This window comes from Siphonobacter sp. BAB-5385, from assembly GCF_002261125.1.
Classification (GTDB): Bacteria; Bacteroidota; Bacteroidia; order Cytophagales; family Spirosomataceae; genus Siphonobacter.
Window position 1 is genome coordinate 1 of record NZ_NMPS01000073.1, and the last position, 57,671, is coordinate 57,671.

Annotated in this window: 38 protein-coding genes and 2 pseudogenes (1 of these 40 running past the window's edge); 10 read left to right on the plus strand and 30 right to left on the minus strand. The window is 47.3% G+C overall.

The genetic code is table 11. The features are described from left to right. Window positions 1-209 precede the first annotated feature (209 nt). The 21 genes and pseudogenes from BWI93_RS07115 to BWI93_RS07215 all read right to left on the minus strand — a co-directional run bounded on the left by BWI93_RS07115 (window position 210) and on the right by BWI93_RS07215 (window position 29,776). Window positions 210-1,196, minus strand: a complete 987-nt coding sequence (locus tag BWI93_RS07115; RefSeq protein ID WP_094809744.1) for a pectinesterase family protein — start codon at window positions 1,194-1,196, stop codon at window positions 210-212. Between the two features lie 4 nt (window positions 1,197-1,200). Beyond that, window positions 1,201-2,171, minus strand: a pseudogene (locus BWI93_RS29475) (alpha/beta hydrolase fold domain-containing protein). Beyond that, window positions 2,168-3,148, minus strand: a complete 981-nt coding sequence (locus BWI93_RS07125; protein ID WP_094809594.1) for a pectinesterase family protein — start codon at window positions 3,146-3,148, stop codon at window positions 2,168-2,170. Before BWI93_RS07125 ends, BWI93_RS29475 begins: the two are co-directional and overlap by 4 nt. Window positions 3,149-3,156: 8 nt before the next feature. Then, a complete protein-coding gene (locus BWI93_RS07130; protein ID WP_094809596.1) occupies window positions 3,157-4,806 on the minus strand; it encodes a glycoside hydrolase 43 family protein in 1,650 nt (549 codons plus the stop codon). 32 nt (window positions 4,807-4,838) lie between these two features. After that, window positions 4,839-6,038 carry a glycoside hydrolase family 105 protein gene (locus BWI93_RS07135; RefSeq protein WP_094809746.1) on the minus strand — a complete coding sequence of 400 codons (1,200 nt, stop codon included), beginning with the start codon at window positions 6,036-6,038 and terminating at the stop codon, window positions 4,839-4,841. A 162-nt stretch (window positions 6,039-6,200) separates the two neighbouring features. Further along, window positions 6,201-6,548: a hypothetical protein gene (locus BWI93_RS07140; RefSeq protein WP_094809598.1), complete on the minus strand. Its 348-nt coding sequence runs from the start codon at window positions 6,546-6,548 to the stop codon at window positions 6,201-6,203. 33 nt (window positions 6,549-6,581) lie between these two features. Next, the gene (locus BWI93_RS07145; RefSeq protein WP_094809600.1) at window positions 6,582-7,151 is read right to left on the minus strand and encodes a GNAT family N-acetyltransferase; all 570 of its coding nucleotides are present in this window, start codon (window positions 7,149-7,151) and stop codon (window positions 6,582-6,584) included. Window positions 7,152-7,261: 110 nt separating this feature from the next. Next, window positions 7,262-7,711, minus strand: coding sequence for a DUF3291 domain-containing protein (locus tag BWI93_RS07150; RefSeq protein WP_094809602.1), 450 nt, complete (start codon window positions 7,709-7,711; stop codon window positions 7,262-7,264). 815 nt (window positions 7,712-8,526) lie between these two features. Continuing rightward, window positions 8,527-8,775, minus strand: coding sequence for a hypothetical protein (locus tag BWI93_RS07155; RefSeq protein WP_094809604.1), 249 nt, complete (start codon window positions 8,773-8,775; stop codon window positions 8,527-8,529). Window positions 8,776-9,116: 341 nt separating this feature from the next. After that, the gene (locus tag BWI93_RS07165; protein ID WP_094809608.1) at window positions 9,117-10,064 is read right to left on the minus strand and encodes a hypothetical protein; all 948 of its coding nucleotides are present in this window, start codon (window positions 10,062-10,064) and stop codon (window positions 9,117-9,119) included. 868 nt (window positions 10,065-10,932) lie between these two features. Continuing rightward, window positions 10,933-12,465: a RagB/SusD family nutrient uptake outer membrane protein gene (locus tag BWI93_RS07170; protein WP_094809610.1), complete on the minus strand. Its 1,533-nt coding sequence runs from the start codon at window positions 12,463-12,465 to the stop codon at window positions 10,933-10,935. A gap of 301 nt (window positions 12,466-12,766) precedes the next feature. After that, complete coding sequence (locus BWI93_RS07175) at window positions 12,767-16,114, minus strand: TonB-dependent receptor (protein ID WP_094809612.1); 3,348 nt, start codon at window positions 16,112-16,114, stop codon at window positions 12,767-12,769. A gap of 117 nt (window positions 16,115-16,231) precedes the next feature. Further along, on the minus strand, window positions 16,232-17,092 hold the full coding sequence (locus BWI93_RS07180) for a hypothetical protein (RefSeq protein WP_094809614.1): 861 nt from the start codon (window positions 17,090-17,092) through the stop codon (window positions 16,232-16,234). A gap of 217 nt (window positions 17,093-17,309) precedes the next feature. Beyond that, window positions 17,310-18,068, minus strand: a complete 759-nt coding sequence (locus BWI93_RS07185) for an SDR family oxidoreductase (RefSeq protein WP_094809616.1) — start codon at window positions 18,066-18,068, stop codon at window positions 17,310-17,312. A gap of 39 nt (window positions 18,069-18,107) precedes the next feature. Beyond that, window positions 18,108-18,734, minus strand: a complete 627-nt coding sequence (locus BWI93_RS28630; RefSeq protein ID WP_255157764.1) for a hypothetical protein — start codon at window positions 18,732-18,734, stop codon at window positions 18,108-18,110. Continuing rightward, window positions 18,656-20,359, minus strand: a complete 1,704-nt coding sequence (locus tag BWI93_RS07190; RefSeq protein WP_255157765.1) for a glycoside hydrolase family 88 protein — start codon at window positions 20,357-20,359, stop codon at window positions 18,656-18,658. The genes BWI93_RS28630 and BWI93_RS07190 overlap by 79 nt, the downstream gene beginning before the upstream one ends. Before the next feature lie 264 nt (window positions 20,360-20,623). Further along, complete coding sequence (locus BWI93_RS07195) at window positions 20,624-23,731, minus strand: two-component regulator propeller domain-containing protein (RefSeq protein ID WP_094809618.1); 3,108 nt, start codon at window positions 23,729-23,731, stop codon at window positions 20,624-20,626. Between the two features lie 75 nt (window positions 23,732-23,806). Continuing rightward, entirely contained in the window at window positions 23,807-24,367 is a 561-nt protein-coding gene (locus BWI93_RS07200; RefSeq protein ID WP_255157766.1) for a response regulator transcription factor, read from the minus strand. Window positions 24,368-24,995: 628 nt separating this feature from the next. Beyond that, a complete protein-coding gene (locus tag BWI93_RS07205; RefSeq protein ID WP_094809623.1) occupies window positions 24,996-25,724 on the minus strand; it encodes a LytTR family DNA-binding domain-containing protein in 729 nt (242 codons plus the stop codon). A gap of 1,497 nt (window positions 25,725-27,221) precedes the next feature. Beyond that, window positions 27,222-27,980 (minus strand): nucleotidyltransferase domain-containing protein, encoded by a 759-nt coding sequence (locus tag BWI93_RS07210; RefSeq protein WP_094809625.1) that lies wholly within the window; start codon window positions 27,978-27,980, stop codon window positions 27,222-27,224. Between the two features lie 233 nt (window positions 27,981-28,213). Beyond that, window positions 28,214-29,776 (minus strand): TROVE domain-containing protein, encoded by a 1,563-nt coding sequence (locus tag BWI93_RS07215; protein ID WP_094809628.1) that lies wholly within the window; start codon window positions 29,774-29,776, stop codon window positions 28,214-28,216. Window positions 29,777-29,876: 100 nt separating this feature from the next. Between BWI93_RS07215 and BWI93_RS07220 the strand changes: the two genes are divergently transcribed. From BWI93_RS07220 to BWI93_RS07230, 3 genes are all read left to right on the plus strand, one after another. Then, complete coding sequence (locus BWI93_RS07220; RefSeq protein WP_094809630.1) at window positions 29,877-30,944, plus strand: YafY family protein; 1,068 nt, start codon at window positions 29,877-29,879, stop codon at window positions 30,942-30,944. A 135-nt stretch (window positions 30,945-31,079) separates the two neighbouring features. Continuing rightward, window positions 31,080-31,781 carry an NUDIX domain-containing protein gene (locus tag BWI93_RS07225; protein WP_094809632.1) on the plus strand — a complete coding sequence of 234 codons (702 nt, stop codon included), beginning with the start codon at window positions 31,080-31,082 and terminating at the stop codon, window positions 31,779-31,781. Window positions 31,782-32,074: 293 nt separating this feature from the next. Next, window positions 32,075-34,180 carry an alpha-glucuronidase family glycosyl hydrolase gene (locus tag BWI93_RS07230; RefSeq protein WP_094809634.1) on the plus strand — a complete coding sequence of 702 codons (2,106 nt, stop codon included), beginning with the start codon at window positions 32,075-32,077 and terminating at the stop codon, window positions 34,178-34,180. A gap of 269 nt (window positions 34,181-34,449) precedes the next feature. Here BWI93_RS07230 and BWI93_RS07235 read toward each other — a convergent pair. Further along, window positions 34,450-35,681, minus strand: a pseudogene (locus tag BWI93_RS07235) (PQQ-dependent sugar dehydrogenase). A gap of 1,051 nt (window positions 35,682-36,732) precedes the next feature. Here BWI93_RS07235 and BWI93_RS07240 point away from each other — a divergent pair. The 3 genes from BWI93_RS07240 to BWI93_RS07250 all read left to right on the plus strand — a co-directional run bounded on the left by BWI93_RS07240 (window position 36,733) and on the right by BWI93_RS07250 (window position 40,277). Further along, complete coding sequence (locus tag BWI93_RS07240; protein ID WP_094809636.1) at window positions 36,733-37,686, plus strand: ParA family protein; 954 nt, start codon at window positions 36,733-36,735, stop codon at window positions 37,684-37,686. A 5-nt stretch (window positions 37,687-37,691) separates the two neighbouring features. Further along, window positions 37,692-38,558 (plus strand): hypothetical protein, encoded by an 867-nt coding sequence (locus BWI93_RS07245; protein ID WP_094809638.1) that lies wholly within the window; start codon window positions 37,692-37,694, stop codon window positions 38,556-38,558. 726 nt (window positions 38,559-39,284) lie between these two features. Then, complete coding sequence (locus BWI93_RS07250; RefSeq protein WP_094809640.1) at window positions 39,285-40,277, plus strand: replication initiation protein; 993 nt, start codon at window positions 39,285-39,287, stop codon at window positions 40,275-40,277. Between the two features lie 159 nt (window positions 40,278-40,436). Here BWI93_RS07250 and BWI93_RS07255 read toward each other — a convergent pair whose 3' ends face one another. After that, complete coding sequence (locus BWI93_RS07255) at window positions 40,437-41,537, minus strand: DNA alkylation repair protein (protein ID WP_094809642.1); 1,101 nt, start codon at window positions 41,535-41,537, stop codon at window positions 40,437-40,439. Window positions 41,538-41,879: 342 nt separating this feature from the next. On the opposite strand from BWI93_RS07255, the gene BWI93_RS07260 reads away from it, so the two are divergent. The 3 genes from BWI93_RS07260 (at window position 41,880) to BWI93_RS07270 (ending at window position 46,813) form a co-directional block, all read left to right on the plus strand. After that, a complete protein-coding gene (locus BWI93_RS07260) occupies window positions 41,880-44,312 on the plus strand; it encodes a TonB-dependent receptor (RefSeq protein ID WP_094809644.1) in 2,433 nt (810 codons plus the stop codon). A gap of 546 nt (window positions 44,313-44,858) precedes the next feature. Continuing rightward, window positions 44,859-45,575: a DUF92 domain-containing protein gene (locus BWI93_RS07265; RefSeq protein ID WP_217902244.1), complete on the plus strand. Its 717-nt coding sequence runs from the start codon at window positions 44,859-44,861 to the stop codon at window positions 45,573-45,575. A 320-nt stretch (window positions 45,576-45,895) separates the two neighbouring features. After that, window positions 45,896-46,813, plus strand: coding sequence for a DUF808 domain-containing protein (locus BWI93_RS07270; RefSeq protein WP_094809649.1), 918 nt, complete (start codon window positions 45,896-45,898; stop codon window positions 46,811-46,813). 529 nt (window positions 46,814-47,342) lie between these two features. Here the strand turns inward: BWI93_RS07270 and BWI93_RS07275 are convergent. Further along, window positions 47,343-48,125 (minus strand): acyl-CoA desaturase, encoded by a 783-nt coding sequence (locus BWI93_RS07275; protein WP_094809651.1) that lies wholly within the window; start codon window positions 48,123-48,125, stop codon window positions 47,343-47,345. Window positions 48,126-48,524: 399 nt separating this feature from the next. Here BWI93_RS07275 and BWI93_RS07285 point away from each other — a divergent pair, with 399 nt between their 5' ends. Next, window positions 48,525-48,953 (plus strand): OB-fold nucleic acid binding domain-containing protein, encoded by a 429-nt coding sequence (locus BWI93_RS07285; protein WP_094809656.1) that lies wholly within the window; start codon window positions 48,525-48,527, stop codon window positions 48,951-48,953. A gap of 19 nt (window positions 48,954-48,972) precedes the next feature. On the opposite strand, the gene BWI93_RS07290 is transcribed toward BWI93_RS07285, so the two are convergent. From BWI93_RS07290 to BWI93_RS07320, 6 genes are all read right to left on the minus strand, one after another. Beyond that, window positions 48,973-50,619 (minus strand): serine hydrolase, encoded by a 1,647-nt coding sequence (locus BWI93_RS07290; RefSeq protein ID WP_094809658.1) that lies wholly within the window; start codon window positions 50,617-50,619, stop codon window positions 48,973-48,975. A 70-nt stretch (window positions 50,620-50,689) separates the two neighbouring features. Then, entirely contained in the window at window positions 50,690-51,493 is an 804-nt protein-coding gene (locus BWI93_RS07295) for an AraC family transcriptional regulator (protein WP_094809660.1), read from the minus strand. Between the two features lie 209 nt (window positions 51,494-51,702). Then, entirely contained in the window at window positions 51,703-54,072 is a 2,370-nt protein-coding gene (locus BWI93_RS07300) for a PAS domain S-box protein (RefSeq protein WP_094809662.1), read from the minus strand. 14 nt (window positions 54,073-54,086) lie between these two features. Next, window positions 54,087-56,054 carry a PAS domain S-box protein gene (locus tag BWI93_RS07305; protein WP_094809664.1) on the minus strand — a complete coding sequence of 656 codons (1,968 nt, stop codon included), beginning with the start codon at window positions 56,052-56,054 and terminating at the stop codon, window positions 54,087-54,089. A gap of 654 nt (window positions 56,055-56,708) precedes the next feature. After that, the gene (locus BWI93_RS07315; RefSeq protein WP_094809734.1) at window positions 56,709-57,455 is read right to left on the minus strand and encodes an SDR family NAD(P)-dependent oxidoreductase; all 747 of its coding nucleotides are present in this window, start codon (window positions 57,453-57,455) and stop codon (window positions 56,709-56,711) included. 7 nt (window positions 57,456-57,462) lie between these two features. After that, window positions 57,463-57,671: the 3' end of a universal stress protein gene (locus BWI93_RS07320; RefSeq protein WP_094809736.1), read on the minus strand. It continues 625 nt past the right edge of the window; only the last 209 of its 834 coding nucleotides appear in the window; the start codon falls outside the window, past its right edge; its stop codon occupies window positions 57,463-57,465.

Below are 57,671 nucleotides of genomic sequence, written 5' to 3' on the forward strand. Positions count from 1 at the left end.
GCGTCCGTAGCAAATGCTACGGACAACGCGTCCTGGTAGTTTTACCGAGTTTCAGGGAGAAATTTGGAATGGGAAAGAGTGAATTTAAACTTCTGTTCTTTTCCCATAATCCCTCCAACCCCGAAGGGGTTCAACCTCAATAGCCCCGCATGCAATGCGGGGAACCAATGCAGGAAACCGGGACTGTAGGATATCACGTCATCCCCCAATCACCAGGGCTTCCACCCATCCCCTCCCGCCAGAATCCGTTCCGCTGTATAAGTCTTGGCCTGAGCTGCCGTTAACTGTTTCGACCATTTTGCCCGTTCTGTGGTTCGGGCTCCCGGTCCCCGGCTCTGGAATTCAGCGTATAGCACGGTTTGTTCATTTTCCGGGTTTCGCCAGTTATCCCAACCCACGGGCAAAATATGGACTCCCATTTCCGTACGGATAAAAATCGTCTTCGCCTGCGGTCGCCAGGGACGACCCAGGTATACTTTCGTAGCCGACGGGTCGGCAGTTAGGGTACAATCCAGAAACGTAAATCCGTACGTTTGATAGGCAGGTGTGGCAGCGGCAGTGATATACGAATCCGACAAACTTTTGATCGTACAGTTCTGAAAAACGGCCATGCACTTACCAAAAATGAAGTCCGTCGTTCCCTCAATCTGACAATTCAGATAATACTGACGAGTTCCTTCCCGGGCGGCATACAGCGTATCCTGATTTCCCAGCAACACGCAGTTTCGGCAGATAAATCGATCGCCCTCTACGTGCAGGGCTACGGCCTGTCCTACCCGACCAGCAGTATTACGAATCGTCAGATTTTCCAGGATAATGTCAGGAGCATCCACCAGCACCGTATAGGAAGTATAGGTACTGAATTTATCCTTCCCCATGGCGTCTTTACCACCCGGATACGCTTTACCCGAGAAATCATCGCCCGTAATAATCACCCCTTCCTTGCTTTCACCCTGAATGTGAATGTTCGGTTTCCAGGAAGGAATGACGAGTTTTTCAGCGTAAACACCATTTTTAACGAATAGCCTGACCCGCACCTGCGAATGATCGCGAAAGGAATTAACGGCCTCCTGAATGGTTTTAAAATCTCCACTGCCGTCGGCAGCTACGGTAAAAGAGCTTGGGTAGGTTACGGTTTGAGCCTGACTTACGTACGCCAGCAGGTACAGAAAGACAAAAATCAGAATTCGTTTCATCAGATTAGTTGGAAGAAGAGAATACCCGTCGCAGAAAGCCATCTATGTAAGCCAGCGTTGGCGTAAACCAGGGTTCAAAAAACAGAAAGGTATGCGGGGCATTTTCAAACGTATGTACCTCGGAGTAAATGCCGTGCTGATTGAGAACGGCGATAAAGTCATCCCGTCCGGCGTGCATTCGGGCTACTGAACTGTTCAGAAAGAGTGTCGGCGGGGTTGTAGGCCCCACGTATGTTAAAGCCGACCCCTGTTTCCATAAGTCCGGTTTTTCCGTTTTCGAATACCCAAACCAGTACGTAGCCGCCGAGGTAGACTTTGAATCATCCCCTTCGCCCGACTCCGGATGAATGAAGGCCAGAATTCCATCCAGATCAACAATAGCCTGAACGTTACTGGAATCCGAACTACCTGAGGCATCAAAGGCGGCGTTACCGTTCGTAGTGCCGATCAACGCTGCCAGTTGCCCACCCGCCGAAAACCGAGTACGGCAATTTTCCGTGGATCAATCGCATAGCTTTTGGCGTTGCGGCGAATCCAGCGTATCGCTGCTTTCAAGTCATGAACGGCGGCAGGATACAAAGCTTCGGTCGATAAACGGTAGTCGGCCGTTACGGTTACGTACCCCCGAGCGGCCAGTTGTCCGGCCAGGGTATAGTTATGCGAACGGTCCCCCGACTGCCAGCCCCCCCCGTGAATCATCAGAATGGCTGGTCGGAGCTTCCTGGAGGTGGGGTGAAATACCTCAAGTTGCAGTTCCCGCCCCGCAGGGGTCCGGGTATACGTCTGTGCAGCTGTTTTACGAACGTTAACTGGTAAATCCGGAGGAGCTAGTTGTAGCTCAGGATGGTGTTTCACCTCTTTGGCAAAAGAACCTGCGATGCTAAAGCTGGTATCCCGACCGCCCGTAGGCCCCAGCTGAGCCCAGCTCGTTCCAACGAAAAGATTACTCAACAGAAGCAACAAATACCGGCTCATCGTTTATCCGTGGTTAAGGGATTCCAATGATCCTCACCCGCCAGAATCGCTGGAATCTGGCAGGTTTCGGCTTCTGCTTTCGAAAGCTGCCTGGCCCAGGCAACGCGACGTTTCGGATTGGCTCCCGGTCCTTTGGAAGCGTATTCAGCGTAAACGACCGTCTGTCGGGCCTGCGGTTTATCCCAATCGTGCCAGCCTTCTGCCCGAATGTGTTTCCCTAATTTGCAGAACAGAAAAACCGTTTTCGCGTAATCCCGCCAGGGCCTTCCCAGGTAGACGGTACCCACCGGATCGTCGCCCGTAAGTTCGCAATGCAGAAAGACCAGGCCATAGGGTTTACCTTCCGGCGTAGAGGCTGCCGTGACGTAAGGTCCGTTTTGTTTGCTGTGAATGGTACAGCGATCAAACACCGCTGTCGCCGAACCAAAAATGAAATCGATGGTCCCTTCGATGTAACAGTTCTGGTAATACTGCCGTCCGTACTGACCCGGCATACCCAGGTACAACGTATCCTGAAAACCCAGAAAACGGCAGTTGATAAACGCCGCCCGGTCGCCGGGAACGAATACCGCCACGGCCTGACCTACGGGGCCGGAGCTGTTGGCAAAACTGAGATTCTCGGCCCGAAAATCGTTGGCTTTCACCGTAAAACTACTCGAATCGAAGGTTCGGAAGGGTTTCCCCGAAGGGCTGATCTTGCCGTTGTAATCATCGAACGTTAAAACCGTGGTTTGGGCATTTTCGCCGATCAGGGTGACGTGATGCTGCGTGGAATCGAGTAAGAGCTTTTCCTTGTAAACTCCTTTTTTAATTCGAATCGTTATGGGCTCGGTATTGGGACTGGGTACGGAAGTAAGGGCTTCCTGTACGCGTCGAAAGTCACCGCTCCCGTCCTGAGCCACGATAATCACTCGACGTTGGCACCAGCCTGACCAACTTAACAGTACCAGAAAAATAATTAGTAGATAGCGGTTCATGAGTTTTGTTAGGGTAAGGGTTCAACACGAAACCAGTCCACATCAGCGTATCCGGAATCATTGATCTGGGCCGTTCGCGTACAGAACAACCCCATCTTGGCTCCAATCCAACGGCCTACCTCCGCCTGAAATTCGGCTCCGGCTTTTGTGTACTGCGTTCCGTCGAGACTGTAACTAAACTGACACCGGGCTCCGGGGCGTACTTCCAGTCGCAGGTACACGGGTTGTCCGGCCTTTAATGAGGTAAGATATTTTTCGCTTTCCGGCTGATTGTCCGCCGCTTTTTCACAGACCGCTGATACGAGTTCAATATCCTGTTTCTGGCTCTTTAAGTAGAGGCTGGCGTAACGTAAGCCCATCACTACCAATCCCGCTTTTTCATTTTCGAGCTTAGTATTGGGCGTGAACGTCAATTTAGTCGTAACCTGAAACGCTTCCGCCGGAAATTTTTGCAGGAGTACGTTCGGAACACTCCACAGATTCCGGGCCTCGGCAGGAGCCTGGTAGGAATACAGTCGCAGAAAACCTTCCGGCTGTAGCATGTGCCAGATGCCCTGCGGGTTGGCCTGCCATTGCCACTGTCGCCCGAGGGTCAGCTGATTGAACTCATCCGATTCAGGTGGCGTCGCTTTGGGGTAAGTCTTGCCTACATTCGGTTTCCGGTGGTTTAGTACGGGCTCGCCCTTGCCGTCCTTGTCCGCATCCATGCCAATGACTGGCCAGTCGTTTACCCACTGCATGGGTTGCAAATGCACGATTCGCCCGTAGGCTCCTTTGTCCTGAAAATGGATGAACCAATCCTCCGATTTACCCTTAACGGGAGGCGTAGTTACCCAAGCCCCCTGGTGCGGCCCATTGATGGGCGACTTTCCCTGATCCATGACCACCCGCCGTTCGTAGGGTCCGTAGACGTTTTTCGAGCGAAGCACCAGTTGCCAGCCTGTGGAAACACCTCCCGCCGGAGCAAAAATGTAGTAGTAGCCGTTTCGCTTGTAAAATTTAGGCCCTTCCACCGTCGGGTCCAGGGCATGTCCGTCGTAGACCAGCACGCCTTCATCCCGTACCTTCGTTCCGGCGGCGTTGAGTTTTTTAACGGTCAGGACACTCTTGATGCCGGCCCGACTCCCCGCCCAGCCGTGTACGAGATAGACCTGTCCATCGTCGTCCCAGAGCGGACAGGGGTCAATCAATCCCTTTCCGGCTTCCACCAGCACGGGTTCCGACCAGGGGCCCGCCGGATTTTTAGCTTTGGTCAGGTAAATACCAAAATCAGGGTCCGGGTAATACAGGTAAAATTCATTTTGGTGAAAGCGTATTGCTGGAGCCCAAACGCCATTGCCGTGCTGAGTTTTGGAGAAATGATCGAAAGGCGGCTGCCGTCGCAGGGCATGGCCAATCAGTGACCAGTTGACCAGATCCTTCGAATGCAGAATGGGCAGGCCCGGAACGGCATCAAAACTCGAAGCCGTCAGGTAAAAATCAGCTCCCACCCGGCAGACGTCCGGATCGGAGTAATCGGCGTGTAATACCGGGTTTTTGTAGGTTCCATCCCCCTGATCCGCCACCCAAACGGTTGACAGTTCAGCCGAAGGTTTGACCTGTGCCAGGGCTGACAAACCCAGCGACAATCCGGCGGCTAGTAACGTAATTTTTTGCATAGACCTAAAAATAGAGTACCGGGAGAAGATGCCTAACGGCTGGAATTGAGTTGATCCATTTCCAGAGCCAGCAGAATAAAAGGGCCTACCGATTTGGGATCGTTATCGCGTTTGGCTTCCTGAACGTAGTAGGTGAAAGTCCCCGAACGGTAAGGTGTACCGCCCAGCCCTGCTCCCGCACAGGCATCGGTGATGGCCAGGGTACCATCCGATTCTGTCCGAATTTGATGGGTAAGAATTCCCTGATAGGCTTTCCTGCCAGCCTTCAAAGCAACCTCGGGGGCATAACCCTTCCGACCCGCTTTCACGAGAAAATAAGCCAGCATGGTAGAGGCCGAAGATTCCAGGTAATTACCGGCTTTCGGTCCGACGTCCATCACCTGATACCACAGCCCCGTATCGGAATCCTGGTAGCGTTGCAGCGTTTCAGCCAGATTTCTGGTAATGCGAAGAATGTCCGTTCGTTTGGGATGATTTTGGGGGAAATAGTCCAGTACATCCACCAGCGTCATGGCATACCAGCCCAGTCCCCGCCCCCAGACGTGCGGCGAGCGGCCCGTCAGGGAATCGGCCCAGGCCTGCGTACGGCTCTCATCCCAGCCGTGTACGTAGAGATTCGTACCGGGCTGTTTATGATGCTGATCGATCAGGGTAATCTGTCGGGCTACTTCATCGAAAAGTTCGGGTTCTCGAAAGGTTTTGGCGTACTGAGCCAGAAATGGGGTCGCCATGTACAACCCATCGAGCCACATCTGGGAAGGGTAGCGTTTCTTGTGCCAGAAACCGCCCTCACTCGTTCGGGGATGCGTCCGCATCTGGTCCCGTAACATCGCCAGAGCTTTTCTGTACTTCTCGTCACCCGTCTTTTCGTAGAGTGCAAAAACGAACTTGCCGGGATTGACCCAGTCAATGTTGTATGATTCCAGGGAGTAGGTTTTGATGGTCCCATTGGGCTGAATCATGTCATCGGCGTACTCCTTGATGTAGGCGTAGTATTTGGCGTCGCCCTGTCGTTTCCAAAGTTTCTCCAGCGACGTACAAACGAGACCGTGACAGTAATTCCAGCGGGGTTCTTTCGAGAAATCCAGCATCCAGCCCTTCGGATTTCGCTGCATGTCCGAATCAGCCATCCGAACGGCCCAGTCGAGCGGCGTTGAAGTTTGGGCGTTCAGTCCGGTAATAGCGGCCAAGGCAAGTAAACCAATTCCCAGGGATCGAATGAATGCGGGCATCATCAGGCGTTTATCAGGTTCCTTACAACGTAGACGGAATCTGCTGCCCCTTTCCCTTTTTCAAGTTCATGAATTATTGGGGATATACGTGCCAGAGGCATCGCTTTCCCTGGAAGAGGATGAACTATTACCGCTGCCCCTCTTCCATTGAATCGGCAGAAATCATTCTTTCAATTTAAAATTACCCGGATGAGGAGCTGACAGTACGTGCGTCGTATACAAATCGGGATGGCCGAAATCCGTGATGGTGTATTTAATTTGTTGAGTATTGGATTCCGTAATCTGGCACGTGTACCAATCCTGATGCATTTCATCAAAAAAGCACCACCGCTCCATCAAGACTCGCAGGCCATTGGTTTGCAGGAAGTTTTCGGCCTGTCGTTCGGTATCAAATACGTGTAAAGAGTATTTGAACAACGTGTAGGCCTCAAACGGGCCGGTTTCGGAATGAGCCCTTACAAAACCCATCAATTCATCATCTTCTTCCCGTAGTACGGCTTTAAATTCCATGTCATCTATTGTTTCCAAGAGCAGTAAAACTAGTTAATGGACCTGATCAGCCCCCTTTTTCTCGAATTGCGAACGAGTAATCCGGTACAATACGTGCTCCCGTAAGGGATGACCCACGGGCAGTTTGGGATGCTCAAAATTCTTCCCCGGCTGCATACCCAGCCGTTGCATCAGTCGGTACGAGCGTACGTTCGCCGGAACGGTAAAGGAAACGATTTCCGGCAAATGCAGGCGTTCAAAACCATCCCGCATGGCTGCCTGAGCGGCTTCGAAGGCGTATCCTTTCCCCCAATAGTCCCGGGCCAATCGCCAGCCAATTTCAACGGCTGGCGTGAAAGGAGTCTGAAAAGGTACGGTTGCTAACCCGCAGAAGCCTAACAGCTTTCCGGTCTTCCGTTCTTCCACCGCCCATCGGCCCCAGCCGTGCGTTTCGAAATGATTTACGAATCTATCCATTAACCCATCACTCTCGGTACGGTTGAGGAGGGCTGGAAAATGGAGCATGACTTCCGGATCCGCGTTCATGGCCGCAAAAGCTTCCTGATCAGATTCCTGCCAGGGTCGTAGGCATAGGCGGGGCGTTTTTAAAGAAAATGCATTCATTGTTTCACCATTAATTAAATCATGACCCACTAGCATGAAATTAGTGTTGCACGTAGATTCCTTACTTTAAACTTTTTGGCTACTTAGTTGCCGGAGCATAAATTACCTTATCAAACGGGTGGATTAAATAGCGTTTTAAAAGTAAAAGCAAAGGGCGTAGGTCCGTGCTGATTCAGACAATCAAGCCGCTGCCGGGCCTGTTCGACCGTGGGCAAAGAACCCGACTTAATCCACCATAAAGCTAGCGTTACGGACTTAATTTTAGCAAACCATTCCCGCCGACGTTTCATGATCGTGGCGTGATCCGACCGGTACGTATACGCTTTCAGCGTTTCTATATCTTCCCAAACCGAAAGATTAATGAGAATCATCGGATCCTCGTATGCCTGAATAGACGTCGCATCTCCCGTATCGCTTTGCAACCGCCAGACAAAACCAGGACTGCCATCGGCTAAGGTGTTAAGAGGCTCCACACGGGATGTATAGTCGGCCAACTCGGCACTGTCGAAGGGAGCTAGTAAGCGAACGATGTTTACTTGAGCTAATTGATGCGAAATCATCTCTGTGCTACAAAGCGATTGAATAAAACGCCAAATTGTTTCAAAAAGCATCTCCTCTTCAAGTATTCTCGGAATGAACTGGTCAAAAACAGGAATGAATTGTAGGCAGGGTCGCCCTGAAATCGTAGAAATTACTTGTGCAACTGAACATAAAAAACCGCCCTTAGAAGCTAAAGACGGTTTAAATAATCACACCTAAACTACCGCTAGGTAGTTGCTCTTGATTCATTACTGTTTTTTGATCGGGATACTCTTAAAACGTGGGTAGGTATAGACTTTCTTCCGCTCATTTTTTAAAAATACGTTTCTATCACCTGATAAGAAAATAACGTATATGCTATGAGATATATAAATGATTGTATGGGATGACTAGCTAAACTAGACAAACGGACCTGGATTGAAAGTTGAACAGATTTGTTAAATATCGTTGAATTCCCAAGAGCGAACTGCGGGTAGAATAGTTGGAATGATAGCGGTCATTCATAAGGTGTAACAGATTAAGGTAGAACAAGTATTTGTAGGAGTAGGTGTTTTGTACTTGCAAAGGAATAGCTTTACTGTAGCTAGATCAATAGTACACATTGATAATTTTGTGTAGAATTACTTGTACAGCTAATGGATTAATACTTAAAAGAAAATCAGGCATTTGCATGAAATAAGTGGAGGCGTGACTTCTTTTATACCGCCAAAGGGTTTAAACCGAATTATTTTTTGAAAGCAAACGAAAAATGCGAAAAGTCCTTAAATTCCATGGCTTCGTAAACCTGCGTTGGTTTGTGTTTTTATCCCTTCAAAAGAAAGTAGTACGCATGCAGTCAATTCTGCCATAACCATTGGCCGGGCGGGCAGTGATAGAGCTTTTTAAAACCACGCCTGAAGGCCGAAATACTTCGCCCCGTCAGATAGGCAAACGGTGTGAGGGAGAGGTTAAACCAGAAGTTTTGCTCCGTAAAGGAGGCCCGTTTTATTTTATGCGGTTTCGTAAACTCAAAGAGCAGGCTTTTACGTTCGGGCTGAATTTTCAGTAACACCAGCAATGCTTCTTTGAGCTTTCGTTTCCCCAACGCTTCGTCGGCCGTATCAGCCAGAGATGAATACGCCTGCAGGGATGCGATCAGGTTATGATACAGGAGGATAATCCTGTAGCGTCAACAGCGGGGACGCATCTACTCGTCGACCCGACCATATCTATACGCACTGCTAAATTCCTGAAGCAGTTCCTGGCTAAAGGTCAAAAAATGGCTTTGTATGTTTCGTTGGTGCGGCAAAATTCGGTACCCGCGGGTGAGGCTCTCGTATTGTATCGTCCCATTTTATTTGTTATACAGCTCACTTTTCGTTTCTATAAAAAATCAGGCATCCCTTGATTGAAAGAGATGCCTGTAAGGATAATACGGCGAAGAATCTACGGAATATCTACCCTTGAAACCGTAAACGGCAATACGGGTGGCGTTGAACCCATACGACGGTTCAGTTGCCCATTTACCACCAGGAAGTACGGTCCGGCTTTGGCCATGGTGGTATTAAAGAGCAGGTTTTGGCCAAAGCCCGCTCCTACCGTTCCTTGCACGTAATCGTTACTGAGGGTGACTGGAAAGAGCTGATTAACGGCGTTTCGTGATACATATAAGGTATGATGCTCCAGCCATAAACCATCGCCCGCCATGACCGGTGTGTTGAGCTGAATTTCCGAAATGGCCTTGGTAGCCGTGTCAATCCGGTACAGTTTACCCGAGGTAGAAACCACCAGAATGAGGTATTTCTGATCATCGGTTAATTCGATTCCGTTGGCATTGACACCCGTCGCAGCAAAAGGAATTTGATCCTGAGTGAACGTCAGCCATTTTTCCACGTCACCCGGCTGATTGGTCGAGACGTCGATGCGATAAAGGTGTTGGTTTTGAGAATCCGTGAAGTAGGCGTAGCGATCGCCAAGAATCACATCGTTGACAAAACCCGTAGCCGCAAAGGAAGCAAGATCCCAGTTTTTCAAGAGGCTGCCGTCGGGATTAAGCACCTGGATTTTGTTCTGCGTACCGCCACAGACCCATAAACGCCCTTTTGCATCCAGTTTCAGTCCATTACAGGTCGGACGGTTGGCCACAGCTCCGCTGGAGAAGAGGCTGGTTGCTCCCGTTTGTACATTTACTTTTAGAATGTCGCCAGTGCCGATGCTTCCTACGTAAAAGAAGCCGGTAGTGGAGTCATAGGCAATACCTTCGGGGAAGAAGTTGTCTCCCGGAATGGGATACCGTTCCAGGCTGACCCGGATGGCCCCCTCGATGTGGTCTTTGACGCAGGCGGCTACGAGCACGACAAAGAAAATTCCTAACAGAGCAGAGTAACGATTCATACGCAGGAATTGAGTGGTTGTTTAGGATACCAGGAACTAAAAGAATCATGCTCAGGATTTTAAACCTAAATTACCCTTAGCTGAGCCCCCGGCGTTCGCCTCAGAAGCCACTACACCCTACGTAACGGATGGTAAAGAAGCCAGCTTTCTTCAAAAGAGCCCCGATCTACGATCAGGAATTACACAACTCGTTTGATTTTTCACGGCTACAGGCCAAAACATTTTATGGGTGAGGTTGTTATTTTACTTGAACTCCACACACGAGTAGCTTCTAATCATTCAGCCCTTCCGATTACTTCAACCAGGCTATTTTAGTGAGATAGAGTCTTTATACTCAGCACAATAAGTATTTTTCCAAGCCTTGTCAAACTAATACTACAGTTAATAACAAGTACTACTATTGTACAGCTTTTTTCACTACTATACTTTTGTAGTATCATTAAAGGCAACTATAAAGCAACGACACTTCTTAACTCCTTGCTTATACCTGCACAGCTTTAAAGATAGGCTCTCAATTTAGTATTGATAATTGAAAAGGTGTTCTGCATAAGACTTTGTCTTAACACAGAATCTTAAGGTTACTTGTTTGGCGGCAAGTAACCTTTTTTTATCCAGTACTAACCCGTAGTACGCTTCCATCCGCGTCTGTAGCAAACTTTACTTTTAAACCGAATTATTATTTTGTCTCCGTAGGAATTAAAATCAATACTTGTCGCTTCTACCCATCATTCTATTTTCTGCTAGTAGATACAGAACTTTATACGTCATCAGCTTAGTTTAATTAATCCTTTTTACTTAGCTATAAAAAAATAAGATTACCCCAACTGGATAATCTTATTTCGGTTGAATCTATACTTTTAAAAGGAATTTAATACCCTTTATTTTGGTACATCCCTTCCGGATTGAGTTTGTTTTCATCGAAAGGAATGGGATAGTATTGATCCTTGGTACCAAAGTTGGAAAGACGGGCCGTACCGAAATTCGCCTGAGACTTACTTCGCATATAGGTCACCAGTTCGTCGATGGTAAAAAAGCGTAGCAGATCAAACCAGCGTTGGTGTTCAAAGGCCAGCTCTACCCGGCGTTCGTGCAAAAGAGCCAGTTTCAGCGTTGGAAATTTGGTTCGGTAGTTTTCCTGCTCTTTCATCGCGGCGTACTTCGGACGATTGGCCCGTTCGCGTACCATATCCAGATACGTAATGGCCGTCGCTTCATCCCCGAGATACACATGCACTTCGGAAAGCATCAGGATCACATCGGCGTAGCGGAGCAAAATCCAGTCATTGCCCCCGTAACCGTTTACGCCCGCCCCGGCACTCACATCCCGGAATTTGGTAATGAAGTAATCTTTAACGGCCGCATCATTGGCGAACTTGATCGAAAAATCCTTCCGCAGATCGCCTTCTTCGTATTCCAGCACCAGATCGCGGGTTACGTTACCGCCGATGCCCGTACCGGGTTTCAGCGAATTGATCGTCTCGCCCTTGGCTTGCGTATTGGCCGCAATACTGGAAGAGAAATTGATGTCGCCCTGCCGGTTCACAATCTGGAAGATGATTTCCGGATTGGTGGATTTCTTGGTCACATCAAATACATCGGCGTAGGGAATGTCTTTCAACTCCTTGAAGGTCCGACGATTGTAGGCTTCCATCAGATTGGTCTTGGCCAGATTCAGGTTAGCCGTTCGATTAGTCGCGTCGAGCGTGGTCGCCATGGTCAGGTACACTTTTCCCAGCAAAGCAAAGGCGGCTACTTTCGAAACGTGCCCTTTCCCCGACAGCGGCTGATGATCGGGCAGCGTACTAGCGGTGGCTTCCTTCACATCGGCCACAATCTGTTCGTAAACCTTTTCTTTTTTCTCACGGAAGGTGTTGGCCGCTACTTCCTCCGTCAGCAGTAATTGCCGCGTTACCAGGGGTACATCGCCCCACTTCCGTACGAGCTGAAAATAGAGGAAGCCCCGAATGAACTTCACTTCAGCCTGGTAGTTCGCCTTCGTTTCCGGATTGGCGTAGCTAACCTTGTCCAGGTTGTCGAGCACCTGATTACAGCGGGTAATGGCCTGGTATAGGTTCAGCCAATGCCGTTTCAGGTAGGTATTACTCGGCAAAATCGAGAAGTCATTGAACTGAAAGGGTTCTCCGGCGTTCGACTGGTTGTCGTTTCGGCCCGTATCATCGGAGCGTTCGTCGGTATACAGGCCGCTGTTTTCGCCAACGGTCTCGGAACTTCGTAGATACTGGTACACGCCGTTTACCGCGAGTTTCACATCATTTTCCGTCTGAAAAAATACGGCGGAAGGAATGGCATTCGGATCACTTTCTTCGAGAAAACTCTTCGAGCACGAACCCAGCCCCAGCAGGAGCGATAAGCTCAGAATAGAAAAATATGTTTTGTTCATCGTTGTATGTCTTGGAAATGGGAGGGAGTCTGGTTGGAGCAGTTTGAGGTTGGCATGGGTTTGATCAGGTTTGAGTTTGTTTCAGGTTTGAAGTTTCAGTAAGTGTAAAGTTTGAGCTGGTATAGGGTTTGACTGGATATACGGGTCAAGACGTTACCGGTTAAAAGCTGAAACTCCCGTTCTGATCCTTGACCACAACCCTACGCCGACCTCTTCTTAAACCCGTTCAAACCTGTATTAAACCTCCTCAAACTTCTATCAAACACCCTCAAACTCTTTTTCAAACCTCCTCAAACCAGTTTTAAAAACTCAGTTTCACGCCTACGTTGTACCCCCGAACCAGCGGGTATTTTCCGTAATCCACACCGGGGGTAAGGTTTGCTCCGTTGTTATAATCTACTTCGGGATTGTAGCCTTTGTATTTCGTGAGGGTAAAGGCGTTGTCCACCGATACGTACAGACGGGCGTTGCTTAAGCCTTTGTCACTGAGCCACTTTGAGGGTAAACTGTACCCTAGCATCAGATTGGTACAACGCAGGTACGAGCCATCCTGCAAATAGAAGGTCGAGAGCCGCGTACTGTTGCTTTGTGTACCGCCCCGGGAAGCCCGGAAAATTTTGCCGTTGCCCGGCTCGGCCTCCGAGCGATACCGTTCCTTCACGATGGAGTACTGGTTGCCGGAACCCTCCATGTTGAAGAGGTAATAGTCCTGGCCATCGAGTACTTCATTTCCGTAAGAACCGTTAAAGGAAGACGAGAAATCAAAGTTTTTGTAGCTGGCCGTCAGGGCAAAGCCGTAGATAAACTTCGGATACGGCGAACCAATCACCCGCTTGTCGGCATCATTCACTACGCCATCACCGTTGACGTCTTCAAAGTACAAATCGCCCGGTTGCAGGGGGTTACTGGAAGCGGTAGAACGGGCCGGGCCTTTCAGTTGATACCCGGCCGGGAACGACTGCGTCGCGGAATTGTAGTTGGCATTGTCGATGGCCAGATTTTCCATGTCCGATTCGCGGACCATACCTTTCACCTTAAAGCCATAGAACATCCCAATGGGTTGACCCTCCTGCGTAATGTGCGTCAGGTACGACCGCTCGGCACCATTGGTAATGATGGTACTGGCTCCACCCATGTTCAGTACCTTGTTGCGGTTTAACGAAAAGTTTCCACTCAGGTTCAGTTTGAAATCAGGGGTTGAGATCACCCGGCCATCGAGTTGCAGATCCAGGCCTTTGTTTTCCACGCGGGAATCACGAAGGTTGGTCAGAATGGTTGAAGCTCCGGAAATTGCCGAAATGGGTTGATTGAACAGCAGATTAAACGAGCGACTGATGTAGTAGTTGGCAATGACGAAAAGTCGGTTGTTGAACAGTCCCGCATCAACACCAAAGTTGAATTGCGAAGTCGATTCCCAGCCCAGTCGCTGATCCCGGATCCCGTTCGTCCACATCGCCGTTTCGATGGCATTACTCCCGAATACAGCCCCACCTGGACTCGCCATCACCTGCTGGTAGTTGTAATTCCCAATGTTGTTATTGCCACTCAGACCCCAGCTGGCCCGTAGTTTGAGCGAAGAATTTTGTCCCAGAAAATCATTGTAGAAATTCTCTTTGGAAAGATTCCAGCCCGCCGATACGGAGGGGAAGGTACCCCATTTATTGAGTGGACCAAAGCGTGAAGAACCATCCCGGCGGAAGGAAGCCGTCAGGTAGTACTTCTCATCGAAGTTATAACCCACCCGAGCCAGGTACGAAAGCAAGGTCCAGGTGTATTTTTGCGTACCCAAATCACCGCCGACGTTCAGAAGGAAGTTGGTGGGATCGGCTCCCTTTCCGGTAATTTCCTTGATGCGGTCGTTTTGAAAACCCCGGGCCGAAACGCTGATGACATCCCCTTCAAACTTCTGAGCCGTATACCCCGCCAACGCGTCGAGGCTGTGTTTACCAAACTGACGGTTGTAATGCAGCGTGTATTCAGCGAGTCGGTCCACCTGAGCGATGGTACGGGCCGTAGCCGTGGCGGCGGCAATGGCCTGGGCTGAACCTGGAGCATTGTTGCCACTACTCAGACTCGTGGGGAGGTAGTACTCGTACTTTTCGTTGTAAGACTGCATCCCCAGATTGATCCGGGCCGATAAGCCCGGCAGCAGATCATACGTGGCATTTCCGTTGTAGGTACTCCGCGAGCCCCGGCGACGAATAATCGTTTCCATCGCTACCGCCACGGGGTTTTCAACTGTTTGGTAAGCGTAGAGGGGTCCCTGGGAAGAGGATTCAAATTTGGACAGCGTACCATCGTCGTTGTACGCCCGGAAGTACGGAGCATAGATTAAAGCACCCAGAATCGGCCCTTTATCAAAACGGCCTTCTTCCACTTCGCGGTTGGTATTGGAAGTCAGGGCCAGGTTTGCTCCAATCTTCAGGCGTTTGTTGACCTGAGCATCCAGGTTGGCCCGCAGGTTCATGCGTTCCTGTCTGGTACTCACAATGATCCCTTCCTGATTCAGATACCCGCCACTCAGGGCATAGCGAACATCCTTGGTACCACCCGAAAAGCTCAGGTTATGCCGCTGTACGGAGGCCGTCCGGTAGAGTTCATCCTGCCAATCCGTATCGTACTTCGGTTTGATCATTTTCTGGTTAGCGAAGTCATAGATCTCCGCCGGAATACTCACGCTACTGGCGTTTCCCACCCGGGCAATCCGCGTCGCGTTGTTATCGGAAAACATGGCGTCGTTCCAGGTTTGCCCCGAATTGCGAACCAGATCACGGTACGAGTTATTGTGGCCATCGATGTGAAGCTGAGCAAACTCCTCGGCGTTCAGCAGATCCACTTTTTTGCTGAGTTGGTTCAATCCAAACTGGTAATCGTAATCCAGTCGGCCCTTGCCTTCCTTGCCTCGTTTGGTGGTAATCAGTACAACGCCACCGGCTGCCCGTGAACCATAAATGGCCGCCGAAGCCGCATCTTTCAGGATGTCAATCGATTCAATATCATTAGGATTGATGAAGACATCGGGTCCAGCCGGGTAGCCATCAATGACGTACAGCGGATCCGCACTGGCATTGATGGAGCCGACGCCCCGTACCCGAATTTTGGTACTGACGTAGGGAGCCCCACTCACCTGCGAAATCTGGACGCCGGCTACTTTCCCAACCAGGGCTTGTCCAACCGTGGGCGTAGAAAGGTTCAGTTCCTTCGCTTTTACACTGGAAATGGCCCCAGTTACGTCGCTCTTACGAACGGTCTGATAACCTACGGCCACTACCTCGTTGAGCTGACTGGCGGATTCCTGTAACTGTACATCAAGAACCTGCCGATTGCCCACTACTACTTCCTGAGAGACGTAGCCGATGAAGGAGAACACCAGCGTACTGCCCTCTTCCACTTCGAGGGTATACTTCCCCGTAGCGTCGGTAACCGTACCCCGGGTGGTGCCTTTGCTGGTCACGGTTACGCCCGAGAGGGCTTCTCCTTTTTCATCACGAACAATACCCGTGATTTTGACCAAGGCTCGTGAGGAGCTAGGCCGGGGCTCCAATGTTCGGGAGAAAGCATCGCTGGTAGTTGCCAGAACCACCAACAGGCAAAGCGGACTCAGGAGCGTCGCCGCTTTACGCAAGGGAAAAGATACACGTTTCTGCATGTATAGTGTAGTAGTTGAATGTGCTGAAAACAGGCCATAGCCAGCGGTTCTGATTCAAGAGAATCAGAGGACTTTAGCTAGCTCAAAGGGTTGGTTAGTAAGAAAAAATGGCGGATACTAGTAGTCGAACGTTACCCAGTGAACGTTCTCTTGTTTGGATGAAGTCACCAGAATTCCCTCTCCGTTACGGGTTAAGGTAAACCCTTCCAGTTCATCGGATTTATCAAAGTCTATTACTTTCAACACGTGTTCTTTTCCCTGGGCAAGGGATTGATTCAAATCCAGAAAAGTCAGTCGCCAGCGTCGGCCCTCGATCTGATTTTGAATCAGTACCAGAATATTTTTATCCGGGATGAAATGGAGATTTTGTACCCAGGGCGAACAGATAAACTTTTTGTAAAGAACGCCCGGATCGGAAGTTTTTATGGCCTTTGTCAACGCCTGCGGATCATACAACCGGACTTCGTTGGCCTTATTCCCGTAATCAGCCGTGGCTACGTACCAGCGGCCCTCATACTGTACGTACTCCGGACGAGTCCCCTGAATGCAGGCATCATCTTCAATGGTACGGATGAGATTTCCCTGGAGGGTTCCGCTCTGGAGTAAGCCGGCCCAGTTTACCTGATAGATAACGGCTTTCCACTGCGTTCCTTCGGGATTAAGTCGAATGCTGTTTCCGATGAATACCGGTTTTCCGGGCTGATAGGCGATGCCCGTTGGGTGATTGATCAGGTCTTTAGAATCAATGCTTAGCTGTACTTCTTTTTGCGTATACTGAAGTTCGTGGTCTTTCAATATATACTCCCGAATGATTCCTACTTCCCGATCGCCGTAGAGGTACACGTTTCCATCGATATAACTTACCCCCTGCCCTGCTCCCAGCGAATCAATGGTCATTGATTTTTGGACCTGCACCGACTGACCGTAGGCCGCGAATGCTCCCTGTATCATCAAAACCAAACTCAATACCTTCTTCATTCCTGCAAAATAAAGGTCGCTAGATTACCCTAAAACCACGCGAATGTTATCTAATTATGAAGCTAAGAGCTGATTAAAACCGATATTGAATTATCCGTACGATCTTTTGTTTTTTTATTTCTATACGTACTAAAGATGATGGCATTTATACAAAACAGGGCAGGCTCCGGGCGATTGATTTCCCGGAGCCTGCCCCCCATTTAAACTAGAACGTACCTTAAATCAGTTGTAAGTGCGGACGGATCTGGATGGAAACCACGTCGCAGCGAAGCGGTTGGGTCAGGATATAATGCACGGAAACCGCAATGTCTTCTGCTCTCAACATTTCTCCCGTTTTCTGTTTTTCGCGTTCTTCTTCGGGCGTAGTCGGCTGCATGTCCGAGCCTACCGCTCCGGGTTCAACCAGACTTACTTTGATGCCGAGTTTATTGACTTCTTTTCGTAAACTTTCGGCAAACCCTTGGATGGCTGATTTGGTAGCCACGTACACCGAACTGCCTTCCTCCCGTACATCCGCACTCATCGAGCCAATCAATACGATGTGGCCTTTTTGCTGAGGCTTCATGCGGTTCAGAGCTTCTTTGGTCGTTGCCAGATAGCCCATTAAATTGGTTTCGATGACGTATCGCCACTCTTCATCGGGCATTTCATCAATAGAACCCGCTGCCAGAGCCGCCGAGTTAATCAGAATATCAAGTCCGCCCAGCTGCTGATCTACCTGCTCAAACACCTTTTTGATGTCATCCGGCTTCGCTGCGTCGGCGATGATGCCTTCGGCTTTTCCGCCGGCTTCCCGAATGGCCGTTAGGGTTTCGTCCAATTGTTCCTGATGGCGTCCAAAGGTGAAAAGCGTAGCTCCGTAGGAGCCGAGTAAAATTCCAATCGCCCGACCGATACCCGTTGTACCGCCCGTTAGCAGAATACGTTTTCCTTCCAGGCTTTCTACCCGGGTGTGTGCTTGCGTAGCTTGTTGCATTGTTGAAAATTATCTAACGTGAGTAAATAGAATTTGACCTTACGAACGTGACCACTCCAGCCGTATTTGCTGGTCGCCCTGTACTATAAATTCCTGATACTGGCGGGTTTCGTCCTGTGGCTGCATGGGTTCCTCCGTTACCGAATCAAAAAGCTGGATAAGTGGAAACGACCTACCCAGAGCGATTACCCGAAACCGACACGTAAACCCGGTTACCCCGCCCAGCCGGAATAATGCGTATCCCTGGTGTGGACTTACAACGTCGTATTCCGCGTGGTAGATGGGATATTCGCAAAACACCATCACCGGCATCGGGTCGAAACGTTTATACGCATACGTAGTCAGGATGTACGGCAAAGCTCCTCCGTATACTTCCTGGCCTACCGAACCCGCCTTTTGTAGTCCGGTGGGAATGTCCTCCAGCGGAATGGGCAATTTCGGAGCAATGTGCCCCTCCCGCGGTTTTTCACTGATCATGTCGGGAGGTAATTCCGTTGGGAAATAATACTTTCCACGATGCAACAGATACTTGAAGTACTCACTAAAAATCTGCCGGATGGGAGCCGGGACATCGCTGCCCAATTCCTTCAGGTAATTGAGTACGGTAGCAAAAATTTCGGCTTCTTCGTAAGCGGCCAGGTATTCGGCATCCCGCAAGGGAGCCACGCCCAAAAGGTACTTCGGTATTTACCCAGGCCAATGCTACATTCCCAAACCCACATGCGGGCAATGAGGTTAGCAATGCTGAGTTTACTTAACTTATAGTACAAGTGATTACCGGTTAGTTTCCACAACTTCACCAGGGTCAAAGCACTCATCATGGTAATATTGGACTGGTACAGCAAATCAAATCCCTTGCCGATCAGCCTTTCCGCTGAATGAATTGCTTCGTCGAGGTACACCGTATCGCGGGTCATTTCATAAGCCTGAAGCATGATGTGGCAGTAGAGTCCGGGCGTATCCAGCTCACCTCCCCTACCTTCACTGGTTTCTGCTTTGAGTACTTTCAGGCTCTCGGCGTGGTAAAATACGGGCCACTCGTACTTGAAATGATGAGCCGCATTCCTAACGTACTGGAGCGATTTCAGGAACAGGTCTTTCGCCTGCATATCGCCATGCTCGGCCAGCCGTGCCAGATTCATGAGGATATGAACGAGGTACCAGGAATCGATTTTATCCGGGTCTTCCTCTTCACTCAATTCCTCCTTTTTAAAGGTTTCGCCGGGCAACCAGCGAACAATCGTTTCCTTTTGTTCATCGTAAAAAGAAGGAATGCTTTGTCGCAGCCTTTCTACTAATTCCACCGGCTCGCCCAGCCACTGCTGGTACTCCCAAAGCGGTACCAGAATCGCCAGTTGCACCATACTTTCGGGAGGCTTTTCCGTGGAACCTACGTAGGCATTAACGTAGAATTTATTATGGATCTGACGGCCGCATTCACCATCTTTGGTTAACGCTTCAACGGTTCGCTGGGAGGCCTTGGGCCAGTCGTAATACGCCGTTTCGGGTTTCTGTACGTGAGGATAGATGAGTCCAATCGCCTCTAAAAACTGTTCCGCTCCCTCAAATTCATCCGTAGGAATGACTTCATTCAAATATAGAAACGCATCGCTTAACGTAACTTCCTTCTCCGCGGGTAAAGGCTGTTCGGCCGCTGGTAAGCTAAAACCCAGCTCCGGCCATTGGGCCGATACACAGCCATTGGGTTCAGTTTGCGTTACATCTCCATATTCGTTTAAAGAAGTCAGGTTCTGAAAGTAAAAAAAACTACCTTCCAGCGGTTCCGTGACCGAAGCATACACCAGACCCGCCGTAGGTCCGCTTTGTTTGATGTACATCTTACCCGCAGTTTCCATGGGATCATTGTCGGCGTTGAGGAAATAAATATCCCGGGGAAAGCCCTGTACGGTGAACGCTTGCCAGGGTGTCAGTCGGGTGGTATACCGTAACAAGCCGGACTCGTAGATTTCCAGGTTAATACGGAAAAGTCCCAGAGACCCTTCTACTTCCCATTCAGCCGATTGTTTGTTCTTCCTGAGGTTGCGTACGTTGCCCGTCAGGTGCTGATCATAACAGGTACGAATGGCCAGTTTTCCTTTATTGGGAAAATCATAGAATAACCAGAACGAGTGGTCATCCAGGGCCGTCTGTAGCTCTCCCTGGGCCCAACGAAAAGTCGTGGCTTCTATGCTCGCTTGCTTCAGTTGTTCTTTCACCCCTAACGCCCACTGTGAAACCTGTTCGGTACGAACGAAGGGCTGCCCAAAAGCATTTTTGTCAGTAGTCAGCATAGCTTGTATACTTGCTTATGTAATTACAAAAAGTGGGGATCGATGCAAACGTTAAAAAAACATTCCCTGAAAAAGCGTGACTTCTTCAGGGAATGGATAACCATTTGATGCTGAATGTGACGGCGAAAAAATATAGTCGCTCAAGAGTACCTTACTATCGTATACGTTAAAATGGCAATGAGCTGTTTTGGGCTAAACTATCCACAATCTACAGGTACTTATACCCTGAATCAGGTGGGTAGGAACGAAGGTGTGTTCGTAGCTTTAAAAACTGAACTGGGGGTCCACGAGAAAATCTTCCACCGCCTGCTTTCGAAACATCAGCAATACTTCGGTACCCACCTTTTCTTTAGAAACCACGACGAGCCGAATTTTCAATAACTGGCTTAAATCCTTGATGATGATTAACCCCAAGCCCAGTTGTGAGGGCAGTGCCTTACCCGCCTCTTCCAGACTACGGGATTGCGGTTGGTTGAACCATTTCACTAACTCCAGAGGCATTCCCGGACCCGTATCCCGAATGGACAAATGAATTTCTGATTCCATCTCCAAGGCTTTTAGGGTGACGTGGCCATTTTTTGTGCTGCGGATGGCATTGTCCAGCAAATTATGAATAATGATGGCCAATAATTCCGGATTGCTCGTGACGCTCACCTTATTTTTTACCTGGTTTACGACGACTGTACCATTCCTTCGGGCACTGTCCTGAAAAAATGAAATTTTATTGGTCAGAAGATCACGAAGATTAACCGCCTGCAACGATACACTCCCTGACTGCTTCATCTGGGGTTTTACGTATTCCAGCAAATTGTTGATCAACTGCTGAATTCGATACGTCGAATCATAAATTCCCTTGGTCATTTCCAGCATGGTTGCCGAAGTACCTTCTTTCTGGAAATGCTGGTATACTAACTGATTTAAATCGACAACGTATCTTAACGGTGCTTTTACATCATGACTGATGGCCGCAATGATATGGTCCTGAATGAATTTTCGCCAGAGCAGCTCCTGTTGGGAGTTCTGTACGAGGGCGAGCATTTGCTTAATTTCGCTGGTTCGTTCGGAAATCACCGCCTCCAGGTTACGATTTTTCCTTTTTAGATACGAGGATCGAAATTCAATGATTCCATAAATGAATAGGATTGAGGCTATTCCCAGACCTATCCAAAATCCTATTTGCAGATACCAGGGCTTCTGGATGATAACGGTAAGGTGGCAAACGGAATAATTATCTCTACCAAAACCATTGATGAGTTTAACGGAGAGCTTGTAAGTACCCGGACTTAAATGGTTAATCTGAAAGGTTTTATCCCCCCCGTGCAACGTATTCCAGGTTTGGGGTTGTTCATGGTTATCGGTAAATGCATAAGCAAGGCGAAGGTTATTGGCATTGCCGAAGTACGGCGTAGTCACGTGAACCGTCAAGGGCGTATGATTTGGGGGAAGAGTTATCGTGTCCGAAGCCAGGAATTGCGTTGTACCATCCCTACTGATGCGATCGATAAGTATTTGACGTTTTGGCAATTCGGGTTGGATCTTCTCCGGTTCAAACCAAACCAGGCCATTCAAAGTAGGTAAAGAAAAGAAACGATCCTGAACCCTTAGGCCGCAGGGTTCACACCCTCCGTTAAATTCGTTGATACGAAATCCGTGTTCTTTGGTATAATGATGATAATAGATTTCTCCATTAGTCTGTCCTTGGGCAAAATCGAGTAAGTCCTGTTTAGCAGCCTGAAACAAGCCTTTATTAGTCGTAATCCAAAGATATCCCTTGTAGTCCTCCATGATACAATGGGCCTGGGCCAAATGTTGCCGGGGACCTAATGGAAGATTCGTGACTTTTCTTTCCTGGATTAAATAGATTCCATTCTCAGCCGTGCTTACCCACACTTCTCTGGCTTTGGAGCAGTGTAAACTTCGAACGTAGATGTCTTTGAATGCAGGTACCCAGTTGACCTTCCGGGAAGGAAGGTCAACGTTGAAAAGGCCCGCGTACGTACCTACCCATAGTTTATCCGTTTTTTCATGAAGAAAATAGGACACGCGAACATTCGGCATGTTGAGGTAAAGCTGGGGTACCTCCTGCTGTTGCTCCAGTTGAAAGACTCCATGCCCATCGACCCCAATCCAGAGTGGACCCGTTTTGCCCTGATATATACAGGAAATGTGGCCGGGAAGTTGCCACTGCTTCAGGAGACGATCTCCGGTTGCGTTAAATTTATAAAGTTTATTTTCATAGGTAGTCCAGATGTTCTGATGGTGATCCTGGGCCATCATATACCGATCGGATTGGCTTTGAGCCAGAGCGGTTAACTGCCGGATTACGGTACTTCGGCCATTGGTTCGCATGGCCACCCCCTTGCTGGTTACTACGCTGGAATCCTGGAATAAAGACTGAGCATAGAACACATTCCTTTGACCGCCTTCTTTCACATGCAGAGTTTGAAAATCCATTCGGGTGCATACATAAAGCCCCTGACTTAAACTTCCCAGAAAAACCCGTTTATGAGCTGAATCGTAGTATAAACTGGAAATGTTGATTAACGAGAAGTCAAAGTCTTTCAGAATCAGCTGGGTCTTTAATGCATTGGTCGTTTTACTCAGTTCGTACAAACAACCATTGAGGTATAAAAAGGCCTGATCCGCTGCGTTGTTCCAATACAGTTGAATAGCCTGCTTTTGCGTTCGGTAAGCTGAATTGTGGAGAATATCTCCAGTTAACGGAAAGATCCGGGGTTGTTCTTCACTGACCAGCAACGTTTTCCCCTCAGGTTGAAATTCGAACAAACTGGTCCCCAGCCTGAATACGTGTTTGAAGTCCTTGAATTGTTTTTTTAGACTATACGCTTTTTTCCAGTGTACATACGCATCCAGAGAGGTATGCGTACATAGAAAAAAGTTGCCATTTTTCATGGGAATTAGATACTTGCGAACAGTATCTAACATGAAATAATTATCGGGTAAACCGGTAGAAATGCTTAAAGGGAAAGAGGCTAACTGGGGCTTAAGATGCGGACGATAATACGTCTGTTTCGCATACGTCTTACCGTTCTCAATTTTTATGAACTCACTTTTTGCATTGATGGCAAACAAACTTTTCCCATCGGATGCCAGGTCCGGATATAATGACTTAAAACGCTGACTACGGGTATGAAAAGAGGTATAAAACTGTTGACCGTCAAACCGTACCACGCCCGCTTCCGTTGTCATCCAGAGAAATCCTTCTGCATCACGGGCAATACTCTTTACACTGTTTTGGGGTAAGCCATTATCATCCGTATAATGATCGATGTGAAACGTTTGTGCACACCCCGGTATACGCACCAGTACGCCCCAGCCAATCAGCCAAACAATGAATATTCGAAATAACATGATACCAGAAAAAAAGCTGGAGCAACTACGCTGTTTAATAGTAGCGTAGCTGCCCAAGCTTTGTAGAAAAAAGGACTATACAGCGACCGGAGGCGTCCCCTGAAGCACTCGCATGGTTTCAATCAAAGAGACGATACTGTTCACTCCTAATTTATTGAAAACCCGGTTTTTAACCGTACTGATCGTAGAAATATGCAGGTTGAGCTGACGCCCGATATCAGCCGGACCATAGCCCTTAACCAGATAGTGTAAAACTTCTTTTTCCCGGTCCGAAAGGTTTTCTAAAGGATTATCGTGCATTTCCTCAGCCTGATGTAACAGCTTATCAATACTAACCTGCCGCATCTGAGGACTTAAGTACTTCTCATTATTGAAAACTGTTTTTACTGCCAGTAGCACCTCTTCCTGGGCAGAATGTTTAGAGATATAACCTTTAGCACCAGCTTTCAGGCAAGGTAAAGCGTAGACCTTTTCGTCATAGGCAGAAAAAACGAGGATACGAGATTGTTGTTGTTTATAGAGAAAGGTTTCCAGCATTTTAATTGAGTTACCCCCCGGAACATTCAGATCCAGTATTAGCATATAGATGGGCACTGTGCTATAGTAATGCAGTGCCTGTTCATAGTCATTGCACAGGTAAACGTTTAGTTAGGAAAGTTAGATTCTAACAAATACTTAATCCCTAAGCCTACAACGGGGTGGTCTTCACAAATGAGGACATTTTTCATAAAGGAATTGGACACGAAAAGTTAGGTGGTGATAAATATATCAAGATAGATACGTCTCCATTCTTGAAGACCAGGGTGTGGGGTAGTTTCGTATAATGCCTGCCGGACTGTGCAGATCTTGGCGTATATAGCTTTTTCATAAACAGTTTACCTTAATTTTTTAGGGTAAGTACTATTTAGAGAGCATAATCAGATCAATGCAATGTATGTAAATGATATCTTCCTCAATTCCGTAGGAAAATACCATTATAAGCGAGAATATATCGCCTTTTTATCAAATGACAACAAATTTGATAAAGAAAAAGTCTTTGGATGGTACGGAGGAGAAAACGGCTCAAGAGGCGTACTGGCGGCATGATAATTGATCGTTAACCTTGTTGAAAATTTGCTTGAGACTAGTGGCAGATAGACCTCTGATGAGCAATTCTACGTAACGAAGTTAACTAAGCAATTGTTAATAGTACTCTATAAATTATCAAAGTGGGCAAAATAGTGACTGAAAAGGACACTTAAAAAGGATTCTTCTATGAGTACTCCTAATCTTTAAGCCATTGTAAAAATTCGGATGCTCTCGCTTTACTAACGATGATGGGCTGAGGGCTGGATACCGTCAGGATAACTGTTAATTTCCGGGTAAAGCTACGTTCCACATGTTGTACTTTTTGTCGCGGAATGATATACTGCCGATTAGCACGAAAAAAATCACGCTCCGACAACAGGTCAAGAAGCTCATCTAGTGTCTCACGAATTTCATACTGCTGACAATCTGTATGAATGTGAGCGACATGATTTCTTGTGTATATAAAATTGATTGCAGAAGGCTCGATGGGAATCAGCCGATCACGGAAATGTACAAATATAGTCTTCGAGCGGCTCATGTCCTCAAGAAAGGACTGTTGAGAAAAGACACTTTTCAGTGTCTCCACCTTTTCCAGACTCTTCCCTAGCTTTTCTTCTTCTATGGGCTTTAACAGATAATCGATGCCATTGGTCTCAAAGGCCTCCAAAGCAAACTCATCGTAAGCGGTACAAAAGATAATAGGTGCTTTTATCAATAATTCTTTGAGTAGATGAAAAACCTTACCATCAGACAGGATAATATCAGCAAAAATGAGATCCGGAAGCTCATGCGTGGCAAACCACACGCGAGCTTCTTCAATAGACTCCAGAATAGCACAAACGTGAATATCACTCCGTAGATTCTCCAGGGATTGTTTCAGTTCATTCGCTGCTTTCCGTTCATCTTCTAAAATCAATACATTCATGGTGCTCAATCAGGACTAGTAAGATAACTAAAGTTGCCATTATTGCTTAATTATGTATCAGCGAATAGATGGTAACCGTAATTTTCTATACATTTTGATTCAATTATTCGAAAACAGACCCTCGAATTCTGATAAAACCCAATTCAGAAATTTTTGATCAGATGATCGCATAATAGAAAGCGAAGTACTACTATATGTAAATTTTGATATTTTTCAAACTGACAAAACTACGATTTACTGAGCAATTATCGTACAAACTTATAGGTATGTACGAAATAGCTTTACTATAATAATAAACATTCAATGACACGAATGCAAAGTATTTTACGTGACACATAGTAGTAATTATTGTGTTTAATATCATATAGCAATTATTAAATATGATTAAATGAGTTTTAATAATTAATTACAAAACATAATTGTAGTATTAATACTACAAAATAAATCAATAATTACTACAACACAATTATACATTACACTATTGGATGGATTCCAGGCATATTTTTGATCAGGGCTACAGGCATCGTGCTAGTCACTATATCGTACATTTCTTACGCATTGAGCCTTATTCAGGTATCTTGATCATTCGTTTAACCATTTACTTTAGAGAAATACTATTCTTGATTACAGTTATTAAGTGAATAGAAAAAAGAGTTGCCTGTAAAACAACAGGCAACTCTTCAAAATGATCAATGAAAACATTATCTTATTTGAAAACTTTTATCAAAAAACATGATTAATACCCAGTCCAATTAAATAATATTTATGTATTAAGTTGTTTAATTACTTAACTAATGATTAAATCATCTATTTTATTATGAATTAGATGATTTAATAAAGTAGCCACTGAAGCTTTTAAATAAATATTATTTACTAATACAATTATGAATAGTACCCCTGACTTATACTCGAATGAGGCTTAAATATTCTTTGATCTTATTTTACTTTGAACTCATTCATGTTTTGTACTATAGTTTTAAGCGTTTAAAATAAGTATAGATTAGCGTATGAATCCAATGCTACACAAATAATAAAGGGCAACAGGCAAACAGTGCTTTATTAACTGAACTACAAGGCAGGGCTCGAACCTGCGACCTTCCGGCCTGTCGGCTCGGATGTTCTAACCGAAGGATCACTGTTTTACGGCACCTTTAAGGGTATAGAAGGGTAATAAGCTCGGGGCAAAAATCTGCTCTACCTACTGAGCTACCTGGCTGGCCAGAGCGATCGAACCGGCGACACGAAGCAACGCCGCGATACGACACCTTCTTTTTCTTTTAACGGGTGGGTTGTAATGATTCAGGAGTAACCAGCGATTCGGGTGGGTGACCTTTCGGAGGATTCGAACCTACCTACTGACTTGGTCAATAGGTTCACCCTCAGTAGATTCTATACGAAGTAACCCGTTTCTACGATATCCTTAGAACTAACGTTTGCTACCATTCAGTAAGACATCAAGCTTGGCAAAGCTTTATTTCAATACTAGGCGGTATCCCCTCAGGCATAAAACATGGATTTTACTTGAATACTATAATTCGTTAAGACTTTATCTAATTTTGCCTGAGTCGAACTACCTCCTGGCGTACTGCCCTCAAAACGATACAGACACGCTTTGATGACTTGTACGATCTTTTGTTTATCTGCTTCCCTTACTTCTTCTTTTTCCGTTTGCTGTCTTTTTATTTCCAGACTAGCCTTTGCAAGTTTGATCACCTCAGATTCAATACCAAACTGCTTGAAGAGATCGTCGATCCAAAGCTCTGGCACTACTTGCTGGCTAGCTAATTCCGCGGATAGCAGTCCCCGAATGCAGTAAAACGCTACTTTATACGTAAACTTCTGATCGCTTTCCAGCTTGTAAAAGTGACTCTTGGCCAACGAGAGGTAATGATAGTAGAGAGCTTTAAAATTGATATTTTCGGTAACTTCCCTACGGAATGTAGTCCAATCGGGTAGTTCATTCCAATACATCAGATCGGCTCGCACCCACTCAAAAACTGTAGGGTTACTTTTTTGTAATAATCCAAACATCTTATCCAGACCATACGAGACAAAATCCAGTTCTCCATCCATTACCTCCCATACATCCCGCTGTTTCTTAAAATCAAAATAGTTTGTTTTGGCCGGAAGGTGGAAACCTCGCACATCAAAGTCACTATCAGGGCTGGCAATTCCCCAAAGCCGGCTTCCACTTTCAATGTAAAAAAGCGGAATTTCGCTTTTGTCCATAAAAAGGCTAGCGATTCTATTTTTCATACAAAGTCATTTAGAAAAGTAACGAACGGAATAAGGAGCAACGGGCGAATCGGGAGCGGGGTATCGCTAAGAGGACTCGAACCTCCATCCTGACCGAAGTCATAATGCCCCCCCTACATGCTGCGAAGTATCCCGATGCTACGGCATCCTTTGGGCTGAGCTTCTAAAGCTTAGACCGTACCGTACTAAGCACAGTTACGTGTGAAAACCTTACCGTTACGCGTTATCAAAAGTCAATAATTCCTAATCATTTCCAGAATTGACTCACCCTTTTCAAGGGCTTCCAGTACCCCGAAGATTTTATCACTCCAGCCCGCAATCAGGTATACATCCTTCCGGAGGACTTGTAGGGGCGTTTTGCCGTAACCACTTAAGTCAAACAAATACAGACGGGCTGAAGGGTGAATCTCCTGTTTATACTTCCCCCACAGGTTACTTAGCTGATCACTCCCTGAGCCGCTGTTCCAGAGCTGCAAATCCGTGAAAAACATGATTTTATCCATTTTCTCGTGGCGGTCTATCAGTTCTTTTAATACCAGATAGCCATTAGTAGCATAGCCTACCTCTCCCTCTCGTTTATAGAATTCATGCACATTGGCGAGTATTTGATTTTTAGGAACCTGGATTCGCTTCCAGCTATCGCCGAACATTCCAACCTGTACATTCCTGCAACGGGATTGTAACAGCATAGCTAGCATCAAACCAATATCGTAAAGTAAGATACTGGACTGCGGTGAAACAGGCTTCTGCATCGAGCCCGATACGTCGCAGGCTAGCAGTACGCGGGTATGTTCATCGAAACCCTGAATCCGACGGGCACTTTGAACTACGGCCTTTTCCAATCCGTCCAAAACTTCTCCTACGTACCCTTGACCACTGAAGACTTTTTCAATCCAGCTTTCCTGCTTATGACGCTTCATTTCCGTTCCCTGTAACTCACGATAAGCGGCTAAATAGCGGAAGGGAAACTGCTTCGACCGGGCGACCTGTTCAGGCGAGGCTAAAGTATTGACGGCTTCTTTCAGATGTGCATACGAGACCCCGGCTTCGATCACATTTCGCAGGTTTCGCAACAAAGCCATATATCCCAGTTTGTTACTATCGATCAGTTCTTCCCACTTTTGTTGAAAGGCAGCTTCTTTATCCGTGGCTGATTTAAACTTTTGCTGCCCCAACGCTGACAATTCGGTTTCCCAGGTATAGGGTACAGGTAATGTGTTGGTTACTATTTGATTGAAAATTTCCTGTTGAGCTGGATTTTTAGCTTTGGGATGAACTAAAAACAAGGCATCCCGCAGTTTGATAGCCGTATTTCGATTGTATTTAGCAAATTGATACGCATCAAATTGGTTAAACGCCGAAGCCAGCCCTTTTTGCAGTTGCTTCGATAACCGATTGAGTTTTTTCAAACCGGTCCGTTCGTTTAGAGCCTGATAGCAGGCCAGTAGCTCCGTGATTTCATCGGCACGGGCAATGACCCGCTCCGTCGTTCGGGCGACGAGGTCATCCCCGGAGTGAATGCGGGCCAATTCTGCCAGTAGTACCAGAGGAGCCGAACGCAGATACATCTGATGCCGGGCGTAAATGGCTAGTTTTGCTACAAAACCCGGATCATTCTGAGCAATCAGATTGCGTATCCGAATGAGTCGCTCATCATTGGGCTCGTAAAAGGTATCATTCAAAGACCAGGTTACTACGGTTGAATACAACTCCAGAGCTGGATTCATGCGGTAGGCTTTCGCTCCTTCATGGTTCAGGATCGGCTGACTTTGTTGAGGCGTTGTATTGAATTTCATAACTGTCTTTGTTTTCGTTGACGATACAAAGGTTTAAGGCTACTACGCAGTCTTTGTGCGTAGTAGAAAATAATTTCTAATTTTCTGAAAATTTTTTCTCATGCCGCTCAATCGCAACGCCCTCATTCGCTACCGAACCATTGATCAATGTCTGCAGAATCGATACCGCACGTGGACTCTGGAGGATTTGATGGAAGCCTGTTCACAAGCCCTGTACGAGTATCAGGGCCTTGAAAAGGGGGTAAGCCGTCGAACCGTTCAGTCCGATCTGGAGATGATGCGAAGTTCGAAACTGGGCTATGAAGCTCCCATTGTCGTAGTGGACCGTAAGTACTATATCTACGCCGATAAGCATTTCAGTATCACCAACATTCCTTTGAATGCTCAGGATATGCAACTTCTGGGGGAAGTGGCGGGTTTATTACAACAATTCAAAGGACTGAACCACTTTGCGGACTTGCGGGAAATGGTTAGTAAACTGCAGGACAAGATCTACACCCAGCAAACGAGTAGTTTACCCGTAGTGGATTTTGAAAAGAATGAGCATTTACTGGGATTGAATTACATCGAAACTATTCGGAAGGCCATTGTTTCAAAAACAACGCTTTGTATGACGTACCAATCCTTCCGGGCCCGGCAGTCGGCTACGTTCTGTTTTAGTCCGTATCTGTTAAAAGAGTACCGCAACCGCTGGTTTGTACTCGGGCAATCGCATCAGAAACGTAAGCCAATTCTTACATTAGCCTTAGACCGGATTCATGCCTTGCAGGAAGATTTGCATGAAGCCTATCGCCCCAATGAGATCCTGGATTTACAAACCTTTTATTCTGATGTAATTGGCGTAACCAAGACCCCTGGTCAGAAAAACTGTGAAGTGGTTTTCTGGGTAGCTGCCTCCAATGCCCCCTATGTGGTTACGAAACCCCTGCATGCGTCGCAGGAGTTGCTCTCTAAAGATTCTTCCGGTTCAGTATTTCGCATCCGGGTTATTGTTAACTTTGAACTGGAACGGGAGCTCCTTGGCTTTGGCGGGAAGGTAAAAGTGCTACGGCCCCGCATGCTAAGAGATCGCATGAAGAAGAACGTTCAGGCCGCCCTGGAACATTACCAGGAGGACTGTTCATCCCGGGTAATTGAGCAGCCTTCCAGCCAAAATGAACTGCTATAATTGGGGTGAATGTAGAACCAGAAACACGGCTTGAAAGTGTATCTTGAACTTGTAACAAAAAGTTAACATTTTCGCTTTATCTTCGGACAAATTACTTTCCCTTTTTAAGCGTGGTCCATTCCTGAGTGAGCGTACATGTTAGATCAATACCAACAACAGCATCCCTATCTACTGGCTTTAGATTCCATCATTTTCGGCTTTGACGGCGAAGGCCTAAAAGTATTACTCGTGAAGCGGGGTATCGAGGCCGAAACCTGGTCGTTGATGGGTGGATGGCTGCAACCGAACGAAAGCCTGGAGGACGCTGCATGCCGCATTGTTTTTGATCTGACAGGCCTTACCAATGTGTATCTGGAGCAACTGTATGCCTTTGGGAATCCTACTCGCGACCCTATTACGCGTACCGTATCCGTTGCTTACTTTTCGTTAATTAAAATCGATGAGTTTGAAGGAACCTTGTCCAGTACGTTCCAGGCTCGCTGGTTTTCCATTTATGAGTTACCTCCCCTGCTCTTCGACCACGGAGATATGGTAGATCTCGCCCTGAAGCGACTTCGCTACAAAGCTGCTCAACACCCCATCGGTTTTGAGCTCTTACCCGAAAAATTTACAATTCCCCAATTGCAAAAACTGTACGAAGCGATTTATAATACGGAATTTGACAAACGCAACTTTAGTCGTAAAATCCTGTCTACAAATCTGTTAACCAAATTAGACGAAAAACAGAAGGGATATTCCCGGCGAGGGGCTTACTTATATCAGGTCAATTCCAACAAATATCAGCTTACGCATAATGCGTTTCTAAACTTTATTCCCAGTCCGGAACTAAGCCTTTAACGAATCTATTTTTAACTATTCGTATATTTTTTTCAAAAAAGTACGAGTAGTTCGTTGTGCTTTTCAAAATAAGTGTCATTTTTACACGTAAAATTTACGCCCCGTTTTTATCCCCCTATTTACTATAGATACAGGTAAAAGAGTTTCAGGGTCGCTTTGCGGATGATGAACTGCCAAACCCGGTAAAACAGATATACGCCTGGTCACTGACGTTTATTCTGCGAAGCGATAATCCGGTTGCTCTTAAGCCTTCATTCGTTTGTATAACACACGTATAACTCTCTGTTCTTTTAATGAAGCGATTATTATTCCTGTACCTGCTGCTATTGGCTCCTTTGGCTAAAGGCGACGATGGGTACCAACTCTGGCTCAAATACGACCGGATTTCAAATGCTTCCCTCCGGACGTCTTACACCCGATCCATGCAGTTCATCGCAACGGAAGGTTCATCTCCCATCCTGAATACGGCAACGGACGAATTACGGCAAGGTTTGAAGGGACTATTGGGACAATCCATACCGTCCGTACAGGCTTCTGGCAATCGGACTGGCGGAATCCTGCTACGGATTACGCCGATGGGTGCGGATGTGAAGGATCTTACTGCTGAAGGCTACCGTATTGTTAAACGGCAGGGTAACCTTCAGATTGTCAGCCAAACAGATGCGGGTGTCTTATACGGTGTCTTTGCCCTGCTGCGTCAGTTACAGGTGAATCGGCCCCTGGATTCACTGGTTGTTGTTAGCCGTCCGAAAGTAAAATTTCGGATGCTTAATCACTGGGACAATCCCAACGCAACCATTGAGCGGGGCTATGCGGGGGAATCGATGTGGAAATGGTATGAATTACCAGAAACCATCAGTCCACGGTACCGCGATTACGCCCGGGCGAATGCTTCCATAGGCATTAATGGAACGGTGCTTAATAATGTCAATGCGAGTCCTCGCCTGCTGACGGGCGAATATCTGAAAAAGGTAGCCGCTCTGGCCGACGTATTCCGACCTTATGGTATCAAGGTCTATCTATCGGTGAACTTTGCAGCCCCCAAAATACTCGGCGGTTTAAAGACGTCGGATCCTCTGGATCCGCAGGTTCGCCAGTGGTGGGCTAACAAGGTGAAAGAAATTTACCAGACCATTCCAGATTTTGGTGGTTTTCTGGTGAAAGCCAATTCGGAAGGCGAGCCCGGTCCGCAGGATTATGGTCGTACGCACGCAGATGGAGCCAATATGCTGGATGAAGCCATGAAACCGTACCCGGGTGTAGTCATCTGGCGAGCTTTCGTGTACAAAGCCGACCCCAACGCCGATCGCTTCAAGGCTGCGTTCGAAGAGTTTGTACCGTTTGATGGCAAATTTGGCTCCAAGGTGATCGTACAGGTAAAAAACGGTCCGATTGATTTTCAGCCCCGCGAACCTTTTTCACCCATCTTTGGTCGGATGCCCCATACGCCCCTGGGCATGGAGTTTCAACTTACGCAAGAATACCTGGGTTTTGCTACCCATCTGGTGTACGAAGCTCCCCTGTTTAAAGAGTGCTTGGACGCTGATACCTACGTTTCAGGGAAAGGATCGACGGTAGCCAAAGTAATTGATGGCAGCTTACACGGGTATGAACGAACGCTGATGGCGGGCGTAGCTAATACGGGCTCGGATCGCAACTGGACGGGTCATCCGCTGGCTCAGGCAAACTGGTATGCCTTTGGAAGACTGGCCTGGGACCATTCCCTAACTTCAGAGCAAATCGCTGACGAATGGATTAGGATGACGCTGACCCATGAACCCGTAGCCGTCCGCCCGATTCGTCATATGCTGCTCCGTTCGCGGGATATTTACGTCAATTACAACACGCCGATGGGCCTTTCCCGGCCCTGGGCAGGAGTACACTTTGCTCCCGAACCCTGGCAAAACAAAAGTCCCCGTCCGGACTGGACTGCCGTTTATTACCACCGGGCAGATTCCCTAGGCCTGGGTTTTGACCGCACCGCTAGGGGTAGTAATGCACTTTCCCAATATCACCCCGAGGTTCAAAAAGGCTGGGCGAATGCAGAAACCTGTCCTCTCCCCTACTTGCTCTGGTTTCATCATGTTCCCTGGGATAAACCCCTCTCCTCGGGTCGCACCCTCTGGGATGAACTTTGTACACATTTCTATACGGGTGCGGATTCCGTACAATGGTTGCAGCGGGAATGGGCTCAGGTTAAACCAGCCGTTGACCCTGTCTTGCATGCCGACGTCGCAGGGCGGCTTCGTACGCAATATGAGGAGGCCATCTGGTGGCGGGATGCTTGGGTACTTTATTTACAGGAATACGCCCGGCGTCCTATTCCGGCTCCATTTCAAAAACCCAAACGGACCTTAGTAGACGTGAAGGAATCGGTAAACGTTTATTTGCTACGGTAAAAAATTCCTTCGTTGAAACCGGTTCAAAGAAGTACGTAATTCGACGTTTTACGCTCTTTTAAAGGCTTTGAGATTTCGATACGCATCCGTTCCCTCGAACTAAAGCATTGTATCGAAATCTCAGAGCTTATTTTTTATGATTTTATTCCAGGAAACAGGCCTTTACCATGACATCAACGGCGATTTTTCGATGGGAACAGAATTCCAGGAATGAATACATAAAAAAAGAACCCGGACCTACTTCATCAGCGGATCCGGGTTACTAGGGTTTACTTTTTATAAATCCGGTAAAGTCTTCCCTGATCAGTGATCGCGTACAAGGCTCCATCTTTGCCCTGGGTTACGTCACGGAAACGTTGACCTTCTTTATCCAGCAGGCGTTCTTCACCTACCACTTTATTGTCTTCAATCACTAGTCGGACAATGTGCGTGCTACTCAGTCCCCCGATGAACAGGTTGTTTTTCCATTCGGGAATACTGTCACTGTTGTAGAACGTCATACCGCTGGGAGATACCACCGGATCCCAGTAGTACACGGGCTGTTCCAGTCCTTCCTTCTGCTGAATGGCCGCTCCTACTTTTTTACCGCTGTATTCAATACCGTAGGTGATGGTAGGCCAGCCGTAGTTTTTACCCGGTTCAATCCGGTTTACTTCATCGCCACCCCGGGGTCCGAATTCATCCTCCCACAGATCGCCCGTAACGGGGTGAAATGCCAAACCCTGTACATTTCGGTGACCGTAGGAATACAATTCTGGTTTGGCTCCAGCTTTCCCTTCGAAAGGATTTCCTGCCACGGCTTTTCCTTCTTTTGTAATCCGAATGATTTTACCGAGGCTTGAATTAAGCTGCTGAGCCTGCGGCCGGGTAATGGTATCCGAACGTTCGCCCGTACTGATAATCAGGTTTTCCTGTTTGTCGAATAAAATGCGGCCGCCGTAGTGTAAGTCCCCTTTGTACGCTGGTGTAGCCCGGTAAATGACGGTTGCACCTTCAATTTTCTTTTCGTCAGCGGAAAGCTTTCCTTTAGCTACTGCCGTTAGGTTTCCTTCGGGTAGTTTTTCCGAAAACACCCAGTATACCATCCGGTTTTGCTCAAAGGCAGGGTCTACCCGTACACCCAGTAAGCCACCCTGGCCATCCGAATTGACGGTTGGAATACCCGTAATGGGTGCACTCAATTCACCACTAAGTTTGGCAATTCGCATCGTACCTCCTTTTTCGGTGATCAGCAAACGGCCATCGGGCAAACTGGTAACTCCCCAGGGATTTTAAGTCCTTCCGCAAGTACTTTGCCTTCGTAAGCGGTTTTTGATTTAACACCGGCGATTCGCGTCTGACCCGGGAAAGCTGGTTTGTAATCGGAGTTGGGAGCATTGGTTTCAACCGGAGCCAGGGTACTATCGGCCGTTGCGGTCTCCGCATTTTTACTATTGCTTTGCGAGCAGGCGGCTAGAGTCACCCCTGCACCAGCAATAAGAGCCAGAAAAGGTTTAGTCATTGGTTTATGTTGTTCTACGGGTGTAATGGAATTTGAAGGATGAGCTTCCGACACGTTCTGTCTACAAAAATGGTAGGAAGATCCTGAAATCTAACCTTCACGGGATGGATTGACTTGAAAATTTATCAAAGCGGATTCTGTACGTACGCTAACGATGAAGCAGAGGCAAAACATTCTTATTAAAATTCTGTCTTCTAAAATGGATCTGATTTTGACAGGGTCATTACCAAACCTGTCTATTTATTACTCGAAAAGGGATAGGGTATATTGATAAACGACCCCCTCTCCAAACCTCATCTTTCCGTTTTCCCTGCTCATTTTCTGTTCAGAGTACTACAAAAGCAGTACTTTTCACTTGTCTACTCGTTAAGTCGCTGACTACTAGACATTGCCTGGGTGAACGCACATTTTTAAAAGTTTAGTCTAAAACTCACCTTTCGAAGATTTCATTTTTCGGAATACTTCCGGGCGTTTTTAAGTCGCTGTACTGGTCAGGTGTTGGGCTTATTAAGGGATAAGGTTTTCTGTTTTAGATGCAAAAGTCTTAGTCCAAAACTCACCTTTATGAGAGAATAGGGTTCTACCTGTGTCCGAAAAAGGCGACAAATCTTTAAAAATAAGATAAAATGTTGCTAGTCCAAACCTCACCTTTATCTTAGTCTAAACCTCACTTTTAAATACTTCACTTTAGTCCAAGCCTCACTTTATACCTAGTCCATCCCTCACTTTTATAAACCCTGAATTAGTCCATCACTCACCTTTACTTAGTCCAAACCTCACTTTTTGGCTCATAACTTTCTGTATAACAGATACTTATGAAGTCTAAAATCAATCAGAAATATTTGATAATAAGAATATATCAAAGACTGATCGTATCATTTAAAGTGGATCATCTCTCCTTTTCTCACCATACGACACAAAAAAAGAAGACCGACAACTAAAAAATTAGTTTTTAGCTAGCAATGCTTTTTTAAAATTCCGTCCAATTACAATGACACATGGAAATAAAAAGCTTAGTATTGTCTTTTAATTTTGACAAACCTCCTTACCCATGTTATCACACGACGAGGTCCTTCACTTTTTCAAGAAGAAAACGGCCCTATCCATGTCAGTCATTGAAAAAGAAGCTGGCCTTCCCGTTAGTACTTTACCCAAGGCATTAGCGGGTCAGCGTACGCTGAATCAAAAACACCTCAAAGCTCTGGAACCCGTTTTGCTACAATATGGCCTCGAAGAGTTTAGGGATCGGAAAGCTCGGGTGATCAGTATTGTCAATCACAAAGGCGGCGTTGGTAAAACGACCACTACCATTAATTTGGGGAGTGCTCTGGTACTGGCAGGTTATCGGGTACTGGTTATTGACATTGATTCCCAAGGTAACCTTTCTCAAAGTCTAGGACTTGATAATCCGGAAGTGCAGCTTTACGAAGCTCTCTTGCAGGGCAAATCCTTACCTATTGTTCCCATCGTTCCTAATTTTGATCTGGTTCCCAGTAGTCTGGAGCTAGCTAAATACGAACGTGAACTTACGCACTCTCCTAGCGGTGCTCTACGCCTGCGTACGGCCTTAAATGCTGTACTCCCACAATATGACTATATTCTCATTGATTGCCCGCCTGCGTTGAACGTATTTACGAATTCAGCCCTGATTGCCTCCAACGCTGCTCTGGTCACGCTGGAACCCGAAACGTCGGCCATCAAAGGAATCAACAACCTTTTTGAATTAATTAATGAAATTCGTCAGTTCTTCAACGAGTTTTTGAGTATTGAAGGTATTCTTTTCACCCGCGTAGACCGTCGTCTTGTCCTTCACAAGGAACTTATCCAAACCATTCGGCAGGATTTACAGGATTTTCGCGTATTTGATACTGAAATTCGTCTGAACGCAGCTTTGAAAGAATCTCAGTACGCACAGGTTGATATTTTCCGCTACGCTGCCGGCTCTCCCGGTGCTCAGGATTACAAACAGTTAGCCCAGGAACTTCTCACGCCCGTAACGAAATAATCCGTATGAAGAAAATTGTCAATCAATTCGGTACAAAGGATCTCATCAAAAAAGACAGTGGGTCGCTGGTTCAGCAGGAGTTAATCAAAAACCAGATCACAATCATTCCTGAACTGGAAACACTAATTCCGCCCCTGCTAGACGATGAATACAAGCAACTTGAAGCTAATATTTTACGGGAAGGTTGTCGAGAACCCTTACTGGTTTGGGAAACTCCCGCCAGTAGCGTTCGGAATACGGATGATACTCATTCTTTATTTGTACTCGTGGATGGTCACAACCGCTATCGAATCTGTAGCAACCATGGTATTAATTTCCGGATTCTTCTCAAAGAATTCCCTGGGCTAGAGGAAGTTCGAGCCTACATGATCGACAATCAGCTCGGCCGCCGGAACCTGACACCCGAGCAAACCTCGTACTTACGCGGACAAAAATACCTGTCCCTCAAGAAAGACAGCGGTCGTCCCGTGGGAGAAACCGCTGGAAAACGCACGGAAGAAATTCTAGCGGAGCAGTTCAACGTCAGTCCCAAAACCATTCGAACGGATGCTGAATTTGCCAAAGGATTGGATAAAACTTCGACGGACCTGAAAAAGGAAATTCTTTCACGGAAGTCAAAGGTAAACAAGGGAGATATTGTCAAACTAGCTGATACGCCAGCGTCTGATCAGCCCATTGCTTCTATAGAAGAGCTACAGCAGGTACTCAGTAAGAAGAAAAAGCCCGTAAAGGCTTCGCAACCGCAGAATGAATTGGTTCGACTTAAGCACCTAGTCGAGCAATTAGAAACAGGTTCTAGTAAAGCAACCTATCAGGAAATCATCGATCTGGCTCAATCGCTGCTGGAAAACTTTAAAATTGAAATGTGGTAAAATCTACCACATTTCAATTTTAGAATATTTGATTCATTGAAGAACGCTGATAAAGCATTCAACTCAAGTCATTTTATGGGCGAACCTAGTTACGTAATGTGGTAGATTTTACCACATTATTTTTTGTCTATATCTGACTTAAAGTCCAGAGTCAGCACTTCGAAAAAAGCCTTCGTCCAAACCTCACCTTTTGAGATTCTCACTAATGTGGTAAAATTTACCACATTAGTAGTCGAGTGGTAAAAACTAAGCTTTCTATTATTCCCGACATTCAGTCTGTTAATAAACTGACACTATTTGAGCCGTTCTATAGATAGGTGAGATCCGTAGCTGGAAAGAACCTGCTTCTGTTCAATCAAAATAGTAAGGTTAGCGACCGTTTGAACTGCAAGGATGAAAGCATTCGGACCATGTCTCTTACTTATTCCTTCTTTTGCGATCAAGATTCCAGATTTGATTAGGATAAACATTTTGAAAACGATTCGAGTTAACTAGAACTTCCTATCGCTCGGAATGAAGCCTGTACTACTCTACAGAAGCAAATAAATGATTCCAGCATAGAACCCCTTATTAATGTGGTAAATTTTACCACATTAATCTAAGTCCTTGTCATACAAACCTCTACCTAAGTGTATGACGCGAAATAAATTCTTGCAATTAAAAGTGAGAAAAAAAGGAGAGGTCTCACTTTTAATCCGTACTTTTCCGTCTGAGAGGGAATAACCTATGGATAATTCGGTAAGTTTTCAGAAACGCCTTAATAACTTTCAGCCTAATTTCATTACGGAATCAAAGCAACAATTCTCGGAATTGGAGAAGCGGATTGTGGTTATGATTATCAATCAAATTCGTAATGTCAAAGATTACCAGGAAGGGCAAAACTTACGTTTTACGATTCCCATTACGGAATTAGCCAAGTCCAATAACTACCGAAAGCTGTATCAGGCGGCTAAATCACTAACGGATAAAAAGATTCTGTACGAAGACTTCTCCAATCCCAAAGCTCCCAGTTTTGCCTCGCTGGTCCCTTTTCCGTTGGTACGGACGGTTAATGAAGACGGTCGAAATTTGCTTGAGATTACCATGCTGGCAAACGTAGTGCCGCAATTCATTGAATTAGGTAGTCGATACACCAAATACAGTATTGACGTGATGCTTTCGCTGGAGTCGGTGTATTCCCAGCGAATTTATGAGTTAATGATGATGTACTACAACCGCGGACAACGCGTGTTTACGTATTCCGTAGACAAACTCAAATTCATGCTCAATTGCCCCGATAGCTACAATTTCAAGGAAATTCAACGCTGGGCACTGAAAGTAGCACAGGCCGAATTGTTCAACAAGGCCAATATCATCTTCGAATACGTTCCCAGTAAGAAAGACCGTAAGAAAATTCTCGAACTGGAATTCACCATCAAATCATTCATGGATGTAGCTACCGAGGCCGTTGAAGAGGAGATGGACAGTTTTTACCAGGCTTCGGAAACCAACAAGTACCTCGTAGCCCGCAACCTTCTCGAAACGCAATACACGTTTACCCAGCAGCAGATCGAAGAAATTCTTTCTTTCCCGGAAAAGCTTGAGAAGTTTGTCAAAGTCAATTCTGAGATTGAAAATGGAAAGATTGTGGTAAAGACTTCCAAAACTCAGTACATGGCTACCGTCCTCGGGTACAAAACGCAGAAAGGTGAGGTTCGGACTAAGTCCAAAAAGCCTTGATGAAAGTGAATCGCAGGACGAAGAGGTATGTAAGTAATTTACTCAGGCACAGTTTTTTATAGAGAAATACTCGTGTACTACTTGAGGCTTAAGCCATCTTCGTAACTTTCATTCGCTTTATGTAAATAGAATTTAACTCGTCTGCCCGGTAAGCCTGTACTAAAGGAATAGTGTAAAAGGCAGTGTACATTTTTCTTCCCCATTGACGATGATCGAAAGCTGGTGCTCCCCGGCATAGTATATTCGCGTGGTGATAGGTCGGAACGCATGACGTCGTATTACGGTACTCGATTCGTTCGCAGGATACAAGCGTTCACTAATTTTAAATACTTTACGACTCAACTGTCCATTTGCTTTACGGAAATAAATGCCGTATTCCAATCGCACCGTATGAGGTCGTGTTTTTTGATTCGTCAATACGAATGAAAAGGTTAGTGATTCACCCATACGCACTTCTTTTGTTAAAAGTTGCACATCCGTTAAAGTCAAATCTTCACTTTGCAGTCCATAATAGGCTAATGCTTCCGGATAACCCCGTTTCAAAAGCGTACGACAGGCGTGTTTAATCAGTGCATCGGTTTGAGAACTATGGCCCGCCCACTGACGGGCTACTTGCATAACCACTTCCGGGTGATCTTTGGCGATGTCGTTGAGATGATTCGCTACACTGCGACGAACCGAATCAGAAGAATCGTTTTTCAGGTTTTCCAGGATCGGTAGCGTAGGCGAGGGGTCTTTTTTAAGGGCCGGAATACCAATCCCCCAGGGTAAACGCGGACGACTGCCCTCGCTAGCCAGTCGCCGAACCTGTGGCGAAGGATGCTGCGACCAGCGAAACATTTGCTGAATCATGGCTTCTGGGTACGTCAAAAGGAAAGGACGCACGGCAAATTCAGCACTGATTAGCTGCGTTGTTCGTTCAAACAAGGCTACAGAGGTAGGAAAGTCGGAAAGCCCGTAAGTAGCAATATACTCGGGAAGAAAGATATACACCAGACTATCCCCGCTAGTTTGCTGCTTCAGTAATTTTTCTACGATGGTTAGTAGATAAGGAGCCGCTGTTTCGAAGTTTTCGGGTAAGAATTCATGCAATACGTGGCTCGTATGCTGCATCCGTTCTTTCCAGGCCATAGCGGCGAACGCAGGAGTGAAAATGCGTTGTAAGAAGAGCTCTTTCGTAAAGTCAGGCAATGTTTCCTGCAGAAGCTCCGTAAAGTGATCAAAGAACTCAGGCGAGTAAATATCTTTTACTAAACTCATCAGTAAATCGTGGATAGGTTTGTTGACTAGGGGAGTTGCCTTGTACCTATTAACAAAAGGCAAGTGGTCGTACATAGGAGTATAGGACACGTTGGAAAACTAACGATTAATCCCCAGATATGACGTATGGCGACCAACGTGTATGCGTAAAATTGGAGAGAAGTTACCTTACCTATTCAAATACTTGTTTTTTCTTGCCGCAATAAAGCTTCAAAAAAGAGCTAAACTTTTTTTAGTAGCCTGCAACATTTTCATTTTTTCCGGCTCTTTAGCCTGAAATCAACCAATCATTTCCAAAGATCCAGGCCAATCCTGGTACGATCACCTTCACACCCTCCTCCTATGAAATACGTTTTAACCATAGCCACACTGGCTCTATGGCTGGGGCAAGCTTTGTCCCAATCCAGCCACAGCCACCCCGGTACGTTGAGCGGTACGCTCCTGGATTCCACGACGCGGCAAGCCATTCCCTTTGCGAACATCGCTCTGTATGAGCAATCCCGCTTGATCAGCGGTACCACTACGGATGGAGTGGGGACTTTCAAGATTACCAATGTCCCCTTGGGTACGTATACGCTCACAGTGACATCCGTCGGCTATCGTAAACACAGTCAGTCGATTCGCCTAACCGCCCAGCACCCGCATTTAACAGGTGCTAGTCTAAACTTAATTCCGGAAAATCGAACGCTCAATGAGGTAACCGTATCGGCTCAGAAAGCCTTAATTGAGGATAAAGGAGATCGATTGGTCTATAATGCCGAAAAAGACATTTCCAACGCTGGGGGCTCCGCAGCTGACGTACTGCGTAAAGTACCTTCGCTCAGTGTGGATCTGGACGGTACCGTGCAAATGCGGGGTAACAGCAACATTCGTGTACTAATCAACGGCAAACCTTCGGCTATGATGGCCCGTAACCTGGCCGATGCCCTCCGCCAGATGCCCGCTGATAACATTCGTTCCGTAGAGGTGATTACCAGTCCCGGTGCCAAATACGACGCAGAAGGAGCGGCCGGAGTAATTAACATCATTACCAAAAAAGCTCTGCAGGGATTCAATGGTTCGGTTATGGCTTCCATGGGAACCCTGAACCGCAGCGTCAATGGAAAATTGTCCCTTAAGACACCCAAAATCGGCTTTTCGTTGTCGGCTAATGGATACCAGTTCCGCAATATCCGGGAAGCCGAGCTGGTACGTACTACCTTAGCCGATGGGAATCCGTTAAATATCCTTCGACAAAGCAGCCGAGCCGACAACACGGGTACGGGAGGAAACGGCGAATTAAGTCTGGATTATGATCCGGATTCGACTCAGCATATCAATTTTTCGGCCAATGGCTGGGGTGGTTATTATCCCAATACTAGTCAGGTCATCAATCAGCTTAGCGACGGAGGCGGTCAACCCTTGCAAGCCTTTCGCAATGACATTCGGATGCGGAATCCGTACGGGAACAGTCAGTTCGACCTTGGTTATACCAAAACCTTTCGCAAGCCAAATCAGGAATTCTCCCTGCTAACGCAATTTAGCCGTATGCCCGACAATTATTTCTACGATACGGACCGCTATTCGCTGGAAGAGCAACTGCTATCACGGGAACGGAGTACCAACTATAGCCGTAACAAAGAATACACGTTACAGGCCGATTATACGCAACCGTTTCAGGTACATACCCGGCGGGATACGTTTGATTTGAAACTGGAAGTCGGGGTAAGAGCCATTCAACGAAATATTGGTAGTGAATTTCGCGTTGAGCAGTCGGCAGATGAACAGTCGCCCTGGGAAGTGGATCTGAGTCAATCCAATGATTTTACCTATCTGCAACGCGTCTACGCGGGTTATTTGGCAGTGCGGGCAGAAACCAAGTCCAAGCTAAGTTTTAACCTGGGTACACGACTAGAGCATACTGCCATCTTAGGTGATTTTTTAAGTACAAAGACGAGCATAGCCAATGCGTATACAAATCTGATTCCAAGCTTTACCGTTTCAAAAACCTTCCGTACGCACACGTTTAAGGCCAGTTATACGCAACGCATTCAACGTCCGCAGCTTTGGAATCTGAATCCCTGGGTTAATTCCAGTGACCCGAGAAACCTGCAAACAGGTAATCCGTATTTGCAACCCGAACTCAACCACGGCGTTGAATTAGGTCACAGCAAAACAACCTCATCAGGTTTATCGATCAATTCAGCCCTGTACGGACGGCTGACAAACAATGCCATTGAGTACATTCGAAGGGTGGATGATATGGGCATTTCAGTGAGTAAACCCGAAAATATTGCCCAGCGAAAGTCCTTGGGATTAAACGTAAACTTGTCGGGACAAGTCAATAAGAGTTGGACGTTAAACGGAGGAACAGACCTGCGATACGTCGATTTGTACAGCCCCAGTCTTCAACAGGGTAATTCCGGCACGGTAGTGAATATCAATGTTAATAGTACGTATAAATTACCTAAGAATTATACCTTTCAGGCCAACGGTAATTTTAATTCGGGCTGGATCAATATTCAGGGAACCGGTTCGAGCTTTTTTTGGTACGGCTTCGCTCTCAAACGGGAATTCTGGGAGAAAAAAGCCAGCTTAACGCTGGGAGTAAATAATCCTTTCAATCAGGGAATGCGGCAAACGTATCGGCAGATTTCACCCACGTTTGTATCAACGTCACAATCCTTTTTTGTGAACCGTTCGGCCCGACTAGCCTTTGAATGGCGGTTTGGTCAGATGACTGCCGTAGGCAAACAAGGTCGTAAAATTCGTAATGACGATGCCGGAGGGCGTTGATTAACGATCAAACTCTTCTAGGAAAGGCTCTTGATTTACGTGTGAACAATATAAAAATTTTACAAAGCATTTCCAGAGTACGTACAGCCATACATACTCTGGAAATTTAACTATTTATTCATAGTTTAAGTACTTATATATGCCGTTAGGTTGTAAGTATATTTTTAAGGTGTATTAGAAGCTATTCTTCTCAGAACTCTTACGGAACTGCCTGTAATGCACAAGTCAGCCTGGTGAAGTAAAGGGTAGGAGAGTTGATTTTGTTAATGATGAAATCCAGTAAGCTTAGGCAATCCATTAATAGTCAATAGCTTCTTTTTATTTATCTGCTGTACGAATGAAATGGCTTCGATCAAGCAGGCCTGTTTTGTTAAGTACCATCCATTTTAATAGGGAGCTTACAGTTGAAGGTGGTAACTGATTTTCCAGAAGAAATCAGGGGCCATTTGATTTTTCGAAGCAAGGATGCCAATTTGCAGCTCAGCTCCAGGGGTGGTCTACCATTCCAGAAGCTGAGATCCTGTATGAACTAATCATCCTTCAAGCGTGAGTATACAAGCCTGGACCGTAGCCGGTTTTTTAGTTGTGGGTATGTGGCTGAGCGTCAAAGCCGGCAAATTAACGATTCTTGGGGCTTTGACCGGGGGCATACTGGGCGGGGCCATTTATTCGGGAGCCGGTTTGATGGGGCTGAGTATGCTGGGAGCTTTTTTCGTACTGGGATCGCTGGTAAGCTCATTCCGGTTTTCTGATAAAGCCGCCCTGGGATTGGCGGAAGCAAATAAGGGGCGACGGAAAGCCAGTCAGGCCCTGGCCAACGGTGGAGTAGCTGGTCTCATGGGCCTGTTGAGTTGGGCCTATCCCGCCCGGACGGAACTCTTTCAACTCATGCTGGCCGCCAGTTTTGCCTCGGCTACGGCGGATACCTTTGCTTCTGAACTCGGTAATATATATGGTCGAAGCTATTACAATATTCTTACCTTAAAACCCGATACCCGGGGACTGGATGGCGTCATAAGCCTGGAAGGCACACTGGCAGGCATCGGAGGGAGTTCCATCATAACGGCTCTGTACATCATAGGACAGGGCTGGAGCCCGCTGGCGGTAGTCGTCTGGGGAGCGGGTATACTGGGCAATCTGGCGGATTCGGTGCTGGGAGCCGCCTGGGAGCGAAAAGCCTATCTCTCCAACGATGCTGTAAATTTTTTAAATACGCTCATTGCTGCCTTGATTGCCGGAGCCCTATATCTGCTTCTGGTTTAGCGTAGGCTCTATTCCAGCGTCTTTACGGAGCTAAGTACCGTCACTTACCACTGGACCATAAATTCCCCCGGATCTTCACGAAAAGTAGCCGTATGGCCCATAAGGCAAGATAAGTATACGACTTACCCTGTATCTTCGCCCCGAATCTTTCGGTAATTCAGCAGACAAGCTGCGGCTCATTTTGTGGAAAGAGGGGCGTTTTTGAAACAGGCTCATTCTTTTAAGCGGAAGCAGTAAAACCATCAAAAGAGTACAGAGACGCGAGTCAACAAGATCTCCTGAACGAAGCCGGAAAATTCATCACCCTTAAACCATCACTAATGGCAACTGGATTGCTAGCCCTTTTAGATGACGTTGCCGCCCTGGTGAAAGCCAGTGCCGCCAGCTTAGACGACGTTCCTACTCAAGTCGCTAAAAGTACGGGGAAAGTTTCGGGTGTCGTCATTGACGATACCGCCGTGACCCCCAAATACGTGGTAGGACTAGATCCCTCCCGTGAAGTGTCGATCATTTATCAGATCGCCAAAAAATCATTAATTAATAAGGTGCTCATCCTTACGCCGGTAGCCCTGTTGCTGGGTTTCTTTGCTCCCTGGATCATTACGCCCATTCTGATGTTGGGCGGAGCGTATCTGTGTTTTGAGGGCTACGAGAAGGTGCATAGTATGTTTAGCTCGCATGGCAATGCACACGGGGATTCGGAGGATGAACTCAACGTCATTACGCCCGAAGAACTGGAGAAAACCCGAATCAAGGGGGCCGTACAAACCGACTTTATCCTGTCATCAGAAATCGTTGCTATTACGTATGGAACCGTATCCGATCAGCCCCTGGTGACGCAGATTGCGGTTATGTTTTCCGTAGCAATTTTCATTACCGTAGCCGTATACGGATTCGTAGCCTTACTGGTTAAAGCAGATGACCTGGGCGTATACCTGGCTCGCGAAAACCGACCTCCTGCGATTCGTAAGATAGGCGTGGGGCTGGTTCGCTTTATGCCCCGTTTTCTAACCGTTCTGGGATACGTTGGTACTGCGGCCATGTTGTGGGTGGGTGCGGAGATCATTTCGCACGGCATCCCCGTATTGCATCATGGTCTGGAGGCTATTGAGCACGCACTGGCTGACGTACCGGCATTAGCCTGGGTGGCGAAAGTGGTAGCTAGTGCCCTGGGTGGTTTGGTTATCGGAGCGATTATTGAAAAAATCGTAACGCTGGTTCGTAAGATTCGTAAGTAAGGATTCTAAGACTTCCTTATACAGCCCGAAAGTGATGAACTTTCGGGCTGGCTGGTAGGCGGGCGGGATTTTGAGCTTCTGACCACAGCTGACAGTTACTGATTTGAGGAAGTTGCTGCCTGGAATCCATACGGACTGGAGGAACAACCGTTGTATCGGGACGAAATTAGATTAGTTAATTCGGCCATTAAAAAAGCATCAGATACGTCATCTGGAGCACCTTTCGTATAGCCAACGACGCAGAGCATAGTTTTCAATGATGCTTTAAAGCGTATACTAGTGTACGTTATGAATACTGAATCTGTGACGATTTACGTATGTAATCGAAAGCAAATACGCGTCTTCAGGGTAAGTATACAGCAATAACGAATAGACGCTGAAATTAACTCAATTAGGTATTGATGGGGTACTGAACTAAACTTTGAAAGCGTAAGGCAAACGGGATGTACACCAGAGTTTCATAAGTATCGCAAACCACAGGGGCAGGAATGATCAATCATTCCTGCCCCTGTGGCGTAATAAACATTCCTTACGAAGCTTTCGCCAGCTGTTTCTTCTTCATGAATTTCTGCGTGCGTCCTTTTTCCTGGGGTAACTGGATGATGCCCACAGCATTAAGGAGTTTCATAATCTGATAAGAAGGATCAATTTCAAACCACTTGTAGGCGAAATTAGGACGATTCCCGTAGGTGTGGTGATTATTATGGAATCCTTCACCCATCATCAGAAAATCAACGGGCATGAGGTTGCGAGACGTATCGTTGACCTTGAACGTGGTATAACCAATTTTATGGGCAAACCAGTTGATAATCGCTCCGTGAATGGGCGACATGAGGAAATGGACCGGCAACAGTAAAAACCAGCCCCAACTCGGAGCAAAATAGATGTAAAAGAGCGTATACAGCGTTCCCCAGGCCAGACGGGTGTAACGATGCGAAGCGAAGTCATCAAACGATCTCCAGTCGGGCACACCCGCCGTGAATTTAGGGTCTACTTCCATGCTACGCGTACGGATAGCCGAATAGAACCGATATGTTTTCAGCATCATATCAAAAATGCCCGTACTGAAGCTTGGTGAATGCGGGTCGTTTTCCGTATCGGCATAGGCATGGTGCATGCGGTGCATAACGCCGTAGGCATAAGCACTTAGGTAGTTCGATCCCTGGAAGATAAAGGTTCCGATAAAAAATACCCGTTCCCAGGTTTTTGACATTTTAAAGGCCTGATGAGAGGCATATCGATGCAGAAAAACGGTTTGGAAGAACAAGGCTCCGTACCAGTGCACGGCAAAGAAAATCAGTAGAGCAGCCATAACTTTTTTGAACAAAGATTCCAGCCCCTGCTACGAAAACCAGTACCCCCCCGACGAATGGTTGAATAAAGCGACCGAGTGGCCGAATATCTTTGCTCATTCACCGAACGAAGGAACGGGCCGAATGAAAACCAGGTAGTGTTTGAAAGGGGTTGGACGTAGTAATTCGCAGCTTTTTCTTCGTTGTATACCGGTGTTTTGAATGAAATATCGCCAGTGATTTACCCGCCGGGTGCAATGGCCTGAATTCTATTGAACGATAGAACCGCATGACCTAGCCTGACGAGTACGAAAACTTGTCTTCTGCTGCTAGTATCCGATAACTTAACAAATGCTTTATCCAGGTCCATAGGTTCTTCAGCAGAGCGTGAGTAATTAGCGGCGGTATTCTCTACCTTCATGAAAAAGATTATCTGTACGTTAGCAGTAGTGATCGGAGCCTGTCAGAAACCGGGCGGTGATGATGATACGATTAATCCTACGAAGCTCTATACTCCCTCCGAGCTGAACGCCAAAAGTAATGGGGCGTGTGACCAGGCTAAAGCCTGGGAAGGTCAGATGGTTCAGGTCCGTGGGCGGATTGACCAGCCTGTTCTTACGGAAACCCAGAACGGTGGCAAATTCTGGCTCCGCGACGAAAAAGGGTTCATTGAAGTATATGTGGAAGGAGCTTCCGCAGAAGATCTTCAAAGCCTTCATCACCGCGTAGTCAAGGGACGAGCCGTGACTGTGACCGGAAAAGCCGTCGCGGGTGAGAGGCAAACTCAATTCAAGTGCAAAAAGAGTTTGCACGTCGAAATCAGTAAAGCTGATGCTGTTGTTTTTTAGGTGTGGATGGTCTACCCGTTTATTTTAGCACGGCTGGTAGTACATACTCCTGCATCAGCCGATCGATCTGCGTGTGGGCGTAGGAAGTATTATAGGCTGTAGCCGTAACCACCACCACCAGCGGTTGATCCGTAAAAACGAAAATTTTATTGCCCCCATTGCCGGTACAGTAGTAGGTTTCAAGGCGTTTGTCACGCACTGTATAGGTCTTATTCCAAAATAAATAACCGTAATATTCCTGCGTACGACCGGGAATGGCTTTGTGCTTGGTAAAGGTTTTCGCTACCCAGGTCTCCGGAATCAGTGGTTGTCCGTTCCACTTACCCTTATTTTGATACAGCTGTCCGTACTTGGCCAAATCCAGTGCCTGAAGTTGAATACCTCCGGCGGTACTTACCACATTTTGGGGCGTATAGGGCCAGCGGTAATGACGAATTCCAAGGGGTTCAAAAAGCTTGTTTCTGGAGTATACGTCCAGATTCTGGGGTACTCGCTTGTTAAGAATGTCGCCCAGCAAAACCACGCCCGCCGTAAAGTAATGCCATTCCCCCTGGTACTTGGCCGGTAGCACGGGAAGATTCAACGTAAAGCGTACCCAGTCAGGTTCAGGGTACATGTGCTCTTCATTGCCGGGGGAATCCAGATGGTCATCATCTCCGTCAAAAGCGGAACTCATCGTGAGTAAGTCCCGCACCGTAGTAGCCGCTTTTGCTGCTGATTGAAAAGCGTAAGCGTTCAGGTCATAAAATTCCCGCAAGGATTGCTTCTCGTTCAGATATCCCTCGTTTTGGGCAATACCCGTTAAGGTTGAAGCAAAGGACTTGCCTACCGAGCGGACATCGTGCAAAGTGTTTCGGTCGGCTCCATTAAAATATTCCTCCAGAAGGATCCGGCCCTTTTTAAGGACTACGATACTGGTGATGTGTTTAAACACACCCGCTTCAATGTTGCCCTTTAGTGCTTGGATGGCAGGTCGGTCGAAGGAATCGGACGAGACGTTAAGACCCGGATATGGTTTAGGAGTCGTCAGTTTTATCGTATCCGGATTAAACGTGGGTTTTCGCTTTACGTCCAGATGAATTTCACCCCGGGCCAGAGTTGGACCAACGAGCACGTGTGAAAGCTTCAGGTAGGGTCTGATTTCCAGGGTAAACAGGTGTTTTCCCTCCGTCAGGGCCTGATCTCCGCCCTGATTCATGAATCGGTTCCACGCCGACTGGCTCCACCAGCGTCCCTCGTGCTGGTTGTCAATCAGCGGTTTACGAATGACCGTCTCTTCATTTTTGATCCGGGCGTAAGGAGCTCCGGGATGAAGATTAGTCTGGTAAATGAGTTGCTGATCGACGTAAAAGGAAAACTGATAATTACCCACCTTCGTCAGACTATCTGCGGACAACGTAGGAGCCAGAGCATGCAGATAGTTAGTCAGTGAATTGCCCAGAAAGGCCGTCAGGAAGAGGTTGCTGTGGTTGGTCAGTGAGTAACTGGTTAAAAAGTCACCGGTTTTCAGTTCATCCGGAGGAATTTCACGGGAGGTAAAAAGAATTTTTCCCTGGTTGGCCTGATGCAGGGGAGAGGTGATGCCCTGCGTTTGGACAAGCTGAGCCTGAAGGGGGAAGTAACAGAACATCAGGAACAGTCCGGTCAGTACATTTAAGCGTATCATTTTCCCATAGGAGAGGGGTGAGGTACAAACCTACACACGGGATGAGGCCGGAAATAGAACAGGATTAACCTTAGCCTACAAAAAGTTTTCGGTATGCAAACGGCGTGAGGGCATACTGAGCCCGAAACGAACGAATAAAATGACTCTGATCGGCAAAACCGCATGCCAGGGCAATTTGTGTTAACGACTGACCCTGGCTTATCAATAGCGGTAAGGCCTTCTGAAGCCGTATCATTCGCAGGTACTCTCCGAAGTGGCAGTTAAAGTAACGGGGCATCTCCCGGCAGAGGTAAACCGGATGAAGAGCGAGTTGCCCGGCTAACTGGTTGAGCGTCCAGGGTTCTTCCGGAGCATCGTGTAAGAGATCCCGCAGTTGTTTCACCCAGGAAGGCTGCCTCAGATACGGGTGGTCAAACGCCTGCGTAAGTTCAGAAAATAACGAAACGAGTAAGGCGTCAATGGCCAGGGGCGTATAGCATTCGTGGCGTTTGGCTTCTCTGACGAGATTGTACATGAGTCGTTTGGCCTGTGGATGCTGAAGGTCGATACTGCCCTGCAACGCTTGTACTTCATAGGCTTGAAACCAGTCCGCGTTGATTTCAACGTGGAAGCCCCGGGTATAACCTTCGGGTTTCTGGTTGTAATGAGCTTCCTGCCAATGGTGAAACAGCAGGCTGCCCGGGGTACAGGTGTACGTTTGTTTCCGGTTCCCTTCTACTACGTTTCGCTGTAAAATGAAAGTAAAGTAGGCGTTTTCGTGGTAATGCCAGTCCACCCAGGGGTGAGTGTATTCCGTATCCGTAAGGGTCAGATGACCCAACTGAAGTTTTTGATTGGTCTGGCCATAAAATTGACCGGTTTGCAGAGCGTTCATACCAGGAAAAGGGGGTAGGATGTAGAATGACTCTATTATTTCTCCACGAATGGGAAACTTCAGTGATGGTTTATGAAACACAACACAACCCAGTAACGAAAGGTACGAATATTCAGCTTCTAAAACCTGAGAAAGAAACTAGGTATAATTAGATGATAGAAGATACAGTCAGATGGCTACACTAAAATAATTACGTTCGTGCGTAAGCCTTAAGATTGATACGTATTGAGCAGATGAATCAATGCGTCCAAATCCAGGGGTTTGGTTAAATGCTCATTGAAGCCCACTTCTTTTGCTTTCTGTTTGTCTTCAATCAGACCGTAACCCGATACCGCCACGATGAACATCTTCTGACTCCAGGGCTGCTGGCGAATGTGTCGGCAAGTTTCATACCCATCCAGATCAGGCATGCCAATATCCAGCAAAATGACATCCGGACGAAGCTGCTCCGCCGCTTCCAGGGCCAAACGACCACTGTTGCGGGTGTGCACCTGATAGCCTTTGAGCTCTAGAAGCATGCTGAGTGTTAGCGTAGCATCCAGATTGTCGTCGACTACTAAAATTTGTAAGGGCTCAGAAGCGGGGAGGGTATCCGTCTGACTCGCTTCTGAAGCGAGGCTCGTAGTCAGGGTTGGCAGATGCACGGTAAACGTACTCCCCTGCTTCAGGCCTTTACTCTGAGCTTCTACCTGTCCGCCGTGCAGTTCTACAATCTGTTTTACCAGCGTCAGGCCCAGTCCCAGTCCTCCCTGTGAGCGGGCCAAGGAATTATCCACCTGCACAAAAAGCTCAAAAATAGCAGTAAGCTGATCCGAAGCCAGGCCAATACCATTGTCCCGGATGCGGAGAATTGCTTCCTGACCCTGATGCTTCAACTGTAGATTTACCACGCCTGTTTCGCCCGTGTAGCGGGCAGCGTTCGTGAGTAGATTCGTAACCACCTGTACCAGTCGGGTTGCGTCACCTTCGATTTCAATGGGATGTTTGGGAAGACTTACGTGCAACTGCTGCTGCTTTTGCTCATACAGAAGTGTTACGGATTCCACGGACTGCCGGACTAATTCCACCAGATTGACCGTTTCCTGATGCAGCTCAATTTTGCCCCGACTGATACGGCTCACATCCAACAGGTCGTCTACCATGCGTACGAGATGTTCCGTTTGGCGACTCATCATACTAATGACGCCCCGGGTTTGTGACGGACTCGTTCCGGTCATGGAAAGAATCTGCAGGCCATTGCGTAAGGTAGCCATGGGGTTGCGAAGTTCGTGAGCCAGCATGGCTAAAAAATCATCCTTTTTCCGATCCGCCTGTTTCAGAATTTCGCCCGCCCGTTTCGTTTCAGTAATGTCCAGAACGAACTCTACGAATTCTCCTTCACTTAGTTGTTTTCCCGCAAACAGTCCCCACCAACGGCTACCATCCGGGCGAATGTATTGCTTTTCGTAAGGCGTATTCTCCCCCTTGCGACGGTATTCCTGCACCGCGATTTGAGTATACTGCGTAAACTCCGGAGCCGTAAGGGTATCCCATCGGACCTGCCCCAGGGCAAAGGCCTCAACCGGATACCCACTCATCCGCTGGAAGGCTTCATTCACTTTATGAATTCCTCCTTCCAGATCAAAATAGATGACACCTACCGTGCTGATGGACAGAACCCGCTGTAGCCGCTCTTCCGATTTTCGGATTTCTTCTTCCGCCTGTTTGCGATCCGTAATATCCAGCATGGCCCCGCTCATCTGGGTGGGTTGGCCTTCTTCTTCCCCCGTCACGCGTCCGTAGCCGCTCATCCAGCGAACCACGCCATCCTCGCGTATAATTCGAAATTCAACGTCAAATAGACTTTGTTCATCAATGGCTCGCTGTAATTCTGCCAAAACCCACGTTCGATCCTGCGGATGGAGATGACGGGTAAACGCCTCCGACGGTTGCGGACTCGTTTCAATGGTCATGCCCAGTAGTTTGAAATGCTGTTCATTCCAGTATACTTTATCGGTCACCAGATGCCATTCCCAGGTGGCCATTTCGGCGGCCTCCACAGCCAGACGCGTACGCTGCTCCAGTTGTAGCTGCAAGGCTTGCCCCCGTTTGCGTCGGGTGATGTCACGGCTAATTTTCGTAAAGCCAGTTAACTGGCCGTGGGTATCGTGAATGGCCGTCGCTATTTCATTGACCCAGAAGCGTTCGCCACTCTTACGGATTCGAATCGACTCCCGTTCGACACGGCCTGTTTGGGCTGCTTCCCGCAGGTCTTTGGCGGGCTGACCCGCCGCTACGGCTTCCGGCGTGTAACAAATGGAGGCATGCTTTCCAATCATTTCCTGAGCCGAGTAGCCTTTCATGCGTTGGGCTCCTTCGTTCCATTCGGTAATGATGCCCGCTGAATCCATTCGGTAAATGGCATAATCAGGCAGGTTCTGTAACAGCGAACGATACCTCGCTTCGCTTTCCCGTAAAGCTTCTTCGGTACGGGCTCGTTCGATGGCTACCCAGGTACGTTCAACGGTTTCCTCGATGAGCGACACGTCCAGCAGGTTCCATTCCCGCGGCTCCCGCTGGTGAATCCAAAGGCTTGCCACCCAATGCCCGTTTTTCAGGAGCGGGAAAAGAACCAGGGCAGCGATACCAGCCTGATGAATGCCTTTTGCTCGGCCAAAGAAAGCTCGGTTGCCGTAGTGATTTCCGGAATGATGACCGGGTTTCCTGATCCTAACAAGCGGGTAAGGAAAGCTTCAGAATCCTGCGATTGGAACCATACGGAAAGCTCTGATTCATCGGAAATACCAAAGCGATCAGCACCCCGAAGCTCAGTCTGCTTTGGTAAATGCTCCCGGTAAAAAACGTGCGTTACCCCCAGCCGCTTTTCCAGAAGATCCGTGGCTACCCGCTTGAGTTCATTGGGATTTGCCAAGGGCCGAAGGGCGTCGCTCAGCTTCAGCAGATGTTCCTGGCGTTGCTGATTTCGTCGGCGTAAGGTGATGTCGTTGAAAAGAACGGCTACCTGGCAATCGCCAGGCGGGCCAAAAGGCAAGGCGAAGACTTCGTACCACACGCCTCCAACCAGGTAGGCAGCTTCGTTTTCAAAGTGTACGGCCTTGCCGGTTTTAACTACCTCGCCATAGCTTTGAAACCAATGCTCTTCCAGCAACGGCTGAAGTTCACGCATCTTTTTGCCCGTAGCGTTGCGTAAACCGGTTTGTCTTTCAAAGACCGGGTTTACTTCCAGAAACAGATAATCAACGGGATTTTCCGATTCATCAAAGAGTACCTGAATGATACAAAAACCCTGCTCCATGTGATTGAAAAGTGTCAGGTATTTGTCCGTCGCTTTTTGGGCAACTTCGTCTTTCAGGCGGAGGAGTTTGGCTTCGGCAATTTGACGTTCGGTGATGTTTTCGTACATCATAACCAGCCCATCCTGAAGTTTCATGTATTGGGTACGCAGGTACATGGGCCTGGTCCCGTAGGTGAAATGCAGGATTTTATCGGTAGGCAGGTTCGTTTCCACCACTTCAACCATAGTAGTGAAGTTGGATTCATCGAGGTACGAAGGTGTGATGGTGCGTAAGGTTTTACCCTGGGTGGAAACGCCCATGTAACGGTCGGCGACGCCGTTGGAGAAAATAAAACGAAAATCCACAATTTTACCTGACTCATCGCGGACTGCCTCAAAGACCGTAATGGCATGGCGAACGGTTCGAAAAACCGCGTCGTGCAATTGCCGGGCTTGTTGTAGTTCCTGCTCGGCTTCTTTGGAAGAAGTAATATCCCGGGTGGTCAGGATGATACCATCATCCTGTTTTGCCAACGACAGGAAAAACCAGTGGCTCGGTTCAGGGCGAATCTCCTGCTGGTAGGGAAGGCCCGTTTGAACCACGGCGATCATCGACGCGAAAATACCGGTAGCAAGTAGATCGGGTCGTTGCGTGACAAGGCTTTTGCCAAGGACTTCACCGCAAACTTTATCAGCGGCTTCATTGAGTAAAATCCATTGAAAATCAATGATCTGGTTTTGTTCATCCCGAACGGCCTTGAAAACTTCAATCTGGTCTGGTGAGCTGTTTAGCGTAGCCCGAAGTAGTTCCTGACTAGCCCGCAACTGGTCCGTACGCTGGGCGATTTGCCCTTCTAAATGCGTTTGCTGGGCGTCTTTATCCGCTCGGTAGGCTGAAATATCCACGCTGATTCCTATCCAGGCACGGATGGAGCCGTCAGCGTTACGGATGGCCCGTGTTTTCACGTTCGACCATCGCCAGCTACTGTCGGGTCTGCGTAAACGTAATTCCATTTCCAGCGGTATGCCTGCCTGAATGGACTGTTGCCATTGTCTTTGGGCGTATGCCTGTTCATCGGGGTGTACGGCGGCCGTCCAGTTCTCCTGCATCCATTCTTCCAGCGACTGACCCGTGTAGGCCCGCCAGCTGAGCGAGTCTTTACGAACCTTACCCTGAGCATCTGTTTCCCAAATCGCCTGGTCAAACGATTCAATCAGGGCTTGGTACGCTGGGCTTGAAAGTAAATCAAAGGCTTCATCAGATTTAGAAGGGGCATGACGGTCCATGGCAGAAAGGAGATCGTGGGCGGTTGGAAGCTTATCACTCGCGATGAAAAGAAAAGCAGCGAGCCGGGGAATTCTGGCGGGAATCAGGGGCTAATAAAGGGAAAACCTAACGAGTATCAATTCAGCAATTTGATTTATTACCCTATGTCAACGCTTGCTTGCAGGAAAATCCTTACTACTCCCGCGAATGGTTTTCTGGGAAAGCCACGGAAAAGAGCCCATACGGTCCTGCCCGTGACATTTTCGGATCGCCGCTGGACTCGTTTCGTTTACTATACGCAGACGATCTTTTTTTCAAAAATCATACTTATGCAAAACATAAAAGGGACGAAATCGGGGACGTATATAATTTTATCTTCGCCTGAATCAGTAAAATTCGGATCAACGTCACAAAAGGCAATTTCAGCAAAGAACTCAACGGGGGTAATGAACCAGAAGATTGAATGAAGCTAACGGCTTTTGGTATAGGAAGTAAATGGAAAGCTATCCCGGCGTAGAAATTTCACCAGTTGAGCTGGAAGCGACTGGAATGAAGCGATGATACGCTCAGGTACCTGTACTGTTGTCCTGAAAACTTCTTCCGGGAAGCTTTCAGGACAACAGTAGGGATTTTTTAAGGTGTAAGATTAGCTAATGCAAGAAAGACCGGTAGCCCTATTGAGCCAGGTAGCCGCCGTCTACGGGATAGTACGACCCAGTCACGAAGGAGGCTTTATCGGAAGAAAGCCAAATGACTAATTCAGCGACCTCTTCCGAACGCCCCAGTCTACCCATCGGATGCATCCCGATGAGCAACTGCCGGGCTTCGGCTGGTAAATTTTTGAGCAGGGGCGTATCAATGTAAGCCGGGCCAACGGTATTGATGCGGATGCCTTTGGGGGCGTATTCCAGGGCCGCCGTTTGCGTTAACCCTACTACGGCGTGTTTCGCCGCTACGTACCCGGGCGAGTGAGCGGTACCCACCTGACTTAAAATCGAACCCATGTTTACGATCGATCCCGAGCCCTGGGTCAGCATTACTTCCAGCTCATATTTCATGCAGTAAAACACGCTGTTCAGGTTCACATCCATGATTTTTTGCCAGCCTTCCAGCGAATAATCGGCCGTAACATTCAATTCACCACCAATACCGGCATTGTTACAGGCAAAATCCAGCTTTCCAAACCGACGAACGGTCTCCTGTACCAGTTGCTGACACTGCCGGGGATCCGCTACGTCAGCCTGATAGAAATGAGCAATACCTCCGGCTGCGGTTATTTCTTCAACCACGGCCTGTCCATCGGCCAAATCAGATACCATAACCTGGGCTCCGTACTGGCTGTAGAGCAGGGCTACTGCTCTGCCGATGCCCGAAGCGGCACCGGTTACTAAAGCCGTTTTTCCTTGAAATAGCTTTTCCATAGGTAATTTAAGATAAATGAATGATCAAGACGGGTAACTCAGCCCGGTTTAGTACGGTTTCAGCCACACTACCGTAGAGGAAGTGTTGGATTCCTTTCCGGGCGTGTGTAAACAGGACCAGTACATCGGCGGATACTTCCGTCGCATATTCGAGAATGCCTTTGGCCGTGGACGAATGGCGGCCGATGTGCAAACGGTAGGAGTCCAGCTGCTGCT

Coding starts and splice junctions, on each gene's coding strand:
- BWI93_RS07250 (WP_094809640.1), top strand. CDS start 39,285: ATGGATAATTCGGTAAGTTTTCAGAAACGCCTTAATAACTTTCAGCCT.
- BWI93_RS07195 (WP_094809618.1), bottom strand. CDS start 23,731: ATGTTATTTCGAATATTCATTGTTTGGCTGATTGGCTGGGGCGTACTG.
- BWI93_RS07180 (WP_094809614.1), bottom strand. CDS start 17,092: ATGAAGAAGGTATTGAGTTTGGTTTTGATGATACAGGGAGCATTCGCG.
- BWI93_RS07145 (WP_094809600.1), bottom strand. CDS start 7,151: ATGAATGCATTTTCTTTAAAAACGCCCCGCCTATGCCTACGACCCTGG.
- BWI93_RS07290 (WP_094809658.1), bottom strand. CDS start 50,619: ATGATACGCTTAAATGTACTGACCGGACTGTTCCTGATGTTCTGTTAC.
- BWI93_RS07210 (WP_094809625.1), bottom strand. CDS start 27,980: ATGAAAAATAGAATCGCTAGCCTTTTTATGGACAAAAGCGAAATTCCG.
- BWI93_RS07140 (WP_094809598.1), bottom strand. CDS start 6,548: ATGGAATTTAAAGCCGTACTACGGGAAGAAGATGATGAATTGATGGGT.
- BWI93_RS07165 (WP_094809608.1), bottom strand. CDS start 10,064: ATGAATCGTTACTCTGCTCTGTTAGGAATTTTCTTTGTCGTGCTCGTA.
- BWI93_RS07150 (WP_094809602.1), bottom strand. CDS start 7,711: ATGATTTCGCATCAATTAGCTCAAGTAAACATCGTTCGCTTACTAGCT.
- BWI93_RS07245 (WP_094809638.1), top strand. CDS start 37,692: ATGAAGAAAATTGTCAATCAATTCGGTACAAAGGATCTCATCAAAAAA.
- BWI93_RS07240 (WP_094809636.1), top strand. CDS start 36,733: ATGTTATCACACGACGAGGTCCTTCACTTTTTCAAGAAGAAAACGGCC.
- BWI93_RS07205 (WP_094809623.1), bottom strand. CDS start 25,724: ATGAATGTATTGATTTTAGAAGATGAACGGAAAGCAGCGAATGAACTG.
- BWI93_RS07125 (WP_094809594.1), bottom strand. CDS start 3,148: ATGAACCGCTATCTACTAATTATTTTTCTGGTACTGTTAAGTTGGTCA.
- BWI93_RS07270 (WP_094809649.1), top strand. CDS start 45,896: ATGGCAACTGGATTGCTAGCCCTTTTAGATGACGTTGCCGCCCTGGTG.
- BWI93_RS07305 (WP_094809664.1), bottom strand. CDS start 56,054: ATGGACCGTCATGCCCCTTCTAAATCTGATGAAGCCTTTGATTTACTT.
- BWI93_RS07185 (WP_094809616.1), bottom strand. CDS start 18,068: ATGCAACAAGCTACGCAAGCACACACCCGGGTAGAAAGCCTGGAAGGA.
- BWI93_RS07170 (WP_094809610.1), bottom strand. CDS start 12,465: ATGAACAAAACATATTTTTCTATTCTGAGCTTATCGCTCCTGCTGGGG.
- BWI93_RS07315 (WP_094809734.1), bottom strand. CDS start 57,455: ATGGAAAAGCTATTTCAAGGAAAAACGGCTTTAGTAACCGGTGCCGCT.
- BWI93_RS07220 (WP_094809630.1), top strand. CDS start 29,877: ATGCCGCTCAATCGCAACGCCCTCATTCGCTACCGAACCATTGATCAA.
- BWI93_RS07175 (WP_094809612.1), bottom strand. CDS start 16,114: ATGCAGAAACGTGTATCTTTTCCCTTGCGTAAAGCGGCGACGCTCCTG.
- BWI93_RS07130 (WP_094809596.1), bottom strand. CDS start 4,806: ATGCAAAAAATTACGTTACTAGCCGCCGGATTGTCGCTGGGTTTGTCA.
- BWI93_RS07255 (WP_094809642.1), bottom strand. CDS start 41,537: ATGAGTTTAGTAAAAGATATTTACTCGCCTGAGTTCTTTGATCACTTT.
- BWI93_RS07225 (WP_094809632.1), top strand. CDS start 31,080: ATGTTAGATCAATACCAACAACAGCATCCCTATCTACTGGCTTTAGAT.
- BWI93_RS07115 (WP_094809744.1), bottom strand. CDS start 1,196: ATGAAACGAATTCTGATTTTTGTCTTTCTGTACCTGCTGGCGTACGTA.
- BWI93_RS07285 (WP_094809656.1), top strand. CDS start 48,525: ATGAAAAAGATTATCTGTACGTTAGCAGTAGTGATCGGAGCCTGTCAG.
- BWI93_RS07275 (WP_094809651.1), bottom strand. CDS start 48,125: ATGGCTGCTCTACTGATTTTCTTTGCCGTGCACTGGTACGGAGCCTTG.
- BWI93_RS07260 (WP_094809644.1), top strand. CDS start 41,880: ATGAAATACGTTTTAACCATAGCCACACTGGCTCTATGGCTGGGGCAA.
- BWI93_RS07295 (WP_094809660.1), bottom strand. CDS start 51,493: ATGAACGCTCTGCAAACCGGTCAATTTTATGGCCAGACCAATCAAAAA.
- BWI93_RS07190 (WP_255157765.1), bottom strand. CDS start 20,359: ATGCTGACTACTGACAAAAATGCTTTTGGGCAGCCCTTCGTTCGTACC.
- BWI93_RS07215 (WP_094809628.1), bottom strand. CDS start 29,776: ATGAAATTCAATACAACGCCTCAACAAAGTCAGCCGATCCTGAACCAT.
- BWI93_RS07230 (WP_094809634.1), top strand. CDS start 32,075: ATGAAGCGATTATTATTCCTGTACCTGCTGCTATTGGCTCCTTTGGCT.
- BWI93_RS07135 (WP_094809746.1), bottom strand. CDS start 6,038: ATGCCCGCATTCATTCGATCCCTGGGAATTGGTTTACTTGCCTTGGCC.